The 53,624-nt window shown below is 66.4% G+C and carries 57 protein-coding genes (2 of these 57 only partly in view); 36 read left to right on the top strand and 21 right to left on the bottom strand.

The window, feature by feature from the left end; all coding sequences use genetic code 11:
• Nucleotides 1-466, top strand: partial view of an MFS transporter gene (locus ACSFCA_RS13830; protein WP_435459891.1) — the end only. The gene continues 797 nt to the left of window position 1, outside the view; only the last 466 of its 1,263 coding nucleotides appear in the window; its start codon lies beyond the left edge, outside the window; the stop codon is at nt 464-466.
• Between the two features lie 43 nt (nt 467-509).
• The gene (locus tag ACSFCA_RS13825; protein ID WP_435460199.1) at nt 510-1,259 is read left to right on the top strand and encodes a sulfite exporter TauE/SafE family protein; all 750 of its coding nucleotides are present in this window, start codon (nt 510-512) and stop codon (nt 1,257-1,259) included.
• Between the two features lie 605 nt (nt 1,260-1,864).
• Here ACSFCA_RS13825 and ACSFCA_RS13820 read toward each other — a convergent pair.
• A complete protein-coding gene (locus ACSFCA_RS13820) occupies nt 1,865-2,782 on the bottom strand; it encodes an AEC family transporter (RefSeq protein ID WP_435460198.1) in 918 nt (305 codons plus the stop codon).
• A 107-nt stretch (nt 2,783-2,889) separates the two neighbouring features.
• Between ACSFCA_RS13820 and ACSFCA_RS13815 the strand changes: the two genes are divergently transcribed.
• The 6 genes from ACSFCA_RS13815 (at nt 2,890) to ACSFCA_RS13790 (ending at nt 8,263) form a co-directional block, all read left to right on the top strand.
• A complete protein-coding gene (locus ACSFCA_RS13815) occupies nt 2,890-3,864 on the top strand; it encodes a tripartite tricarboxylate transporter substrate binding protein BugE (RefSeq protein WP_435459890.1) in 975 nt (324 codons plus the stop codon).
• 70 nt (nt 3,865-3,934) lie between these two features.
• Nucleotides 3,935-4,843, top strand: a complete 909-nt coding sequence (gene xerD, locus ACSFCA_RS13810; RefSeq protein ID WP_435459889.1) for a site-specific tyrosine recombinase XerD — start codon at nt 3,935-3,937, stop codon at nt 4,841-4,843.
• A 50-nt stretch (nt 4,844-4,893) separates the two neighbouring features.
• The gene (locus ACSFCA_RS13805; protein ID WP_258353989.1) at nt 4,894-5,886 is read left to right on the top strand and encodes a Bug family tripartite tricarboxylate transporter substrate binding protein; all 993 of its coding nucleotides are present in this window, start codon (nt 4,894-4,896) and stop codon (nt 5,884-5,886) included.
• A 55-nt stretch (nt 5,887-5,941) separates the two neighbouring features.
• Nucleotides 5,942-6,517, top strand: a complete 576-nt coding sequence (locus tag ACSFCA_RS13800) for a TetR/AcrR family transcriptional regulator (RefSeq protein WP_435459888.1) — start codon at nt 5,942-5,944, stop codon at nt 6,515-6,517.
• A gap of 94 nt (nt 6,518-6,611) precedes the next feature.
• Nucleotides 6,612-7,745 (top strand): thiolase family protein, encoded by a 1,134-nt coding sequence (locus ACSFCA_RS13795; RefSeq protein WP_435459887.1) that lies wholly within the window; start codon nt 6,612-6,614, stop codon nt 7,743-7,745.
• A gap of 38 nt (nt 7,746-7,783) precedes the next feature.
• Complete coding sequence (locus ACSFCA_RS13790; RefSeq protein ID WP_435459886.1) at nt 7,784-8,263, top strand: MaoC family dehydratase; 480 nt, start codon at nt 7,784-7,786, stop codon at nt 8,261-8,263.
• Nucleotides 8,264-8,268: 5 nt separating this feature from the next.
• On the opposite strand, the gene ACSFCA_RS13785 is transcribed toward ACSFCA_RS13790, so the two are convergent.
• Both ACSFCA_RS13785 and ACSFCA_RS13780 read right to left on the bottom strand, forming a co-directional pair.
• Nucleotides 8,269-8,955 carry a pentapeptide repeat-containing protein gene (locus ACSFCA_RS13785; RefSeq protein WP_435459885.1) on the bottom strand — a complete coding sequence of 229 codons (687 nt, stop codon included), beginning with the start codon at nt 8,953-8,955 and terminating at the stop codon, nt 8,269-8,271.
• A complete protein-coding gene (locus ACSFCA_RS13780; RefSeq protein ID WP_435459884.1) occupies nt 8,952-9,764 on the bottom strand; it encodes a ferritin-like domain-containing protein in 813 nt (270 codons plus the stop codon). Before ACSFCA_RS13780 ends, ACSFCA_RS13785 begins: the two co-directional genes overlap by 4 nt.
• 41 nt (nt 9,765-9,805) lie before the next feature.
• Here ACSFCA_RS13780 and ACSFCA_RS13775 point away from each other — a divergent pair, with 41 nt between their 5' ends.
• On the top strand, nt 9,806-10,330 hold the full coding sequence (locus ACSFCA_RS13775) for a gamma carbonic anhydrase family protein (protein WP_093050958.1): 525 nt from the start codon (nt 9,806-9,808) through the stop codon (nt 10,328-10,330).
• Nucleotides 10,331-10,367: 37 nt separating this feature from the next.
• On the top strand, nt 10,368-11,366 hold the full coding sequence (gene hslO / locus ACSFCA_RS13770; RefSeq protein ID WP_093050955.1) for an Hsp33 family molecular chaperone HslO: 999 nt from the start codon (nt 10,368-10,370) through the stop codon (nt 11,364-11,366).
• Nucleotides 11,367-11,384: 18 nt separating this feature from the next.
• On the opposite strand, the gene ACSFCA_RS13765 is transcribed toward hslO, so the two are convergent.
• Genes ACSFCA_RS13765 through ACSFCA_RS13735 form a run of 7 tightly spaced genes read right to left on the bottom strand, consistent with a single transcriptional unit; the run spans nt 11,385 to nt 17,305 of the window.
• Complete coding sequence (locus ACSFCA_RS13765) at nt 11,385-12,359, bottom strand: hypothetical protein (protein ID WP_435459883.1); 975 nt, start codon at nt 12,357-12,359, stop codon at nt 11,385-11,387.
• A 29-nt stretch (nt 12,360-12,388) separates the two neighbouring features.
• Nucleotides 12,389-13,060: an AAA family ATPase gene (locus ACSFCA_RS13760; protein WP_435459882.1), complete on the bottom strand. Its 672-nt coding sequence runs from the start codon at nt 13,058-13,060 to the stop codon at nt 12,389-12,391.
• Nucleotides 13,057-13,680, bottom strand: a complete 624-nt coding sequence (gene pnuC / locus ACSFCA_RS13755) for a nicotinamide riboside transporter PnuC (protein WP_435459881.1) — start codon at nt 13,678-13,680, stop codon at nt 13,057-13,059. Before pnuC ends, ACSFCA_RS13760 begins: the two co-directional genes overlap by 4 nt.
• Before the next feature lie 25 nt (nt 13,681-13,705).
• Nucleotides 13,706-13,984, bottom strand: a complete 279-nt coding sequence (ftsB, locus tag ACSFCA_RS13750; protein WP_258353998.1) for a cell division protein FtsB — start codon at nt 13,982-13,984, stop codon at nt 13,706-13,708.
• Between the two features lie 19 nt (nt 13,985-14,003).
• Complete coding sequence (gene eno / locus ACSFCA_RS13745; RefSeq protein ID WP_093050943.1) at nt 14,004-15,287, bottom strand: phosphopyruvate hydratase; 1,284 nt, start codon at nt 15,285-15,287, stop codon at nt 14,004-14,006.
• Nucleotides 15,288-15,335: 48 nt separating this feature from the next.
• Nucleotides 15,336-15,626, bottom strand: coding sequence for a DUF1330 domain-containing protein (locus tag ACSFCA_RS13740; RefSeq protein ID WP_435459880.1), 291 nt, complete (start codon nt 15,624-15,626; stop codon nt 15,336-15,338).
• Nucleotides 15,623-17,305: a CTP synthase gene (locus ACSFCA_RS13735; RefSeq protein ID WP_093050939.1), complete on the bottom strand. Its 1,683-nt coding sequence runs from the start codon at nt 17,303-17,305 to the stop codon at nt 15,623-15,625. The genes ACSFCA_RS13740 and ACSFCA_RS13735 overlap by 4 nt, the downstream gene beginning before the upstream one ends.
• 124 nt (nt 17,306-17,429) lie before the next feature.
• Here ACSFCA_RS13735 and coaBC point away from each other — a divergent pair, with 124 nt between their 5' ends.
• The 4 genes from coaBC to ACSFCA_RS13715 all read left to right on the top strand — a co-directional run bounded on the left by coaBC (nt 17,430) and on the right by ACSFCA_RS13715 (nt 20,246).
• Complete coding sequence (gene coaBC / locus ACSFCA_RS13730; RefSeq protein ID WP_435459879.1) at nt 17,430-18,653, top strand: bifunctional phosphopantothenoylcysteine decarboxylase/phosphopantothenate--cysteine ligase CoaBC; 1,224 nt, start codon at nt 17,430-17,432, stop codon at nt 18,651-18,653.
• Entirely contained in the window at nt 18,653-19,114 is a 462-nt protein-coding gene (locus ACSFCA_RS13725; RefSeq protein ID WP_435459878.1) for a hypothetical protein, read from the top strand. Before coaBC ends, ACSFCA_RS13725 begins: the two co-directional genes overlap by 1 nt.
• Entirely contained in the window at nt 19,115-19,561 is a 447-nt protein-coding gene (gene dut / locus ACSFCA_RS13720) for a dUTP diphosphatase (protein ID WP_007835673.1), read from the top strand.
• Between the two features lie 184 nt (nt 19,562-19,745).
• Nucleotides 19,746-20,246: a glycine zipper 2TM domain-containing protein gene (locus ACSFCA_RS13715; RefSeq protein ID WP_093080054.1), complete on the top strand. Its 501-nt coding sequence runs from the start codon at nt 19,746-19,748 to the stop codon at nt 20,244-20,246.
• Between the two features lie 79 nt (nt 20,247-20,325).
• Here the strand turns inward: ACSFCA_RS13715 and ACSFCA_RS13710 are convergent, their stop codons facing one another.
• Nucleotides 20,326-20,850 (bottom strand): FKBP-type peptidyl-prolyl cis-trans isomerase, encoded by a 525-nt coding sequence (locus ACSFCA_RS13710; RefSeq protein WP_093050929.1) that lies wholly within the window; start codon nt 20,848-20,850, stop codon nt 20,326-20,328.
• Between the two features lie 14 nt (nt 20,851-20,864).
• Between ACSFCA_RS13710 and ACSFCA_RS13705 the strand changes: the two genes are divergently transcribed.
• From ACSFCA_RS13705 to ACSFCA_RS13695, 3 genes are all read left to right on the top strand, one after another.
• A complete protein-coding gene (locus ACSFCA_RS13705; protein WP_435459877.1) occupies nt 20,865-22,007 on the top strand; it encodes a JmjC domain-containing protein in 1,143 nt (380 codons plus the stop codon).
• A complete protein-coding gene (locus ACSFCA_RS13700; RefSeq protein WP_435459876.1) occupies nt 21,997-22,503 on the top strand; it encodes a hypothetical protein in 507 nt (168 codons plus the stop codon). The genes ACSFCA_RS13705 and ACSFCA_RS13700 overlap by 11 nt, the downstream gene beginning before the upstream one ends.
• 93 nt (nt 22,504-22,596) lie before the next feature.
• Nucleotides 22,597-22,851 carry a hypothetical protein gene (locus ACSFCA_RS13695; protein WP_093050920.1) on the top strand — a complete coding sequence of 85 codons (255 nt, stop codon included), beginning with the start codon at nt 22,597-22,599 and terminating at the stop codon, nt 22,849-22,851.
• 79 nt (nt 22,852-22,930) lie between these two features.
• On the opposite strand, the gene ACSFCA_RS13690 is transcribed toward ACSFCA_RS13695, so the two are convergent.
• The 6 genes from ACSFCA_RS13690 to ACSFCA_RS13665 form a co-directional block, all read right to left on the bottom strand.
• Entirely contained in the window at nt 22,931-23,707 is a 777-nt protein-coding gene (locus ACSFCA_RS13690) for an MBL fold metallo-hydrolase (protein WP_435459875.1), read from the bottom strand.
• Nucleotides 23,708-23,712: 5 nt separating this feature from the next.
• Complete coding sequence (gene bamC / locus ACSFCA_RS13685) at nt 23,713-24,792, bottom strand: outer membrane protein assembly factor BamC (RefSeq protein WP_258354005.1); 1,080 nt, start codon at nt 24,790-24,792, stop codon at nt 23,713-23,715.
• A 140-nt stretch (nt 24,793-24,932) separates the two neighbouring features.
• On the bottom strand, nt 24,933-25,859 hold the full coding sequence (dapA, locus tag ACSFCA_RS13680; protein WP_375338471.1) for a 4-hydroxy-tetrahydrodipicolinate synthase: 927 nt from the start codon (nt 25,857-25,859) through the stop codon (nt 24,933-24,935).
• A 43-nt stretch (nt 25,860-25,902) separates the two neighbouring features.
• Nucleotides 25,903-26,472 carry a class I SAM-dependent methyltransferase gene (locus ACSFCA_RS13675; RefSeq protein WP_435459874.1) on the bottom strand — a complete coding sequence of 190 codons (570 nt, stop codon included), beginning with the start codon at nt 26,470-26,472 and terminating at the stop codon, nt 25,903-25,905.
• Nucleotides 26,473-26,485: 13 nt separating this feature from the next.
• Nucleotides 26,486-26,626, bottom strand: coding sequence for a hypothetical protein (locus tag ACSFCA_RS13670; protein ID WP_258354007.1), 141 nt, complete (start codon nt 26,624-26,626; stop codon nt 26,486-26,488).
• 13 nt (nt 26,627-26,639) lie between these two features.
• Nucleotides 26,640-27,869 carry an MFS transporter gene (locus ACSFCA_RS13665; RefSeq protein WP_435459873.1) on the bottom strand — a complete coding sequence of 410 codons (1,230 nt, stop codon included), beginning with the start codon at nt 27,867-27,869 and terminating at the stop codon, nt 26,640-26,642.
• A gap of 166 nt (nt 27,870-28,035) precedes the next feature.
• Between ACSFCA_RS13665 and ACSFCA_RS13660 the strand changes: the two genes are divergently transcribed.
• Genes ACSFCA_RS13660 through ACSFCA_RS13635 form a run of 6 tightly spaced genes read left to right on the top strand, consistent with a single transcriptional unit; the run spans nt 28,036 to nt 35,316 of the window.
• Nucleotides 28,036-30,033, top strand: a complete 1,998-nt coding sequence (locus ACSFCA_RS13660; RefSeq protein ID WP_258354009.1) for a DNA topoisomerase IV subunit B — start codon at nt 28,036-28,038, stop codon at nt 30,031-30,033.
• 14 nt (nt 30,034-30,047) lie between these two features.
• The gene (locus ACSFCA_RS13655) at nt 30,048-30,956 is read left to right on the top strand and encodes a lytic transglycosylase domain-containing protein (protein WP_435459872.1); all 909 of its coding nucleotides are present in this window, start codon (nt 30,048-30,050) and stop codon (nt 30,954-30,956) included.
• Nucleotides 30,957-30,970: 14 nt separating this feature from the next.
• Complete coding sequence (locus tag ACSFCA_RS13650; RefSeq protein WP_435459871.1) at nt 30,971-32,092, top strand: Kelch repeat-containing protein; 1,122 nt, start codon at nt 30,971-30,973, stop codon at nt 32,090-32,092.
• A gap of 55 nt (nt 32,093-32,147) precedes the next feature.
• Nucleotides 32,148-34,556, top strand: a complete 2,409-nt coding sequence (gene parC, locus ACSFCA_RS13645) for a DNA topoisomerase IV subunit A (protein ID WP_435459870.1) — start codon at nt 32,148-32,150, stop codon at nt 34,554-34,556.
• A complete protein-coding gene (locus tag ACSFCA_RS13640; RefSeq protein ID WP_093050889.1) occupies nt 34,556-34,747 on the top strand; it encodes a hypothetical protein in 192 nt (63 codons plus the stop codon). Before parC ends, ACSFCA_RS13640 begins: the two co-directional genes overlap by 1 nt.
• A 47-nt stretch (nt 34,748-34,794) precedes the next feature.
• Nucleotides 34,795-35,316: a hypothetical protein gene (locus ACSFCA_RS13635; protein ID WP_435459869.1), complete on the top strand. Its 522-nt coding sequence runs from the start codon at nt 34,795-34,797 to the stop codon at nt 35,314-35,316.
• On the opposite strand, the gene ACSFCA_RS13630 is transcribed toward ACSFCA_RS13635, so the two are convergent.
• Nucleotides 35,313-36,434, bottom strand: a complete 1,122-nt coding sequence (locus ACSFCA_RS13630; RefSeq protein ID WP_435459868.1) for an MBL fold metallo-hydrolase — start codon at nt 36,432-36,434, stop codon at nt 35,313-35,315. The two genes, ACSFCA_RS13635 and ACSFCA_RS13630, sit on opposite strands and share 4 nt — an antisense overlap.
• Before the next feature lie 220 nt (nt 36,435-36,654).
• Here ACSFCA_RS13630 and ACSFCA_RS13625 point away from each other — a divergent pair, with 220 nt between their 5' ends.
• Entirely contained in the window at nt 36,655-38,247 is a 1,593-nt protein-coding gene (locus tag ACSFCA_RS13625) for an esterase/lipase family protein (RefSeq protein WP_258354016.1), read from the top strand.
• Nucleotides 38,248-38,328: 81 nt separating this feature from the next.
• The gene (locus ACSFCA_RS13620) at nt 38,329-38,859 is read left to right on the top strand and encodes a cysteine hydrolase family protein (protein WP_258354017.1); all 531 of its coding nucleotides are present in this window, start codon (nt 38,329-38,331) and stop codon (nt 38,857-38,859) included.
• A 4-nt stretch (nt 38,860-38,863) separates the two neighbouring features.
• Here the strand turns inward: ACSFCA_RS13620 and ACSFCA_RS13615 are convergent, their stop codons facing one another.
• Nucleotides 38,864-40,552 (bottom strand): hypothetical protein, encoded by a 1,689-nt coding sequence (locus ACSFCA_RS13615; RefSeq protein ID WP_435459867.1) that lies wholly within the window; start codon nt 40,550-40,552, stop codon nt 38,864-38,866.
• Between the two features lie 144 nt (nt 40,553-40,696).
• Between ACSFCA_RS13615 and ACSFCA_RS13610 the strand changes: the two genes are divergently transcribed.
• The 8 genes from ACSFCA_RS13610 (at nt 40,697) to ACSFCA_RS13575 (ending at nt 47,561) form a co-directional block, all read left to right on the top strand.
• The gene (locus ACSFCA_RS13610; RefSeq protein WP_093050872.1) at nt 40,697-41,368 is read left to right on the top strand and encodes an amino acid ABC transporter permease; all 672 of its coding nucleotides are present in this window, start codon (nt 40,697-40,699) and stop codon (nt 41,366-41,368) included.
• A 26-nt stretch (nt 41,369-41,394) separates the two neighbouring features.
• Nucleotides 41,395-42,048 carry an amino acid ABC transporter permease gene (locus ACSFCA_RS13605; protein WP_258354019.1) on the top strand — a complete coding sequence of 218 codons (654 nt, stop codon included), beginning with the start codon at nt 41,395-41,397 and terminating at the stop codon, nt 42,046-42,048.
• A gap of 61 nt (nt 42,049-42,109) precedes the next feature.
• Entirely contained in the window at nt 42,110-42,907 is a 798-nt protein-coding gene (locus ACSFCA_RS13600; protein WP_435459866.1) for a transporter substrate-binding domain-containing protein, read from the top strand.
• Between the two features lie 30 nt (nt 42,908-42,937).
• Nucleotides 42,938-43,693, top strand: a complete 756-nt coding sequence (locus tag ACSFCA_RS13595; RefSeq protein ID WP_093050863.1) for an amino acid ABC transporter ATP-binding protein — start codon at nt 42,938-42,940, stop codon at nt 43,691-43,693.
• On the top strand, nt 43,694-44,437 hold the full coding sequence (locus ACSFCA_RS13590) for a sugar phosphate isomerase/epimerase family protein (RefSeq protein WP_258354021.1): 744 nt from the start codon (nt 43,694-43,696) through the stop codon (nt 44,435-44,437). It abuts the gene before it with no gap.
• A 10-nt stretch (nt 44,438-44,447) separates the two neighbouring features.
• Nucleotides 44,448-45,401: a sugar kinase gene (locus tag ACSFCA_RS13585; RefSeq protein ID WP_435459865.1), complete on the top strand. Its 954-nt coding sequence runs from the start codon at nt 44,448-44,450 to the stop codon at nt 45,399-45,401.
• Between the two features lie 5 nt (nt 45,402-45,406).
• A complete protein-coding gene (locus ACSFCA_RS13580) occupies nt 45,407-46,396 on the top strand; it encodes a 2-hydroxyacid dehydrogenase (RefSeq protein WP_093050854.1) in 990 nt (329 codons plus the stop codon).
• A 139-nt stretch (nt 46,397-46,535) separates the two neighbouring features.
• Complete coding sequence (locus ACSFCA_RS13575) at nt 46,536-47,561, top strand: LacI family DNA-binding transcriptional regulator (protein WP_435459864.1); 1,026 nt, start codon at nt 46,536-46,538, stop codon at nt 47,559-47,561.
• Here ACSFCA_RS13575 and ACSFCA_RS13570 read toward each other — a convergent pair.
• Both ACSFCA_RS13570 and ACSFCA_RS13565 read right to left on the bottom strand, forming a co-directional pair.
• Nucleotides 47,461-49,197: a GMC family oxidoreductase gene (locus tag ACSFCA_RS13570; RefSeq protein WP_435459863.1), complete on the bottom strand. Its 1,737-nt coding sequence runs from the start codon at nt 49,195-49,197 to the stop codon at nt 47,461-47,463. The two genes, ACSFCA_RS13575 and ACSFCA_RS13570, sit on opposite strands and share 101 nt — an antisense overlap.
• Before the next feature lie 104 nt (nt 49,198-49,301).
• Complete coding sequence (locus ACSFCA_RS13565) at nt 49,302-50,801, bottom strand: FAD-dependent oxidoreductase (RefSeq protein WP_435459862.1); 1,500 nt, start codon at nt 50,799-50,801, stop codon at nt 49,302-49,304.
• Nucleotides 50,802-50,880: 79 nt separating this feature from the next.
• On the opposite strand from ACSFCA_RS13565, the gene ACSFCA_RS13560 reads away from it, so the two are divergent.
• From ACSFCA_RS13560 to ACSFCA_RS13550, 3 genes are all read left to right on the top strand, one after another.
• Nucleotides 50,881-51,336: a MarR family winged helix-turn-helix transcriptional regulator gene (locus ACSFCA_RS13560; RefSeq protein ID WP_258354025.1), complete on the top strand. Its 456-nt coding sequence runs from the start codon at nt 50,881-50,883 to the stop codon at nt 51,334-51,336.
• Between the two features lie 156 nt (nt 51,337-51,492).
• Complete coding sequence (locus ACSFCA_RS13555; RefSeq protein WP_435459861.1) at nt 51,493-53,055, top strand: serine hydrolase domain-containing protein; 1,563 nt, start codon at nt 51,493-51,495, stop codon at nt 53,053-53,055.
• 83 nt (nt 53,056-53,138) lie between these two features.
• Nucleotides 53,139-53,624, top strand: the 5' portion of a protein-coding gene (locus ACSFCA_RS13550; RefSeq protein WP_435459860.1) for a hypothetical protein. The gene runs 27 nt beyond the window's last position; the window shows 486 of its 513 coding nt (coding positions 1-486); its start codon is at nt 53,139-53,141; its stop codon lies off the right edge, out of view.

Here is a 53,624-nt window from a genome sequence, read left to right as displayed (position 1 = left end):
GCTGGTGGCGGTGTGCCTCACGGTCTACATGGTGGCGAGCGCCGCGGGCATGGTGGTGGGGGGCTTCCTGGCTTCCGATCCGACGCGCTGCGAGCGCATCGTGGGCGCGGGTTTTGGCATTGCGGCCGCGCTGGCGCTGGTGCTGGCGTTCGCGAGCTTTCCGCCGGTCGTGGTGCCGGTGCTGTTCGGGGCCATGGGTTTTGTCTCGGGTGTCGCCGGGCCGTCGCGCGATCTGCTGGTGAAGAAGTCGACGCCGCCCAATGCGACCGGGCGCGTGTACGGCGTGGTGTATGCGGGGCTCGACATCGGACAGGCCTTGGCGCCGCTGGTGTTCGGTCGGCTGATGGACCACGGGCAGTACACGAGCGTGATCGTGGGCCTGGCGCTGGTGCAGGGCGTGCTGATCGCCAGTGCATTCAACGTGCGTCGTGTGCGGCGCACGGCGCTGGTGCCTGCGTCGGCCTGAGTCCCTTCTTTTGATTGAAAGTGCGGTCGATATCATCGGCCGCATGCAAGCCTTGTATGTCTATGTGATCGCCGGTGCTGTACTGGCGGGTTTCGTGCAGGGCCTGTCGGGCTTTGCGTTCGGGCTGGTAGCCATGTCGGTCTGGGCGTGGACGCTGGAGCCGCAGCTCGCGGCGGTGCTTGCGCTGTTCGGCGCGCTGACGGGGCAGGTGATCGCGGCTGTCACCGTGCGGCGGTCATTCGACAAGAGTGTTCTCTGGCCCTTTGTGCTGGGCGGGCTGGTCGGAGTGCCGTTCGGTGTCTGGCTGCTGCCGCACCTTGATCTTGTCGTCTTCAAGCTGTGTCTTGGCGTGCTGCTGGTGCTGTGGTGCCCGGCGATGCTGATGTCGCAGCATCTGCCGAAGGTTTCGTTCGGTGGGCGTTGGGCTGATGGCGTGGCCGGGGCTATCGGGGGCGCGATGGCTGGGATCGGTGGGTTCTCGGGGACCATTCCCACGCTCTGGTGCACCTTGCGCGGCTTTCAGCGCGATACGCAGCGGGCTGTGATCCAGAACTTCAATCTGTCGATGTTGATGGTGGCGTTTGCCATTCATGTTTTCAGCGGGAGCATCGGGCGGTCTGTTGTGCCGTTGCTGGGGCTTGTTGCGCTGGCTGTTGCTGTGCCTGTGTTGCTGGGGGCTCGGCTTTATATCGGGATCAGTGAGGTGGCGTTTCGGAAGTTGGTGTTGGGGTTGTTGACTGCTTCTGGGGTGGCTTTGTTGGCTTCTGCTTTGCCGGCTTTGTTGCGGCGCTGAGGGGTTGTTTTCCGGGGCCGGGACTCGCCCCGGCGGGCGACCTACTTTTCTTTGCTTCGCCAAAGAAAAGTAGGCAAAAGAAAGGCGACCCCACTGTCTGCGACCCCTTCGCTGCGCGAAGGGGCAACCTGCGGTGCTCGCGTTTCGCGGGGTCTCGCCCAAACTCGCTTCGCTCAGACAAGGGCGAGCCCTGATCCGCGAAACGCTGCGCTCCTCGGCGCAGCCAGAGGGGAGGGGGAGATGGGCGGGCCTTTGCTTCGCTCGGCCACCATGCCACCGCAGGCGCTGCGCGCCTGCGGTGGTTGGTATTGGCTGTTGGGTATTCGAGAGCCGAGCGCAGCGATGGCCTGCTGGGTTCCCCAATCCCTTCTGGCTGCGCCGAGGAGCGCAGACGTAGACGGGATCAGGGCCGCAGCTGTTTGAGCGAAGCGAGTTCTGCGGCCCCCCGTCTACGTCGAGCACCGCAGGTTGCCCGTAGCGAAGCGTAGGGACGCAGACAGTAGGGTCGCCTTTTCTTTGGCTACTTTCTTTTGGCGAAGCAAAAGAAAGTAGCTCGCCCGCCGGGGCGAGACCCGGCCCCGGAACGCACTACAGAAGACAGCACTTCACCGAGGCAGAGCCAAAGCAAACGGCAAACTAACAACCCCCAACAAGGTAGACAACGTCACCAACCCCGCCACATAAGGCCCGTTGTACCCCATCCGAGCAGCCAGCACATAAGCACTGGAAGCCGTAGGCACAGCAGAAAAAGCCATCAACACGGCAGCGTGCGTAGCATCCAGCCGCAACCAAAGCGCCAGCCCCCAGGCAATAAGCGGCAAGAACAGATGCCGTATCGCCAACACCGAAACAGCCAGCACCTTCCCAGCCCCCAGCGTGGAAAACTTCATCCCCGCCCCCGCAGCCAGCAACCCCAATGCGAGCGACGCAGCCCCGATGCGCGTCAATGTGGGCGTCACCCAGGCAGGCACAGTCAAGCCCAGCACATTCGCCAGCAGCCCTGCCACCGTCGCGACGATCAGTGGGTTGCGCACCAGTTGCCGCACGAACCCGGTCTGCGCATGTCGCGTCATCGGCCACACGGCCGCGATGTTGAAGATAGGCACGCACACACCGATCAGCACAGCGATCAGCAACAGGCCTTCTGGGCCCGCCAGCCGCTCCGCCAGCGCCAGGCAGATGAACGAGTTGAAGCGGAACGCGACTTGCGCGCTGGCCGCGTGGTCGCGCCGGTCGATGTGCGTGCGCAGGCCCGGAACGAAGGGCAGGGCATAAGCCATCGCGATGCCGCAGGCACCAACGCCGACGCCCGCCGTGAGCAGGCTCGATGTCGCACCGAAGTCGAGCGGGCTGCGCACGATTGAATGGAACAGCAGTACGGGAAAAAGAAAGTAGTAGACGAGGCTCTCGACCTGGTCCCACACGCGGCGGTCGAGCGCGGTGTAGCGGCACAGGAGCCAGCCGATGGCGATGAGGGAGAAGTCGGGGAAAAGCAGCTGAGCGTAATTCACCGCTTCGAGGATAAACCCGCTTGACCATGGGTAATCCACAGCACGGAGAGCGCTTCTGAACCGCTAGCATCCGGGCTTTGTTTTTCGACATCATTCATTCAAATACCAAGGAGTTTTCGATGCAACGTCGTCAATGGAGCGCGCTGGTGGGAGGCGCCGCACTGGTCGCCATCGCGGGTCAGAGCTTTGCGCAGGGTTACCCCAACAAGCCCGTCGAACTGAGCGTGCCCTTCGCACCAGGCGGCACGACGGACATCGTGGCGCGCGTGATCTCCGATCCGCTGGGCAAGGTGCTGGGCCAGCCCGTGGTGGTGATCAACCGCGCAGGTGGCGGCGGCATCGTGGGCGCGGCCGAAACGGCACGCGCCACGCCCGACGGCTACAAGCTCGGCATTGCCACAGTGTCGAGCACGGCGGCCAACCCGGCCATCAACCCGAAGACGCCGTACGACCCGATCAACGACTTCACGCCGATCATCAACATCGCGGCCACGCCGAACATCATTGCCGTCAACCCGAGCTTCCCGGCCAAGAACTACGCCGAGTTCGTGGCCGAGCTGAAGAAGAACCCCGGCAAGTATTCGTACGCCTCGTCGGGCACAGGCGGCATCGGCCACCTGCTGATGGAGCTCTACAAGAGCCTGACCAACACCTTCGTCACGCACATCCCGTACCGCGGCGCGGGCCCGGCGCTGAACGACGTGGTGGCCGGCCAGGTGCCGATCATGTTCGACAACATTCCCTCGGCCATGCCCTTCATCACCAGCGGCCGGCTGATCCCCATCGTGGTGTCGGCGCCGCAGCGCCTGGCCGCGCTGCCCAACGTGCCGACCTTCAAGGAAGTGGGTCTTGAGCCGGTGAACCGCATGGCGTACTACGGCATCCTCGGCCCCAAGGGCCTGCCGAAGGAAGTGGTCGACAAGATCAGCGCCGGCGTGAAGAAGGCCGTGGAAGAACCGGCGGTGCGCAAGCGCATCGAGGACACGGGCTCGCTGATCGTGGCCAACTCGCCCGAGCAGTTCGCCGCGCAGATCAAGGCCGAGTACGAGGTCTACAAGCAGGTCGTGAAGAAGCAGAACCTGAAGCTCGACTGATAGCTCTTCTTTGCACGAAAGAAAGCCGCCCGCATGCCGGGCGGCTTTTTCTTTTGTTATCTTGCAAGGCATGACCGAGGCAGCCACGCAGACACCCGACATCGACGACTTCATCGACGCCCTCTGGCTCGAAGACGGGCTGTCCAAGAACACGCTGGCCGCCTACCGCCGCGACCTCGCGCTGTTCGCGCAGTGGCTGCACGCGCAGCGCAACGGCGCCGGGCTCGATGCCGCGAAAGAGAACGACCTGCAGGCCTACATGGGCGTGCGCCTGTCCACCAAGGGCAAGGCCACTTCGGCCAACCGCCGTCTCACCGTGTTCAAGCGCTACTACCGCTGGGCGCTGCGCGAGCGGCGTATCGTGGCCGACCCGAGCATCCGGCTCGCGCCCGCGCGGCAGATGCCGCGTGCCATCAAGACACTGTCGGAAAAGCAGGTCGACGACTTGCTGGCCGCGCCGGACGTCGAGTCGCCGCTCGGCCTGCGCGACCGCGCGATGCTGGAGCTGATGTATGCGAGCGGCCTGCGCGTGAGCGAGCTGGTGGCGCTCAAGGCCATCGACATGAGCCTGAACGACGGCGTGCTGCGCGTGCTGGGCAAGGGCAACAAGGAGCGGCTCGTGCCCTTCGGCGGCGAGGCGCGGCGCTGGATCGAGCGCTACCTGGAGGAGTCGCGCCCCGTCATCCTCGATGGGCAGCAGACGCCGGACTTGTTCGTGACCGCACGCGGCGCGGGCATGACGCGCGTGATGTTCTGGATCATCGTGAAGAAACACGCCACTGCAGCGGGCATCCACGTGCCGCTGTCGCCGCACACACTGCGCCATGCCTTCGCCACGCATTTGCTGAACCACGGGGTCGATTTGCGCGCGGTGCAGTTGCTGCTGGGGCATGCCGACATCTCGACGACGACGATCTACACGCACGTGGCGCGCGAGCGCCTGAAGCAGCTGCATGCGCAGCACCATCCGCGTGGATGAAGGCGGACAATGAGAAGCGACGCAACACCTGCAGACGAACGACAGACACCATGAATTTCCTTGCTTCATCGAAGCCTTCGCACCGCGTGGCAACCCGCCTTCTTGCCGCGGCCGCGCTGTGCGCCGCTTCCGGTGCGCACGCGCAGGCCGTGCCCAAGACCGTGCGGCTCATCGTCGCCTATCCGGCGGGCGGCGTCAGCGACGTGGTCGCGCGCGCACTGGGCGACCGGCTCGCAGCGCAGATGGGCATCACGGTGATCGTGGACAACCGCGCCGGCGCTAGCGGTGCCATCGGCATGGACGCCGTCGCCAAGGCCGCGCCCGACGGCGCGACGCTGGGCTTCTCGGCCATCAGCCCGCTGGTGCTGAGCCCGCATCTGGGCAAGCTGTCCTTCGACCCGCTGAAAGACGTGGCGCCGGTGGCGAGCGTGATGTATTCGCCGGTGCTGCTGATTGCCACGCCGGCCAGCAAGGCAAAGGATTTCCGCGCGTTGATCGACGATGCCAAGGCGCATCCGGGTGCGGTGCGCTGGGCCACGTCGGGGCCGGCCTCGCTCGGGCACATCGTGCTGGAGCAGCTGCGTGCGGCGGCGGGCGTCGACATCACGCACGTGCCCTACAAGGGCGGCGGCCAGCAGCTCAACGATGCAATCGGCGGGCAGTTCGAGATTCTTTCGACCAACGCGAGCCCGACGCTGTCGTCGCACATCCAGTCGGGCAAGCTGCGCCCGCTGGCGGTGGGCGCGCCTGCGCGCCTCGAGAGCCTGCCGCAGGTGCCTACGCTGGGCGAGCTGGGCTACAAGGCGGCCAATATCAATTCGCTGTTCGGCGTGTTCGCGCCCGCTGCCACGCCGAGCGCTCTGGTTGCGAAGTACAACGCCGAGATCAACAAGGCGCTGGCCAGCCCTGAACTGCGCGCCAAGCTCACGGCCACCGACAACGTGCCGACCGGCGGCACCGCGGCCGCGTTTGCGAAAGAGATCGCCAGCGAGTTCGAAAGCAACGGCCGCATCGTGAAGGCCGCGGGCATCAAGGCCGACTGACGCCTGAATGACACCTCGACTTGTGGTTTGATTTTCCCTACCTTATAGTAGGTAGATGACCAGCGCCACCGCCCTTGCCACCGGCAGCACCCGCGAGCAGATCCTCGCGGTGGCGCGCGGGTTCATCGAAACGCGTTCCTACCTGGGCTTCAGCTTCCAGGACGTGGCAGACGCGGTTGGCGTGCGCAAGGCCAGCCTGTACCACCACTTCCCGACCAAGGAGGCGCTGGGCGTCGCAGTGATTCGCGCGGCCACGCAGGGCTTCAAGGACTGGGACGCCGCCCGGGCGCGCGAGCCGAAGGACGCGCTCGAATCGTATTTCCGCATGTACCGCAACACGCTCAGGGCCGGCTCGGGCGTGTGTCCCGCCGGGGCGCTGGCGCCCGGCTGGGGCGTCATCAACGACGAGCTGCGCCAGGCCGTGCAGGAGCTGCGCAACACGCAGGTGACGTGGCTCACCGGCGTGCTCGGTGCGCTGATGCCGGCGAAGAAGAAGGGCACGTCTGTCGCTTCGCTGGCCGCGTACGTGTTTTCGGTCTGCCAGGGCGCGTTGTTGTCGGCGCGCATGACAGGGCGCGTGGACGACTTCGACGAAGCTGTCGCGCAACTCAGGAGTTCACTGCCTGGCTGACCGCCAGGCTTGATGCAGGCACGCCTCGGCGTGCCTATTTTTTGACCTAACAGCCTACCGATTGGATGGTAGACAAAACCTGCTGGAGCAACCCATGAAAGCCGTCATTTCCGCCTACGCCCGTTCCCCTTTTCATTTCTCGAAGAAAGGCGCACTCGCCGAGGTGCGGCCCGACACGCTCGCCGCCGGCGTGGTGCGCGGCCTGCTGCAGCGCACAGACCTCGACCCTGCGCTGCTCGAAGACGTCATCCTCGGCTGCGCGTACCCCGAAGCCTCGCAAGGCAACAACCTCGCGCGCATCGTCGGGTTGCTGGCCGGCCTGCCGCACGAGGTGGGCGGCATGACGGTGAACCGCTTCTGCGGCTCGTCGATGCAGGCCGTGCACATTGCTGCCGCGCAGATCGAGGCGGGCATGGGCGACGCCTTCCTGTGCGTCGGCGTGGAGTCGATGACGATGGTGCCGCAGGGCGGTTTCAACTTTTCGCCGAGCCCCGAGCTGAAGGAGAACACCGACGCCTACATCTCGATGGGCGAGACGGCCGAGAACGTGGCGCAACGCTGGAACGTGAGCCGCACCGACCAGGAGGCCTTTGCTGTGGAGTCACACCGCAAGGCGGCCGAGGCGCGCGCGCAGGGGCGCCTGGCAGGCGAGATCGTGCCCGTGAGCCTGGCATCGGGCGACATCGTCGATGCCGACGGCTGCATCCGGCCCACGACTTCGGCCGAGGCGCTGGCGAACCTGAAGCCCGCGTTCCGCCCCGATGGCGTTGTGACTGCCGGCACCTCGTCGCCGCTGACCGATGGAGCGGCCGTGGTGCTCGTCACCAGCGATGCCTTTGCCGCCAAGCATGGCCTGCAGGCGCTGGCGCGCATCCGGTCGTTTGCGACAGTGGGCGTCGACCCGGCCATCATGGGCATCGGCCCGATTCCCGCGACCCGCAAGGCGCTGGCGCGCGCCGGCCTGAGCGCGGCCGACCTCGACGTGATCGAGATCAACGAGGCCTTCTCCTCGCAGGCGCTGGCCTGCATCCGCGACCTCGGGCTCGACCCGGCGAAGATCAACCTCGACGGCGGCGGCTTGTCCATCGGCCATCCGTTGGGTGCGACGGGTGCGCGCATTACGGGCAAGGCGGCGTCGCTGCTGGCGCGCGAGAAGGGCCGCTACGCGCTGGCCACGCAGTGCATCGGCGGCGGGCAGGGCATTGCGACGATTCTCGAGCGCGTCTGAGCGTCCGAGAATGTGGGCGGAAACCACAAGGAGACCCGATGACTGCAAGCACTGAGGCCGGCGCGAAGCACAAGCTGTATCTCGAAGACCTGGCGGTCGGCGACCGCTTCACCAGCGGCGAGCACGCGCTGGATGTGGCGCAGATCAAGGCCTTCGCGCAGCAGTTCGATCCGCAGCCTTTCCACACCGACGAAGAGGCCGCCAAAGCCACCTTCTTTGGCGGCCTCGCCGCGAGCGGCTGGCACACGGCCGCGCTCACGATGAAGCTGCTGGTCGACAGCGGTATTCCCCTGGCCGACGGCATCATCGGCTCGGGCGGCGAGCTCCAGTGGCCCAAGCCGACGCGCCCAGGTGACGTGCTGCACGTGGTGAGCGAGGTGGTCGACATCACGCCCTCGCGCTCCAAGCCTAGTCGCGCGATGGTGACGATGCGCTGCCAGACGCTCAACCAGCGCGGCGAAGTGCTTCAGGCCTTCACGCCGAAGCTGGTGGTGCACAGCAGGCCCACGTCGGCCTGAGTTCTTCAGACCACGCGCAGGCCCAGTTCCTCGACCAGCGAGGCGGCCTGCCGGTGCGAGATGGTGGCACCCTTGAACTGGGCCGCGTTAGCGAGCCGCAGCCCGCCGAGATCGACCTCGCGCAAATCGGCGCCTTCGAAGCGCGCGAGCTTCAGGTGTGCGTTGCGCAGGCTGCCACCTTCGAACACAGCCTCGCGGAAATCGCAGCCCGACAGGTCGGCCTCCGAGAAGTCGAGCTGTTCGAGCTTCTGCTTGCGGAACGACATGCCGCGCAGGTGCGCATCGACCAGCAGCGAATCCTTGAAGCCGATGCCCAGCGCCGAGACTTCGCCGAAGTGCGCGCCCGTGAGCTTTACGCCGCTGAAGAATGCCGAGGCCAGCTTGGCGCGCATCCACTGCGTGTTGTTCAGGTCGCAGTCCTGGAAGCGCGCGTTCGTCAGGTCCGCGAGGCCGAAGTCGGCCTGGCGTGCCCTGCACCCGGCCCAGCGCGTCTCCGACAGCAGCGTGCGATCGAACGAGGTTTCGGCGAAGTTGCAGAGCGTGAACTGCGCGCCGCGCAGGTCGAGGCGGGACAGGTCGGCCTCGTCGAAATCGCAGCGTTCGAAATGCAGCGGCTCGGCGCCCTTGCGGTCTTGCAGGCAGGCCAGCAGGTCGGGGCGTGACCAGGTCTGGTCGGAAATCACGTTGCTCATTCGGGGCGGGAGTCGGTCAGCGCACGCAATTCTTCGGGGCTGAAGCCCGCCCGGCTGCGTGCCTCGAGGTTGAAAGGCGGTTTGTGGCGCGGTGCGTCGTAGCGCGCCACCAGGGCGGGGTAGGTTGCCTCCGCATCGAGGCCCGCGCCATCGCACAGCCAGCGGTACCAGTGGTTGCCGATGGCCACGTGGCCCACTTCGTCGCGCAGGATGATGTCGAGGATCTCCACCGCACGCAGCGCATCGGGCGTGTTCACGCGCTTGAGCTTGCCCTGGATGAGCGGCGTGGCGTCGAGCCCGCGCGCCTCCAGCGTGCGCGGCACCAGCGCCATGCGGGCGAGCACGTCGTCCTTCGTTTTCTCGCACATGTTCCACAGGCCGTCGTGGCCGGGGAAGTCGCCGTAGCGCCAGCCCATGTCCTGCAGGTGCGTGTGCAGCAGCGTGAAGTGCAGAGCCTCTTCGTCGGCCACGCGCAGCCAGTCGCGGTAGTAGGCCTCGGGCATGCCGTCGTAGCGCCACACGGCGTCGAGCGCGAGGTTGATCGCGTTGAACTCGATGTGGCAGATCGAATGGATCAGCGCGGCCCGTCCTTCGGTGGTGAACGGCGAGCGTTTTTGCACGGCGGTGGCGGCCACGCGCAGCGGTCGTTCCGGGCGGCCGGGCACGCCAACATCGTCGCCGGCTGTGCGGATCGGGTCGGTTGCTATGGAATCGGTAGCGCCGGGCAAAGATATGGCGCGCGTTGCAGCCACCTTTTCGTCAGGGTCTGTCAGGCGTAGCGCGGCGAGCGCGCTCAATCGGGGGTGCATCCCTACAATTCTAGTTTTTGACCTTCCATGGACTGAAAGCAATGGCGCTCTACGAACTCGACGGCGTGGCCCCCCAGATGGGCGAAGGAGCATGGGTGGCCGACAGCGCGGAAGTCATGGGCAACGTCAAGCTGGCGGACAACGCCAACGTGTGGTTCGGCGCAGTGCTGCGCGGCGACACCGAGTTGCTGACCGTCGGGCGCAACAGCAACATCCAGGACCTGTCGGTGCTGCACGCCGACATCGGCTGCCCGCTGACCGTAGGCGACAACGTGACCATCGGCCACCAGGTGATGCTGCATGGCTGCACCATCGGCGACAACACGCTGATCGGCATCCAGGCCGTGGTCTTGAATAACGCGAGGATCGGCCGCAATTCGATCGTTGGCGCCGGCAGCGTCGTGACCGAGGGCAAGGAGTTTCCCGACAACTCTCTCATCATGGGCTCGCCGGCCAAGGTGGTGCGCACCCTCGACGACGCCGCGGCCGCCAAGCTGCGCCAGGGTGCCGAACACTATGTGTTGAACGCCCGTCGCTTCGCGAAGGGCCTGAAAAAGATCGCCTGACCGCCCCGGTTGCAGGCACACAGAGAAAGAAGACGTTTTGAGCGAGCTGCACAAATTCCTGTTCGATGGCCTGCCGGTGCGCGGCATGATCGTGCGCCTGACAGATGCGTGGCAGGAGATCCTTGCGCGGCGCGCCTCCAACACCGCCACCGGCGCCTACCCGCCGCCCGTGGCCGAACTGCTCGGCGAGATGACGGCTGCCGCTACGCTGATGCAGGCCAACATCAAGTTCAACGGCGCGCTCATCTTGCAGATCTTCGGCGACGGTCCCGTGAAGGTCGCGGTGGCTGAGGCCAAGCCCGACCTGAGCCTGCGCGCCACCGCCAAGGTGATCGGCGACCTGCCCGCCGACGCGCGCCTGCCCGACATGGTCAACGTGAACAACAAGGGCCGATGCGCCATCACGCTCGACCCCAAGGACAAGCTGCCGGGCGCCACCCCCTACCAGGGCGTGGTGCCGCTCTTCGGCGACGAGGGCGAGAAGCTCGGCAAGCTCAGCGACGTGCTGCAGCACTACATGCTGCAAAGCGAGCAGCTCGACACCACGCTGGTGCTTGCTGCCGACGACAAGGTGGCCGCGGGCCTGCTGATCCAGCGCCTGCCGGTGAAGGGCGAGGGCAACCTCGAAGGCACCTCCGACAAGGACCACGACCAGGCCAACGAAGACCAGATCGGTCGCAACGAGGACTACAACCGCATCTCGATCCTCGCGTCGAGCCTGACGCGCGACGAGCTGCTGACGCTCGACATCGAGACCATCCTGCGCCGCCTGTTCTGGGAAGAAAAGCTGCTGCGCTTCGAGCCACAGGCCGGCCTGCTGGGCCCGCACTTCGCCTGCACCTGCGGGCGTGAGCGCGTGGCGCAGATGATTCGCGGGCTGGGTGTGGAGGAGGCCGAGAGCATCCTCGCCGAGCGCGGCGACATCGAGGTGGGCTGCGACTTCTGCGGCAAGCAGTACCGCTTCGATGCGGTCGATGCAGCGCAGCTGTTCAAGCCGTTGGGTGACCAGATTCCGGGTAGCCCGGTCGTTCAGTAAGCAGGAAGCCGATCGGGCTCAGCGAGCTCCGTCGTCGAATTCGCTGAAAGCGATGTCGGGTGCGCTCGTGTTGTGCTTCGACGGCAGGCTGCGGCCGAAGCGCACTTGCGTGACCTGCAGCGTCTTCACCTCGGGCAACGGCAGTACCTGCGGCGCAGCTTGAGGCGATGCCTGCCAGCGCACTTCGCTCACGTCGGCGTTGTCCGGCGCAACGTACATCGAACGCAGCACAGCGAAGGGCTGTGCGCTCGCGGTGGGCTTTGACAGCGTCACGTCGAGCGCGGTACGTGCGCGGCTGATTTCGTCCACGCGCACCGCGGCACTGCCGCCGTCGGTGAAGCGCACGTTAATGGCCAGCGGCCGCGGCACGATCCGGATCGATGCAATGTTCACCACCGGCCGCGCAGCCGCCTCGACCGGGCCGAGCAGGAACGACGAGCCATACACGCCATCGCCGAAACGAGCCTCGGGCAGCGGCTTGATGCGCCAGTAGCCGTCGGACGGATAGAGCACGATCGCTTCGAGCGCCTTGCCGTTTTCCTTCTTGAACACCTGCAGCAGGTGAAAGCCGCTGTCCTTGCGCTTGCCCACCTGCACGGGCACGCGCTGCGGCCGCCAGAAGGTCGGCAGCGTCATGCCGACGATGCGCCACTGGGCGTTGTCCATCAGCACCACGGTGCGCTTGCGGAAGCGGTGTGCCGGGTCGGTCGGGTGCGCGCCGCCGTCGAAGTTGCAGCCCGAGAAGTCGGGCTTGGTGACGTCGTTGCCGATCTTGTCGAGGTAGTCGGGCTGCAGCGCCTCGATGCGCATGCGGCGGATGCCGTCGCCGCGCAGGGTCAGCGAGACGTTGTCTTCCTCGGCGCAGGCGGTGGTGGTGGTGCCGTTCTCGACAGTGGCGGCAACGGGGGCTGCGGTGGCCTGGCTTGTGGCCAGCAGCAGGGCGGCCAGAGTGCAGGGAAGAAGCGTGACGCGTGCGGCAGTCGAAAGGGGCATCGGGTCTCCGGTAAGGGGTGAGGCGCGCGCTACTCGCGGCGCGCGATCAGGTCGCTGAAGAGCTTATGTTCGCATTCCGGGTCGGAGCATTTCTCGCAAGGCCACGACCACGAGGCGGGCTTAGCGTCGGACTGGGCGCGCGTGCGGGGACGGCCCTCGTTGCCCGCGATGGAATTGATGGCGTTCCAGGCATTGGCGAGCCGTTCGCCGCCCGTGCCGTGCACCACGGCATACGAGAGCTTCGCGCCCGTGAGCGCGGCGCGCACCAGCGTGTCAGTCGGCTGCCGCGCATGCGGGCCGTCGCGCATGTCGTCGGCTACCCAGGGCAGGTCGAGCGCGGTGAGCAGCGTGATGGCGTAGCGTCGTTGCGCGGCAAGGGCGCTTTCGTAGAGCGTGGCGTCGGCGAACAGCTGCTCGCTGTAGACCGCGGTCATGAGGGCTGTGGTGTCGGCTACCACCACGCCGGTGGTTGCAGCCGCATCGATGCGGCGGGTCTGCTCGTCGGCGATGGCCTGCTGCTCGTCGGGGCGTGGTGTACGGCCTTCGCGCTCGCACCATTCGCGCAGGTACTCGCCCACAAGCGTGGCCGGCGTGCCGCGGTCCTGCAGGCGCTGCGCGATGGCGCGGGCCAGCTCGGTCTTGCCGGTGCTTTCGGCGCCCACGAGTGCGATGACGCAGCCGGTCGGCAGTGTGGGCGTCATGCGCGTACCGCCTGAGCGGGCATGCGCTGCCGCCACGCGATGTAGCCCGCCACGCTGAGCACCGCAAACACCGCATACAGGCCCACGGTGAGCCAAAGCCCCTTGTGGATGAACAGGCCCACGCTCACGACATTCACGGCCAGCCAGATCAGCCAGTTCTCGATGAACTTGCGCCCGAGCAGGAACTGCCCGACCAGGCTCAGGCCGGTGGCGAAGCCGTCCCACCAGGGCACGTCGGTGTCGGTGAAGCGGCGCAGGAAGAGGGCGACGGCCGGCCACGCCAGTGCGCAGGCGGCCAGCGTGAGGGCGATGCCGCGCGGCGAGAGCTGGGTGACATGCAACGCGCTACCGTCGGCCCGGTGGCCGCGCAGCCATTGCGACCAGCCCCACAGGGCGACGAAAGCGAAGAAGACCTGGAGAGAGGCGTCGCCGTAGATGCGCGCCTTGGCGAACACCGCCACGTAGAGCAGTGAACTGACGATGGCCAGCGGCCATCCCCAGTGAATCTCGCGCATGTTGCAGCCAACCATGGCGAGCGCCAGGAGCGAGGCCACGAGTTCGAGCCAGCTGACAGGAGAGCCCCACAGCAGGAAGGCGGGGGCCGAGAGAAGCTCGGTCATCAGCAGGCGAAAAGGTGAAGAAAGGTCAGTGAGTGATCTGTACGAACACTTCGTTCGGCTTCACCATGCCGAGTTCCGCGCGTGCACGCTCCTCGACCATTTCGAGGCCGTCCTTGAGGTCGTTGACCTCGGAGATCAGGCGCTCGTTGGTCAGCGCAGCCTTGGCGTTGGCTTCCTTCTGGTCGGCAAGCTTGGTGCGTAGCTGAGCCACGTCGCGCACGCTGCCGCGCCCGTTCCACAGCTGCCACTGCAGGATGGCCAACAGGAGCAGCAGGACGATCGGTGGAACGAGGCGGGCGCGCATGCCGCGTGGCGTCCGGGCGTTACTTCAGGTTGTAGAACGCGCCGCGGCCCGGGTAGACGGCGATGTCGCCGAGGTCTTCTTCGATGCGCAGCAGCTGGTTGTACTTGGCGATGCGGTCCGAGCGCGACAGCGAGCCGGTCTTGATCTGGCCGGCATTGGTGCCCACGGCGATGTCGGCGATGGTGCTGTCTTCGGTTTCGCCCGAGCGGTGCGAAATGACGGCCGTGTAGCCCGCCCGCTTGGCCATCTCGATGGCGGCGAAGGTCTCGGTCAGCGTGCCGATCTGGTTGATCTTGATCAGGATCGAGTTGGCGATGCCCTTTTCGATGCCTTCCTGCAGGATCTTGGTGTTGGTGACGAACAGGTCGTCGCCCACCAGCTGCACGCGCTTGCCCAGGCGTTCGGTCAGGTGCTTCCAGCCGTCCCAGTCGCCTTCGTGCATGCCGTCTTCGATGCTGATGATCGGGTACTTGTCGACCCAGGTCGCGAGCATGTCGGTCCAGCTTTCGGCCGTGAGCGAGAGGTTTTCGCCCGACAGAACGTACTTGCCGTCCTTGTAGAACTCGCTGGCCGCGCAATCGAGGCCCAGGGCGATCTGCTCGCCGGCGGTGTAGCCGGCCTTGTCAATGGCTTCGAGGATCAGCTGGATCGCCGCTTCATGGCTCTCGACGCTGGGGGCGAAGCCGCCTTCGTCGCCGACCGCCGTGCTGATGCCGCGGTCGCCCAGGATCTTCTTCAGTGCATGGAACACTTCGGCGCCATAGCGCACGGCCTCGCGGAAGCTCTTGGCGCCCACGGGGATGATCATGAACTCCTGCAGGTCGAGGCTGTTGTTGGCGTGCGCGCCGCCGTTGATGACGTTCATCATCGGCACCGGCATCTGCATGCCGCCCATGCCGCCGAAGTAGCGGTACAGCGGCAGGCCCGACTCTTCGGCTGCTGCACGGGCCACGGCCATCGACACGGCGAGGGTGGCGTTGGCGCCCAGGCGGCCCTTGTTGTCGGTGCCGTCGAGGTCGATCATCGTGCGATCGAGGAAGGCCTGTTCGCTGGCATCGAGGCCGAGCACGGCTTCCGAGATCTCGGTGTTGATGTTCTCCACGGCCTTGAGCACGCCCTTGCCGAGATAGCGGCTCTTGTCGCCGTCGCGCAGCTCGATGGCTTCGCGCGAACCGGTCGATGCGCCCGAAGGCACGGCTGCGCGGCCCATGGTGCCCGATTCGAGCAGCACGTCGCATTCGACGGTGGGGTTGCCTCGGCTGTCGAGAATTTCGCGGCCGACGATGTCAACGATTGCACTCATCTTTTGTCTTTCTCTTTCTGGTCTCTTTGGCGGATGAACAAATTGGGATCAGAGGCCTTCGACGGCGATCATGTTCATGATCGCCGCGCCGGCACGCGCTTCGCGTGCCTTGAGGTACTCGGGTGTCTCGTAGAAGGCCTTGGCCTTCTCGAAGCTGGCGAACTTGAGGATGACGATGCGCGTGGGCTTCCAGTCGCCTTCCAGCGGCTGCACCTGGCCGCCGCGCACGCACACTTCGGCGCCGTGCGCCTGCATGGCGACGGTCGACCACTTCTTGTATTCCTCGTACTGCGTCGGGTTGGTCACCTCGACGTGGGCGATGACGTATCCGCTGCTCATGCGACTGCCTTCAGTGTCTTGTTGGTGCTGCCGGCGCCCTTGTCCTTGTGCTCGAGCGCGGCCTTGATGAAGGCGTTGAACAGCGGGTGGCCGCCCCACGGGGTCGACTTGAACTCGGGGTGGAACTGCACGCCGATGAACCACGGGTGCACGTCCTGCGGCAGCTCGACGATCTCGGTCAGGTGCTCGCGCTGCGTGAGCGCGGAGATCACGAGGCCGGCGTTGCGCAGCTCGTCGAGGTAGTTCACGTTGGCTTCATAGCGGTGGCGGTGGCGCTCTGTGACCACGTCGCCGTAGATGCTGTGGGCCAGCGTGCCGGGAGCCACGTCGGAGCTTTGAGCGCCCAGGCGCATCGTGCCGCCGAGGTCGGACTTCTCGTCGCGCGTCTTCACGGTGCCGTCGCGGTCCTTCCACTCGGTGATCAGCGCGATCACGGGGGTGGGCGTCTCGGGGTCGAACTCGGTGCTGTTGGCGTTCTTCAGGCCGGCCACGTGGCGGGCGTATTCGATGGTGGCAACCTGCATGCCCAGGCAGATGCCGAGGTAGGGCACCTTGCCTTCGCGGGCGAAGCGGGCGGCCGAGATCTTGCCCTCGACGCCGCGCTGGCCGAAGCCGCCGGGCACCAGGATGGCGTCGTACTTGGCCAGGCGCGACACGTCCTGCGCCGAGATGGTTTCGGAGTCGATGTAGTCGATCTTCACGCGGGCATGGTTCTTCATGCCGGCGTGGCGCAGGGCTTCGTTCAGCGACTTGTAGCTGTCCGACAGGTCGACGTACTTGCCGACCATGGCAATCGACACTTCCTTTTGCGGATGCTCGACTTCGTACACCAGGTCGTCCCAGCGCTGCAGCTTGGCAGGCGGGGTGTTGATGCGCAGCTTGTCGCAGATCAGGCCGTCCAGGCCCTGTTCGTGCAGCATGCGGGGCACCTTGTAGATGGTGTCCACGTCCCACATCGAGATGACGCCCCATTCGGGCACGTTCGAGAACAGCGAGATCTTGGCGCGCTCGTCGTCGGGGATCGGGCGGTCGGCGCGGCACAGCAGGGCGTCGGCCTGGATGCCGATGGCGCGCAGTTCCTTGGCGGTGTGCTGTGTGGGCTTGGTCTTGAGCTCGCCGGCGGCGGCGATCCAGGGCACGTAGCTCAGGTGCACGAAGGCCGAGTTGTTCGGGCCCATGCGCAGGCTCATCTGGCGCACGGCTTCGAGGAAGGGCAGCGATTCGATGTCGCCCACGGTGCCGCCGATTTCGACGATGGCCACGTCCACCTCGTGCGCCGTGCCGATGCCGGCGCCGCGCTTGATGTATTCCTGGATTTCGTTGGTGATGTGCGGGATCACCTGCACCGTCTTGCCGAGGTAGTCGCCACGGCGCTCTTTTTCGAGCACGGTCTTGTAGATCTGGCCGGTCGTGAAGTTGTTGGCCTTGCGCATCCGCGTGTTGATGAAGCGCTCGTAGTGGCCGAGGTCGAGGTCGGTCTCGGCGCCGTCATCGGTGACGAACACTTCACCATGCTGGAAGGGCGACATCGTGCCGGGGTCGACATTGATGTACGGATCGAGCTTGATGAGGGTGACTTGGAGGCCGCGCGATTCGAGGATCGCGGCGAGCGAGGCGGAGGCGATTCCCTTGCCAAGGGAAGAAACGACACCACCGGTGACGAAGACAAATTTGGTCATGCCAGTTCCGGACGCTGTGAATCCGGGCAGTGGGAAATTGCGATTATAGGTGTGCCCTTCGCGACACCTTTCTCCAAGGGCTTGTTGCCGCTTGCCGGATGGCATGTGAGCAACAATACGCCCCATGCAAGATCTCGCCGGCAAACACATCGTCCTGGGCCTCACAGGGGGCATCGCCTGCTACAAGTCGGCCGAGCTGTGCCGCCTGTTCGTCAAGGCGGGCGCGACCGTCCAGGTCGTGATGACCGAGGCGGCGGAGCAGTTCATCACCCCCGTGACCATGCAGGCGCTCTCCGGGCGCACCGTCTACACCTCGCAGTGGGACACCCGCGAGCCCAACAACATGCCGCACATCAACCTGAGCCGCGAGGCCGATGCGATCGTGCTGGCGCCCTGCAGCGCAGACTTCATCGCGCGGCTGGTGCAGGGTCGCTCCGACGACCTTCTGAGCCTGATGTGCCTGGCCCGCCCTATGGACCGCGTCCCGCTGCTGATCGCGCCGGCCATGAACCGCGAGATGTGGGTCCATCCCGCCACCCAGCGCAACCTGATGCAGGTGTCGGCCGACGGCGCGACCGTGCTGGGCGTGGGCAACGGCTGGCAGGCCTGTGGCGAAACCGGCGATGGCCGCATGCTGGAGCCGGTGCAACTGCTGGAGGACATCACCGCCTTCTTCAGCCCCAAGCTGTTGGCGGGGCAGAAGGTGCTGGTCACGGCCGGCCCGACCTTCGAGGCGCTCGATCCGATCCGCGGCATCACCAACCACTCGTCCGGCAAGATGGGCTTTGCCATTGCCCGTGCGGCCCGCGAGGCGGGCGCCGAAGTCACGCTGGTGGCCGGCCCGGTGCACTTGCCGACCCCGCGCGGCGTGACGCGTGTCGACGTGCTGTCGGCGCAGGACATGCTCGAAGCGACCACCCGTGCTGCGCAGTTTGCTAGCATTTTTGTAGCTACGGCCGCCGTGGCCGACTGGCGGCCTGCCACGCACAGCGACCAGAAGATCAAGAAGGACGGCAGTGGCAAGACGCCGGTGCTGAATTTCGTGGAGAACGCGGACATCCTCCTCACGGTCGCCAAGAGCGAACGGGCCCAGTCGAAGAAGCTCTTCTGCGTTGGCTTCGCCGCCGAGAGCGAAAACCTCGCCGAGCACGCCAAGGCCAAGCGCGAGCGCAAGGGCATTCCGCTGCTGGTCGGCAACATCGGCCCGCTGACCTTCGGGCAGGACGACAACGCGCTGCTGCTGGTGGATGCCAACGGCGTGCGCGAACTCCCCCGTGCACCCAAGCTCACGCTGGCGCGCGAACTCATCACAGAGATTGCAGCCCGGCTTCCCGACTGGAGGGTCTGATGAATACCGAATCGAATACACCGCCCAATGGCGACTTTGCCCGCTACGTGGAGCAACTCTCGGCACGGGCCGCGCTGCCGAAGCGGGCCGCGCAGCCTGGCGAGCCCGGGCTCGATGTCGGCATCACGACGGCACCTGGCCAGCAGGGCGGGCCCGTGACCGCCGCCATGCAGCAACGCAACGAGGCAGCGTCGAACGGCGAAGTGCCGAAGTCACAGCCCGGGTCGTTCGACCCCATGACCCTCAAGGTGCTGGGCGTCGGCGGCGCACTGGTGTTCCTCGTGCTGTGGGCGGCCGGCGTGCCGTTCGGCGTGCTGGTCCTGCTGGCGGGCCTGGCCGTCTGGTTCGGCAAGAAATTGAAGGGCGTGAAGCTCACCCCCGGCGTCGCCAAATGGCAGCAGGTGCTCGAGGAAGCCGCCCGCAAGCAAAAAGAACAGCAACAGAAGCAAGGCAGCAAGTAAGTGAAAGTCGACGTTCGTATCCTCGATCCGCGCATGGTGGATCAATTGCCCGCGTATGCCACTCCCGGAAGCGCCGGCCTCGATCTGCGGGCCTGCCTCGATGCCCCCATCACGCTGGAGCCCAACGGCTGGCAACTGGTGGGCACCGGCATTGCGATCCACCTGGCCGACCCGGCCTATGCGGCGCTGATACTTCCGCGCTCCGGGCTGGGCCACAAGCACGGCATCGTGCTGGGCAACCTCGTCGGCCTGATCGACAGCGACTACCAGGGCGAACTGAAGATCAGCGCCTGGAACCGCAGCGACACGCCCTTCGTGCTGCAGCCGATGGAACGGCTCGCGCAACTGGTGATCGTGCCGGTGGTGCAGGCGCAGTTTCGGGTGGTCACAGACTTTGCACCTTCGCAACGGGGCGAGGGCGGCTACGGCTCCACGGGCAAGCACTGAGCCGATCTGGGAGGGAAGTTGGGTTTCCGAGCGGTAAAGAGCGGAACCGGCAAAGGCCGGCCAGCCTCGAAGGTATCAGTGTGTGTTCTGACGTCATCGCAGCGGGCGCTGCGGCGTTAGTCAGGCAGGCACAAGCCGATGCATGCATTCTTCATGCATCGTTCTATTCGAGGAGCCTCCCAACATGAAGATCTCAATGCGCTTTGTTTCCGTCACCGCTTCCGTGCTGGCCGTGGCCACGCTTACGGCATGCGTGGCACCGGCGCCGGTCTACCAGACCTCGCGCTATCCGTACCAGGCGCCCCCACAGGCCATTCAGTACCGCGAAGCTTCCTATGTCGAATACGGCCACGTGGCCAACATCGAGGTGCTGCGCAGCGAAACCGCTGGCACCGGCACCACGGGCGGCGGCGCCGTCGCCGGCGGGGTCATCGGTGGGGTGGTGGGCAACCAGTTCGGACGCGGCAACGGCCGTGCCGCAGCCACCGCGCTGGGCATCGTGGGCGGCGCGTTGCTGGGCAACACCATCGAGGCTCAGCAGAACGGCCCGCGCGCCTATGAAACCTACCGCGTGTCGGTGCAGACCGACCGTGGCGGCTTCCGCGCCTTCGACGTGCAGAGCCCGGGCGACCTGCGCATCGGCGACCGCGTGCGCATCGATAACGGTCAGATCTCGCGCATGTAAGCCGTCTCGTCCCTCGGGGCGGGAAAAAAGCCGGGCGTTGCCCGGCTTTTTTTGTGGGCGCTCGCTGGCGGCCCTTTGGTCAGTGCAGCGTCTGGTTGCTTGGCGCCATCGGCGACACCTTGAAGAAGCCCGTGCCCGCCGAACCCCGGCCGACTTCCTCTTCGGTGGCCTCGCGCACCGAACGCACCGTGATGTCGAGCCGGATCGCGATGCCGGCCAGCGGATGGTTGCCGTCGAGCACCAGATGGTCGGGGTAGATCTCGGCCACGGTGTAGATCGCGTCTTTTGGAATGTTGCTGTTCACGCCCTTGGGCAGAGCGGAGCCGTCGAAGGTCATGCCTTCTTCCGTGCCTTCGGGGAAGAGCGAGCGGGGCTCCAGAAAAAGCAACTGGTCGTTGAAGTCGCCGAAGCCCTGTTCGGGTTCGATCTGCAACTGCACCCGGGCGCCGGGCTCATGGCCTTGCAGGGCCGCTTCGATCACGTCGAAGAGATCGTCGCCGCCGACCATGAATTCCACCGGCTCGTCGAGCACATCCAGCACGTCGCCAAGCGTGTCTTTCATGGTCCAGGTCAAGCCGACCACGCATTGTTCAGAGATTTCCATTGCAGAATTCTCCCATGGAGATTAACCAACCGCTGCCGTTGCTCGGCGGCCTGAGCGCCGCGCAGTTCATGCGGCGGTACTGGCAGAAAAAACCATTGCTCGTCCGCCAGGCGATACCCGCGATGGTGCCACCGATCGAGCGCACTGATCTGTTCGCCCTGGCCGAACGCGAGGACGTCGAATCGCGCCTGATCCGCCACGGCAAGGCCGGCTGGTCGCTCAAGCATGGGCCGCTGGCCCGGCGCGCCTTGCCGCCGCTGAAGCAGCCGGCCTGGACGCTGCTGGTGCAGGGCGTCGACCTGCATCACGAGGGTGTGCACGAACTGTTGCGGCAGTTTCGCTTTCTGCCTGATGCCCGCCTCGACGACCTGATGATCAGCTACGCGAGCGATACCGGCGGCGTCGGCGCGCATTTCGACAGCTACGACGTTTTCTTGCTGCAGGCGCAGGGACGCCGCCGCTGGTCCATCGGCAAGCAGAGCGACCTGCGCCTGCAGCCGGGCGTGCCGCTCAAGATTCTCGAGAACTTCGAGCCTGAGCAGACCTTCGTGCTCGAGCCCGGCGACATGCTCTACCTGCCGCCGCGCTATGCCCACGACGGCGTGGCCGTGGGCGACGACTGCATGACCTGCTCCATAGGCCTGCGCTCGTCGGCCCTGGGTGAGCTCGGCTCCGACCTGCTGGCGCGCATGGCGCAGGCCTATGCAGAAGACCTGGAAGATGCCGGGCCGGCCGAGCTGGCGCGCTACCGCGATCCGGCACAGCCCGCGGTCGATGCGCCGGCCGCAATGCCTGCCGCGCTCCAGGGCTTCGCGCGCAAGGCCATCGAGGCCGCACTGCGCGACCCTGATGCCATCGACCGCGCGCTGGGCGAGTCGCTCACCGAGCCCAAGGCCAACGTCTGGTTCGGCGAAGGCGGCGAGGCGCCTGATGCAATGCAGCGCGTGTCTTTGGATCGCCGCACGCGCATGCTCTACGACACGCGGCACATCTACATCAACGGCGAGAGCTTTCGCGCGGGCGGTGCCGATGCGACGCTGATGCGCCGTCTGGCCGACCAGCGCGCGCTCGGCGCACGCGAACTGGCGCGAGCGAGCGAAGGCGCACTCGCACTGCTGGGCGAGTGGTGCGAAGCAGGGTGGCTTCATGCCGAATGACGACGCGCCCAGCCCATCGTTGCCCGAAGGGCGCTTCGATGGCCGCGAGGCCTTCGATGCGCTCCTGCGCGGCGCGCTGTCGGCCGCGGCGCAGCAGGGCTGGAAAGAGATCGTCTTCAGCGACCCCGATTTCGCCGACTGGCCCCTGGGCGAGCGCGCGACCATCGAAGCACTGCAGGCCTGGTCGGCCAGTGGCCGCCGCCTGATGCTGCTCGCGCAGCGCTTCGATGTTCTAGAACGAGGCCATGCGCGCTTCGTGCCGTGGCGCCGCATGTGGGACCACATCATCGAATGCCGCGCGACTGGCAAGGCTGTAGGCTCCGACGTGCCGAGCGCCATCTGGACGCCCACGTGGTTCGTGCACCGCATCGACCCCGAGCGCAGCAGGGGCGTGAGCGGTGACGACGCGCGTGCGCGCCGTGCGTTGCGCGAGGCCATCGACGAGTGCTGGCGCCTCGGGCGACCCGCGTTTCCGGCATCGACACTCGGCTTGTAAGCCAATGCCGCGAATGCGGCCGTGAGACATATTCGGGCGGGTATGCAGGTCTAGAATTTTTTCGTCCAGACCTTCATTGCCAAAGGAGATTCCATGAAGAAGTCATCGTCCGTCCTGATTGCCTCGCTGATTGCCGCTGCCGCGCTCGTCGCCTGCGGAAAGAAGGAGGACGCAGCGCCGGCTGTCGTGACGCCGCCTCCTGCGCCCGTGACCGAACCCGCGCCCGCTCCGGCCCCTGCGCCTGCCACCGATCCCGCTGCAGCGCCTGCACCTGGTGCTTCATCTGCACTCGATGCCGCGAACGCAGCCACCGAGGCCGCGAAGAAGAATGAAGCGCCGAAGCAATAAGCAAGGCCTCGGCATCCGCCATGCAAAAAGCCGCCATGAGGCGGCTTTTTTTCTTAGGAGAGAGTGAGGACGCTTCGGCTCACACGTCGAGCCAGGGCGAACCCTCTGATGCGGTGGCGGTAAGCATCTCGGCTTCATCACCGCCGAGTGCTTCGGCCATCAGGCGTCGCACGATCTCGGGCCGATTGTTCTGCTCGCTCAGGTGCGCCGCGACCACATGGCGCAGGCCGTCGTGCAGCACCGCGCGCGCGATCTCGGCCGCGGCCGTGTTCGACAAGTGCCCGTAGTTGCCGCCGACTCGGTGCTTGAGAAAGGGCGGATAAGCCGAGTTGGCCAGCAGTTCGCTGTCGTGGTTGAACTCCAGCAGCAACGCATGCACGCCGCCCAGACGGGCCAGCACATGGGCCGTGGCGTGGCCCAGATCGGTCAATACGCCCAGCGTGCGGTTGCCGTCGGTGCAACGCAGCTGGAGCGGCTCACGAGCATCGTGGGGAACGGTGAAAGGCTGCACGCAGATGTCGCCGACCGCAAACTCTGCATCGTCGCGTGCCAGGTTCAGCAGGCCCTCGAAATCGCGGCCGCCGGTGGCGAGCCACGTGCCTTCGCTCATCCAGACGGGAATGCGGTTGCGCCGCGACAGCGAATGGGCGCAGCCGATGTGGTCGCCGTGCTCATGGGTCACGAAAACCGCATCGATGTCGCCGGCGGCAAGGCCCGCCTGGGCCAACCGCAGATCGAGCTGCTTGAGGCCGAAGCCGCAGTCGATCAGGAGGCGGGAGGTGCGGCCGCCGCTGGTCGCTTCGACCAGCGCGGCGTTGCCCGTGCTGCCGCTGCCGAGACTTCGGAAGCGGAGCATGCGGGTTACTTCAGGTCGTCGGCGATGACCTTGACGATGCGCTCGGCATTCGCCGAGGTTTCGGGCGCACCGGTTTCGTTGAGCACCGACACCGTGGTGGCTTCGCCCTGGCCCTTGACCGAGATGCGGAACTTGAGCGGCGCTTCGCTCTTGCTCGAGCCGCTGAACAGCTTGCCGAAGAAGCCGGGCTCCTTCTTGTCGGGATCGGGTGTCACGTAGCGCACGTAGTACAGGCCGGCGCTGCGATCGCGGTCTTCCACGGTGAAGCCGGTGCGGTCGAGCGCGAGGCCGACGCGGCGCCATGCGCGGTCGAAGCCTTCGCTGATCTGCACGACCGGCTGGTTGCCGACCTTGGCGATGGTGGCGGTCTTGGTCGGCGCGGTGGTGGCGGCCAGGATCTTCGACTGCTCTTGCGAGACGCCGAGCTTGACCATCAGGCGGCGCAGGAATTCGGTTTCGAGTTCAGGATCGCTGGGGCGGGGCTGCCACACGGTCTGGTCCTGGCGCGAGTTGTTGTAGACCTCTTGCATGCCGCGGTGGCTGATGAAGATCTCGGTGCCGGTCGGCGTGCGCTCCAGGCGGGTGCGGAAGCGGTCGAGTTCGCCGGTCGAGTAGACCGAATCGACCAGCTTGCCCAGCGTGCCACGGATGATGTCCTGCGGCAGCTTGGCGCGGTTCTCGGCCCAGTCGGTTTCCATGATGCCCAGGTTGCGCTGGTCGGTGGTCAGCAGGAAGCCGCTTTCCTGCCAGAAGTCTTTCACCGGGTCCCAGAGCTGGTCGGGCGTGCGGTTGACGATGATCCAGCGCTGCGTGCCCGAGCGCTCCATGCGCACGTCGCCGATGTTGCTCACGGCGGTGGGGATGCCGGGGGCGTTGGCGATGCCGGCCTGGTAGGCATTGGCAGTCACTGCGCCGCCGGGAATGGCATAGCGGTTGTCGCGCGAGAGTTGGGAGAGATCGGGTGGGACTTCGAGCGTCGGGGCCTTGCCTGCGCTCTTGTAGTCGATCTTGTCGCTCTCGAGGACGGAGCAGGCGGCGAGGCTGGCAACGAGGGCCAGCAGTGCAAGTCGCGAAAGGTTCTTCAACGTCGTCTTCCTTGTTGGAATGGTTCGGTCTATCTATGGGCCGCAGTGCCCGCCATCTCAGAGCACGGTTCGGGCAAAAGGTTGCTTAACCTTGCTGCGACCAGGGGAAAGGCAGGTCCGGAATGTACGGGGAGGGGTGCTCAGCCCTTCAGCAGGCCGGTGGCGCGCAGGGCGCCTTCGACTGCGGGGCGGCTCGCTTCGCCGAGTTCGGTGAGCGGCAAGCGCAACGCGCCACCGCAAAGGCCGAGCCGGGCCATGGCCCACTTCAGCGGAATCGGGTTGGGCTCGACGAACAGGTTGCGGTGCAGCGGCATGAGCTCGAACTGGATCTGCATGGCGCGCTTGACGTCGCCTGCCAGCGCCGCCACGCACAGCTCGTGCATCTTGCGCGGCGCGATGTTGGCCGTGACGCTGATGTTGCCCTGGCCGCCGCAGAGCATGAGCGCGACCGCGGTCGGGTCGTCGCCGGAGTAGACGGCAAAGTTCTTCGGCACATCGCGAATGAGCCACTGGGCCCGCTCGATGTTGCCGGTGGCTTCCTTGATGCCGATGATGCCGGGCACCTGCGCCAGGCGCAGCACGGTGTCGTGCGCCATATCGGCGACGGTGCGGCCGGGCACGTTGTAAAGCACGATGGGCAGGTCGCCCACGGCCTCGGCAATGGCCTTGAAGTGCTGGTACTGGCCCTCTTGCGTGGGCTTGTTGTAGTACGGAACGACCTGGAGCTGCGAATCGGCGCCAACGCCCTTGGCGAACTTGGCGAGCTCGATGGCTTCCTTGGTCGAATTCGCGCCGCAGCCGGCCATCACGGGCACGCGGCCCTTGGCCTGCTCGACCGAGACACGGATGATTTCGCAGTGCTCTTCGACATCGACCGTCGGCGATTCGCCGGTGGTGCCGACCACGCCTAGGCAGTCGGTGCCTTCTTCGATGTGCCAGTCGATGAGCCGCCGCAGGGCGGGGTAGTCGACACTGCCGTCGTCGTGCATCGGCGTGACGAGCGCGACGATGCTGCCTGTCAGTTGCTCCAAGGGGGAATCTCTTTGTCGGTGGACGAAAGCGCCGATTCTACTTACTCCGGCGCCCCGCAAGACAGCCGCCCCGACCCCCTCAGTTTCCCTTAAGGAGGTGGCGGGGCGGCTGGCCGGCGTCGGGTGCGGCCGGGCGAATGGCCGCGATTCGCTGCACGAAGCGCGCCGGTTCCGGGATGAAGCCGTCCTCGTAGGCCACCACCCGCAGGCCGGCGCAGGCCGCCAGCAGTTCGCCGGGCTGCAGCAGGAAGTCGGGGCGCGAGGGCTTGCCGACGGTCTCATTGCCCACGGCAAAGGTTTCGTAAAGCAGCACGCCGCCCGGCGCCACCGTGCCCACGATGTCGGCCATGCGCGGACGCCAGAGGTAGTTGGTGACGACAACAGCGCCGAAGGCCTGGCCGGCAAAGGGCCAGGGGCCGGATTCGATGTCCGCCTCGACGATGCGGCCGAAGGCGCCGGCTGCCTCGACGGCTTCGGGCGAGCGGTCGACACCGGTGACCGGGTGCCCGCGGCCCGCGAACCACTGCATGTGCCGCCCGGCGCCACAAGCCACGTCGAGCACCGAGGCTCCTGGCGCGAGCAGGTGCGACCATCGGACGATCCATTCGGAAGGCGCGGACAGGCCGTGCATGGGTGCTACATCTTTCATATCCGACCTGGCCTCAGAAGCAGGACCAGATCTGATCGACCAGCGTCACCAGAAAGTCCGGGTGCACGTAAAGCGCGAATACGCCGCCCAGCACAGCCAGCGCGGCGGCCAGCCAGCCCGCGTGGACGATGTGGTGGCGCATTTGCGGAGTCATCCTGATTTATAGATCAACCCGCAGCGCCGGCCGGCTGGGGCGACGAGCGCGCAATGGCGCTTTCCTTCACCGGCAGGTTTATGAGCGCCGCGAACACGCCCAGCGCGATCGCGATGTACCAGACGATGTCGTAGCTGCCGGTGGTGTCGTACAGGTAGCCGCCCAGCCACACGCCCAGGAACGAGCCGACCTGGTGGCTCAGGAACACGAAGCCGCTGAGCATCGAAAGATGCGCCACGCCGAAGATGCCCGCCACGATCGCATTGGTCGCGGGCACGGTGGACAGCCACAGGAAGCCCATCGCCGCCGAGAACACATACACGCTGAGCGGGGAGATCGGCGCCATCAGGAACAGCGCGATCGACACCGCCCGTGCGAAGTAGATCGCCGCGAGGATCTTGCGCTTGGCCAGCTTCTGCCCCAGCAGTCCCACCGTGTAAGTGCCGAACACGTTGAACAGCCCGATCAGCGCCAGCGCGTAGCCAGCCACCTCGGCTGGCAGCGCGCGGTCGCGCAGGTAGGTCGGCATGTGGATGCCGATGAACGCCAGCTGAAAGCCGCAGACGAAGTAGCCCGCCATCAGCAGGCCGAAGCTGGGGTAGCGGAAGGCTTCGCCCACAGCCTGCAGCACCGACTGTTCGCGGTGCCCGGCCAGCGCCGCCGTCCTCGGTTCGCGCAGGCCGAAGGCCAGCGGGATGATGACCAGCACCAGCACAGCCACGACCGCCAGCGCCGTCTGCCAGCCCAGGTGGCCGATCAGCCGCCCCTCGATGGGCGCCATCAGGAACTGGCCGAACGAGCCGGCTGCTGCCGCCACGCCCATGGCCCAAGAGCGCCGCTCGGCCGGAATCTGCCGCCCGATCACGCCGTAGATCACCGCATAGGTCGAGCCAGCCTGCGCCGCGCCAATCAGCACGCCCGCACTCAGCGTGAAGAGCAGCGGCGTCGGCGAATGCGCCATGCCGAACAGCCCCAGCGCATAGAACACCGAGCCGCCGATCAACACCCGGAAAGCACCGAACCTGTCGGCCAGCATGCCCGCGAACACGCCGAAGATGCCCCATGAGAGGTTCTGGATGGCCAGCGCGAACGAGAAGGTCTGCCGGCTCCAGTCCTGCGCCTGCGTGATCGGCTGCAGCCAGAGCCCGAAGCCATGGCGGATGCCCATCGAGAGCGTGACGATCATCGCCCCGCAGAAAAGTACTTGCTTGACCGAGAGGGCGGGAGCGGCGGGGGATTGCATGACTTCGAATGTAACGATTCACCTGCTCCGGCAGGCGGCACGGCGGCCAAAGCCATTGATGATTTATCGGGGCGGTTTCAATGCGCGTCGGGCATCAAAGCAGTTCCTGAGCGCCTCCTGTATGGGTATCCAGTTGTTTGGCGGCGACTGACTACAATCCGCCCCCATGGCGACTCCCCCCAAGACTCCCCCCAATTCACCGTCCGCGTCCTCCGGCTACTCGGAAGGCTCCATCCGCGTGCTCAAGGGCCTCGAGCCCGTCAAGCAGCGCCCGGGCATGTACACCCGCACCGACAACCCGCTGCACATCATCCAGGAAGTGCTCGACAACGCCGCCGACGAGGCGCTCGCGGGCTACGGCAAGAAGATCAAGGTCACGCTGCATACCGACAGCTCCGTCAGCGTCGAAGACGACGGCCGGGGCATTCCCTTCGGCCTGCATCCTGAAGAAAAGGCCCCCGTGATCGAGCTCGTGTACACCCGGCTGCACGCGGGCGGCAAGTTCGACAAGGGCTCGGGCGGCGCCTACAGCTTCTCGGGCGGCCTGCACGGCGTGGGCGTGTCGGTGACCAATGCGCTGTCGAAGCGGCTCGAAGTCACCTCGCATCGAGAAGGTTCGGCCGCCAAGCTGGCCTTCAGTGCCGGCGATGTGATCGAGGCGCTCGAAATCCGAAAGCTCGAAGCCGGCGAGCGCAAGCAGGGCACCACCGTGCGCGCCTGGCCTGACGCCAAGTACTTCGAAACCGCCGTGCTGCCCATGGGCGAACTCACGCATCTGCTGCGCAGCAAGGCCGTGCTGATGCCCGGCGTGAGCGTCACGCTCACGAACGAGAAGACCAAGGAAACGCAGCAGTGGCTCTACAAGGGCGGCCTGAGCGACTACCTGATGCAGACGCTCAACGGCGACCCCGTCATTCCGCTGTTCGAAGGCAGCGGCCATGCCGACAAGAACGCCGACAACTTCGCCGAAGGCGAGGGCGCCGACTGGTGCGTGGCCTTCACCGAAGACGGCCAGCCGGTGCGCGAGAGCTACGTCAACCTGATTCCCACCAGCGCCGGCGGCACGCACGAAAGCGGCCTGCGCGACGGCCTCTTCACCGCGGTGAAAGGCTTCATCGAATTGCATTCGCTGTTGCCCAAGGGCGTGAAGCTGCTGCCCGAAGACGTGTTCGCGCGCGCTTCGTATGTGCTCAGCGCCAAGGTGCTCGATCCGCAGTTCCAGGGCCAGATCAAGGAACGCCTGAACTCGCGCGACGCCGTGCGCCTGGTGTCGAGCTTCGTGCGCCCCGCGCTCGAGCTGTGGCTCAACCAGCACGTCGACTACGGCAAGAAGCTCGCCGAACTGGCCATCAAGGCCGCGCAGACGCGTCAGCGCGCCGGCCAGAAGGTCGAGAAGCGCAAGGGCTCCGGCGTGGCCGTGCTGCCCGGCAAGCTGACCGACTGCGAGAGCAAGGACATCAGCCACAACGAAGTCTTCCTGGTCGAGGGCGACTCCGCCGGCGGCAGCGCCAAGATGGGCCGCGACAAGGAAAGCCAGGCCATCCTGCCCCTGCGCGGCAAGGTGCTCAACACCTGGGAAGTGGAGCGCGACCGGCTGTTCGCCAACACTGAAATCCACGACATCTCGGTCGCTGTGGGCGTCGATCCGCACGGCCCCAACGACACGCCCGACATGAGCGGCCTGCGCTACGGCAAGGTCTGCATCCTGAGCGATGCCGACGTGGACGGCTCGCATATCCAGGTGCTGCTGCTCACGCTGTTCTTCCGTCACTTCCCGAAACTCATCGAAGCCGGCCACGTGTATGTCGCAAAGCCGCCATTGTTCCGGGTCGATGCGCCTGCGCGCGGCAAGAAGCCGGCCTCCAAGGTCTATGCGCTGGACGAGGGCGAACTGACCGCCACGCTCGACAAATTGCGTAAAGATGGCGTGCGCGAAGGCGCCTGGAGCATCAGCCGCTTCAAGGGCCTGGGCGAAATGAGCGCGGAACAATTGTGGGAAACCACGCTCAATCCAGACACCCGGCGCCTGATGCAGGTCCAATTGGGCCGGTTCGACTTCACGTCCACCCAGGGCGAAATCACCAAGCTCATGGGCAAGGGCGAAGCGGCAGCCCGGCGCGAACTCATGGAGTTGCGCGCCGACGATGTCGACATCGATGTTTGATTCCTCCACCACGCATGTCAGTTTTCAAGCGCTTGTTGCTATTGGCCTTCCTGCTGTGTACGCAGCAGGGGCTGGCGCACGCCGCTGACATCTACGGCTACATCGACAGCAAGGGCATCGCGCACTTCGCTTCCGAAAAAATCGACGAGCGCTACCAGATCTTCTTTCGCGGCGGCCAGAGCTTCGACACGGCGCAAGGCATTTCTCCGCTGGGCCGTGGTGGCCGAAAGCTCGACGGCAAGGTGTCACCCGCCTCGCAGAGCCTGCTCGCCATGTTCGAGGCCTCGCCCGGCTACAAGACCGCCAAGACGGCGCTGCGCGACGCGTCGAACAAGCATTCGATCGACTACGAACTGCTGCAGGCGCTCATCGCGACCGAGTCGGGCTTCGACGCGCAGGCCGTCTCGCCCAAGGGCGCCATGGGCCTTATGCAGCTGATGCCCGCTACGGCGCAGCGCTACGGCGTGTCGGCGGACAAGCGCAACACCATCGAGAAAAAGCTGTTCGACCCGCGTATCAACATCGCCGCCGGCTCGCGCTACCTCGGCGACCTGATCGCGATGTTCCCGGGCCAGATCGAGCTGGCGCTGGCCGCCTACAACGCGGGCGAGGGTGCAGTGCAGCGCGCGGGAAACAAGATCCCGAACTACAAGGAAACGCAGAACTACGTGCAGACAGTGCTGCAGCTGTATGCGTACCTGAAGCCGTCCGTGGCAACGGGCGGTAGCGGCGGTGGTGCCGTGCGCGGCGGCAAGACGCCGGGCCGTATCCGCATGGAGCTGACGGTGCCGCAGGGCGGGGCCATCGGCCGCGGCAACATGCCGTCCGACGCACCGCGCAACATGCCGACCATGCCCGATATCCCCGAGCCTTCGGCGGTGCCGACCGGCGCAGCCGATGCGCCCGGCGCGCCGCTGTCCTGATGAAGGAGACCGCCATGCATCGTCGAAGCTTCGTCCTCGCGACCGCTGCCGGCATGGTGGCAGGCACTGCGCGTGCACAGCATCCGGCCACGCACGACACGCTGCCGGCAGTGCCTTCGTCGGCCGAACCCTATGCCAAGCTGCAGGGCGGCGTGCCGCACCACATGACGCCCGACCAGGAGGCGCAGCGCTTCACCGAGAGCACCGCGCCGCCCGGCCCGCAAGGCCGCTGGGAGCCGCGCGCGGCCTTGCCGATCCCGCGCAGCGAGATGGCCTGGGCCACCGCCGCGATGGGGCGCATGCATGTGGTCGGCGGCTACGGCGAAGGCAAGGTCAACCGTGACTACCACCACATCTACGACCCGAAGGCCGACCGCTGGCTCGACGGCGCCCCTCTGCCGCGCGGTGCAAACCATGTTGCGGTGACGGCCGAGGGCGGCCGCGTCTATGCGCTTGGCGGCTTCGTCGAGCAGAACCGCCGCTCCGACACGAACGCCTACGTATACGACATCGCCGCCAACCGCTGGACCACCATCGCGCCGCTGCCGCGACCGCGCGGCGCTGCGGCCGCGGTAATGCTCGACGGCGCGCTGCACCTGATCGGCGGAGCGTCGGAGCCTGCTGCCGAGCGCGCGAGCGTCAGCTGGCACGAGGTGTACGACCCCAAGGCCGATCGCTGGTCCACCGCCAAGCCGCTGCCCGGTGCGCGCGATCACGTCGGTTGCGTGTCGAACGGCGGTCAGATCCACGTGATCGGCGGGCGCTTCAACACCTTCGAATACAACACCGACCTGCACCACGTCTACCTGCCCGCACGCGACACCTGGGAGCTGCGCTCGCCGCTGCCTACCGCGCGCTCGGGCCATGGCCTCGTGGTGTATCGAGGCCGCTTCTTCGCCATGGGCGGGGAGGGCGGTATTCTCGTCAGCGGCGTGCCGCGCCAAGCCAAGGTGTTCGGCCAGATGGAAAGCTACAACCCCGTGGACGACACATGGCAACGCCATGCTCCCATGACCACTCCGCGCCACGCCGTGGGCGCGGCCGTCATCGGCGACTGGATCTACGTCGCGGGCGGCGGCGCGGTACTCGGCGGCGCCGTGCAGTCCGCGGTGCACGAGGCATTCACACTGGGCTGATCGCGACTACCCTCGCGCACGGCCTGCAGCAACTGTTTTTCTCACCTTCTCTTTCATGGATTCCCAACCTCCGCTCGATCTCCAGGGTCCCACCGACGGCGACACGACCCTGACCCTCGCCGACTACGCCCAGACTGCCTACCTCGAATACGCCCTCAGCGTGGTCAAGGGCCGCGCGCTGCCCGATGTGTCCGACGGCCAGAAGCCGGTGCAGCGCCGCATCCTGTACTCGATGTCGCGCATGGGCCTGGGCTTTGGCGGCGCCAACGGCACCGTGGGCGCCAAACCCGTGAAGAGCGCGCGCGTGGTCGGCGACGTGCTCGGCCGCTTCCATCCGCACAGCGACCAGGCCGCGTACGACGCGCTGGTGCGCATGGCGCAAGATTTTTCGCAGCGCTACCCGCTGGTCGACGGCCAGGGCAACTTCGGCAGCCGCGACGGCGACGGCGCCGCGGCCATGCGATACACCGAAGCGCGCCTGGCGCGCATCACCAGCCTGCTGCTCGACGAGATCGACGAAGGCACGGTCGACTTCATTCCCAACTACGACGGCAGCACCGAAGAACCGCGCCTGCTGCCCGCGCGGCTGCCGTTCACGCTGCTCAACGGCGCGAGCGGCATTGCCGTGGGCCTGGCCACCGAAATTCCGAGCCACAACCTGCGCGAGATCGCCGACGCCTGCGTGGCGCTGATCAAGTCGAACGGCAAGCTCAGCGAAGAAGAGCTCTTCGCCATCGTGCCCGGCCCCGACTACCCGGGTGGCGCGCAGATCATCAGCAGTGCGAGCGACATCGCCGACGCCTATCGCACCGGCCGCGGCTCGCTCAAGGTGCGCGCGCGCTGGAAGATCGAGGACCTGGCGCGCGGGCAATGGCAACTCGTGGTCAACGAGCTGCCGCCGGGCGTCAGCACGCAGAAGGTGCTCGAGGAAATCGAGGAAATCACCAACCCGAAGGTCAAGACCGGCAAGAAAGCGCTGAGCGCCGAGCAGACCCAGCTGAAAGCCGCGATGCTGTCGGTGCTCGACGTGGTGCGCGACGAGTCCAGCAAGGACGCCGCCGTGCGCCTGGTGTTCGAGCCCAAGACCTCGCGCATCAGCCAGGACGAGTTCATCACCACGCTGCTCGCGCAGACCTCGCTCGAAACCTCGTCGCCCATCAACCTCACGATGGTCGGCATCGACGGCAAGCCCACGCAGAAGTCGCTGCGCCAGATGCTCAACGAGTGGATCGCGTTTCGCGAGATCACCGTCGAGAAGCGTTCGCGGTTCCGGCTGAGCAAGGTGATGGACCGCATCCACATCCTCGAAGGCCGGCAGCTGGTGCTGCTGAACATCGACGAGGTGATCGCGATCATCCGTGCTGCGGAAGACCCGAAGGCGGCGCTCATCGCGCGTTTCAACCTCAGCGAACGCCAGGCCGAGGACATCCTTGAAATCCGCCTGCGCCAACTTGCGCGGCTCGAGGCCATCAAGATCGAGCAGGAGCTGTCAGGCCTGCGCGACGAGCAGAAGAAGCTCGAAGACATCCTCGGCAGCCCGACTGCGCTGCGCCGCCTGCTGGTGAAGGAAATCGAGTCCGACGCCAAGACTTTCGAAGACGCGCGTCGCACGCTCATCCAGGCCGAGAAGCGTGCTGTAGCCGAAGTGAAGGTGGTCGACGAGCCCGTCACCGTCATCGTGTCGCAGAAGGGCTGGGTCCGTGCGCAGAAGGGCTGGGCGAGCGAGAAGGCCGCGGGCAACGGTGCGAACGGAGAAAAGGGCGCACCGCCCGAATACAGCTTCAAGTCGGGCGACTCGCTCTACGGCGCCTTCGAGTGCCGCAGCGTCGACACGCTGCTGGTCTTCGGCAGCGCCAAGGACAAGAGCGTGCGCGTCTACACCGTGCCCGTGGCCTCGCTGCCCGGCGCGCGCGGTGACGGTCAGCCCGTCACCACGCTCATCGAGCTCGATGCCGGCACGCACGTTACGCATTTCTTCGCGGGCCCGGTGGGCGCCAGCGTGCTGCTGGCCAACACCGGCGGCTACGGCTTTATCGCCACGGTCGAGAACATGATGTCGCGCCAGCGCGGCGGCAAGGCCTTCATCGACGTGGGCGAGGGCGAGCAGCTGTGCCGCCCGTCCCTGGTGGGCGGCGCGAGCGGCGCCGAGCCGATGCTCCCGGCCACGCATGTGGCCTGCGCCTCGACCGGCGGCCGCATCCTGACCTTCGACATCACGGAACTCAAGAGCCTGCCGAAGGGCGGCCGGGGTCTCACGCTGATCGACCTCGAGCCCAAGGACACCCTGGCCGGAGCCGCTGCCTACACGCGCAGCGTGAAGATCGAAGGCATCGGTCGCGGTGCCAAGGAGCGCGAAGAAACGCTGGAAATCCGCACGCTCAACAACGCGCGCGGCAGCCGCGCGCGCAAGGGTAAGGCGGCCGACCTGGGCTTCAAGCCGACGAGCATCGTGCGGGTGCTGTGATGGGCGGCATCGACATCAGCGTCATCGGGATCTTCATTGCCGTGGTCACGGGCCTCGGCAGTTATGTGCTGGGCCGTCGCATGCGTGAGAAGCGGGCGGCGAAGAAGCGCGAGAAGAATCGCATTGCGTCGCAGGCGAACGAGACGCGGCAGGTGCGGCGCGCGCGGGAGCGCAAGGAGCGCGGCGAATAAACACGGCCGCTTGCGCCTGGAGTCGAACAGCAGGAGGAGGGAGCGTTATGGCAGTAGCAGAGGGATTGCTCGGTTGCGTTCGCTATATCGCGTTCGCAGGCGCAGCGGCTGTGTTGTCGGGGTGTGCGAGCGTCGAATACAAGGACGCGACGGGCGACAGGACTGCAAGGCTGCGTGTTGTCCAGAATGCGTCGGCCCGGGTGATCTCTTACTCCTTCGCGGTGCGCGAGAGTTGCCGCAGGGAGGGCCCCAAGGGCGGCGTGCTCTTCAACGAGCGATCGGAGTCCAGGAGGGCAGGCATGGCGCCCCGTCTGAGTACCGACTTCATGAGCTCTGAGCGAATCATTCCGGCGGATGCTGAAGTGGTGCTGCTGGCTGGCGGCAGCACCGTGTGGTCGAATTGCGTGGGAACCCTTCGCTTCGTCCCTCGCAGCGGCGAACAGTACGAAGCGATTTTTCTCTGGCCTGCATCGGCGCCTCGCTGCACCATTCAGCTGCGCAGGATTGTTCTGGCCGGAAACGGCGAGGTTTCACGTATCGAGGAGCCCAGCGCCTCGCGTTGCGACTAGCGCAACCCTTGCCACCACCGCGTATTCGTGCGCGCCTGCCCCACCGTCACCACTTCGCCGATCACCGGCGTCGCCAGCTCGATCTTCTTCGCCTCCGCCAGATCCGCGATGCGGTCCAGCGGGTCATGCCAGGTGTGGAAGGCTAGGTCGAAGGTGCTGTTGTGCACCGAGAAGAACACCTTGCCGCGCAGGTCTTCGAAGGCCTGCACGCTCTGTTCGGGCGTCATGTGCACGGCGGGCCACATGGTGTCGTAGGCGCCGTTTTCCATCAGCGCGATGTCGAAGCCGCCGAAGCGCTCGCCGATCTGCTTGAAGCCCGGGAAGTAGCCCGAGTCGCCGCTGTAGAAGATGCGCTGGTCGCCGCTTTGCACCACCCATGAGGCCCACAGGGTGCGGTCGCGGTCGTTCAGCGTGCGGCCCGAGAAATGCTGTGCGGGTGTGGCGGTGAGCTTCACGCCGTCGTGCTCGCCGCCCTGCCACCAGTCGAGTTCGGTCACGCGCTCGGCCAGCACGCCCATCACTATCAGCCGCGCGCGCACGCCCAGCGGCACGAAGTAGCGCTGCACGCTCTTCGACAGGTATTCGATGGTCGCCACGTCGAGGTGGTCGTAGTGGTCGTGCGAAAGGATCACGCCTTCGATGGGCGGTAGCTGTTCGAGCGTGATTGGTGGCTGGTGAAAGCGCTTTGGCCCGGCCCACTGCACGGGTGACGCACGTTCGCTGAACACGGGGTCGATCAGCCAGTACTTGCCGCGCAGCTTCAGCAGATGTGACGAATGGCCGAGGCGTACGACGTGGTTGGCCTTGGTGTCGAGTGAATCGAGCGCGCTGCGGTCCAGCGCCTTCACCGGAATTGCATCGACCGGCACGGTGTCGACCTTGCTGCCCACGATGAAGCGCGACCAGATGCGCCATGCGCTGGCCTGCGCGGGCAGGTCGGGGTTGGCCATGTTGTGGAAGCCACCGTCCTTGAATTGCGGCGAGCTGTCGTAGCGCGTCTCGCCGCTGCCGGCGGCGCCGCAACCCGCAACAAGGGCACAGCCGGCAGCGGCCAGCACCGTGCCCCGGCGCAGCAGTTGGGGCAGGTAGGAGCCCTGGGAGCCCGAATCGTCAGCCATGAGAAAACCCTCTGGATCGTTGTTTGCAGGATGGCGCGAGAGTAGCCATGGCGGACGTTTCAATGGTTTCAGCGGCAGAAACATTCGGGGCGCAGGGATATATCGGTCTCCCCTGCGCGAATGTCCCCCGGCCTTCCTATGCCATGAGCCGTATGGCGGGCCCCTGCCAGGTTCGGCACACTGGAAAGCTTCATCGACTTTCGACGAGGCGGCAGATTCCATGAGCAGCAATCGCTATCCCATCATCTACGTGCGCGGCTATGCCATGACCGAGTCCGAGCGGGACGAAACCGCGGCCGACCCGTTCTGCGGCTTCAACATCGGCTCCACGGTGTATCGCGCCACCGTCAAGAAGGAGGCGCCGGCGCAGAAGTTCGTTTTCGAATCGCCCATGGTGCGCCTGCTGGCCGACTTCCAGTACCAGAGCGTCTACCAGAACGGCCTGGACATCCTCGACCCCGACTGGAAGCCCTCGCCCGACGAGAACGGCCGGGACGTCGATGGCATCCCCTCGGCCTCGGTCATCATCTACCGCTACTACGACTCGGGCTCCGAGCTGCTCGGCGACGGCCAGGCCAAGGACGTCAAGGTGTACGCGCAAGGCCTGAGCCAGCTGATATTGCGTGTGCGCGAGCTCGTGGCGCTGCGCGAGGGGCCGGGCTATTCGCCCGCCGACTTCCGCTGCTACCTCGTCGCGCATTCCATGGGCGGCCTGGTGGTGCGTGCCTTCCTGCAGAACGCCGCACTCGGTGATGCGGCCGCGCGCGCCTGCGTCGACAAGGTGTTCACCTACGCCACGCCGCACAACGGCATCGACATGGGCGGCATCAACGTGCCGGCCTGGCTCACGGTGAACGAGATGAACACCTTCAACCGCGAGAAGATGTCCGAGTTCCTGGCCACGCAGCCGATCAACGGCCGCATGGACTACCTGCCGGCCACGGCCTTTCCGGCCGAGCGCTTCTTCTGCATGGTCGGCACCAACCGCGGTGATTATGAAAGCGCCAAGGGCCTGTCGCGCATGTTCGCGGGCCACGGCAGCGACGGGCTCGTGCGCATCGAGAACGCCTCGCTCTGGTCCACCGACGCCGCGGGCAAGACGCAGCCGGTGGCCACCGCCTTCACCTACCGGTCGCACTCGGGCTTCTTCGGCATCGTCAATTCCGAGGAGGCGTATCAGAACCTCACACGCTTCCTGTTCGGCGACGTGCGGGTCGACCTGTGGTTCGACATAGACGGCGTCACGCTGCCGCCCGACCTGCCTGCCGGGGCCGACGTCGATGCGCTCTACCAGGTCGAACTGCTCGCCGCGCCGCGCGGCAAGCGCTGGTACCTGAGCCGGCGCGTGGCAGAAGAAGACTCGCCCGCCTGCCGCACACACAAGGAGCTGACCGACCCGGCCAAGGCCGATCGCCGATCGATCTACCTTTCGACCGTGTTCCTCGCCAACAAGGCCCGTGTGAAGCAGGACCGCCCGACGCTGGCCTACGCCATGACGCTCGGCGTGCGCGTGCCCGACTACCAGGTCAACAACAAGTTCTGGCTCGACGGCCACTACGAGGGAAGTTCGCTGTTCCGCGACACGCTGATCATCGAGATCGCGCCGCCCCAGGCCGACGACCCGGCGCAGAACTGGAACGTCAAGTACGGCTGGCAGACCGACACGGCAGGGCGGGCCTCGCTGCCGATGAGCCCGAAGCAGTTGGCCGGCGGCAAGTTGCAGTTCGTGGTGCCGCTGTCCAGCCTCGGGGCAGCACCGGCCGCGCCCGGCATCAGCGGCAAGGTGCGCCTGGAGGTCAGCGCCTGGGGGTAGGTAGGTCGAAGGGGGCGATCTCGACGCTGCTGCCGGGCGTCATACTCTGGTCGGTCAAGAACTTCGCCTCTTTCCAAGACCATGAAAACTGCAGTCCTCGTCATCGATGTCCAGCGTGGCCTTTGCGACGATCCGCCGCGCCCTCACGAAGCCGGGGAGGTGATGCAGCGCATCAACGCGCTCACCGAACGCGCCCGCGCAGCCGGCGTGCCTGTGGCCTTCATCCAGCACGAGAACGCCGTCGACCTGGAGTTCGACTCCGAACGCTGGCAGCTCGCCAGTGCGCTGAACACCGATTCGCGCGACGCAAGAATCCGCAAGACCACGCCCGATTCGTTCCTGCGCACGCCGCTCGAAGCATGGCTGTCGGAGCACGGCGTGAAGCGCGTGGTCATCTGCGGCTATTCGTCGGAGTTCTGCGTGGACACCACCACGCGCCGCGCCGCCGGGCTGGGCTATCACGTGGTGCTCGCGGCCGATGCCCATACCTCGCACGACAAGCCGCACGCCACGGGCGCACAGATTCGCGAGCACCACAACGTCACGCTGTCGGACATCACGAGCTTCGGCGTGCCGATCCGCGCGGTGGCGAGCGCGGACATCGCTTTCTGATCGATCAGTCCGCGCCGGGCCGCCACACCCGCGCCAGCGCGGCCATCTTTCCCCTGAAGCCCAGCCTGTCGTTCGATAGCGCATCGATGAAGTCCGACAGCCGCTGCGACTTCACCATCGTGTAGATCGTCAGCCAAGTCGTCGCGACGAACACCACGCCGAACCACACTGCCTTGCGCCACAGCGGTGCATCGGCCTCGGCCAGCAGGTTCATGCCCAGGAAGCCGGTGGTGATGGTGCCGATGAGACCGAACAGCGTGACCACCGTGAGCCGCACGACGGTGCTGGCCTGCCTGCGCAGGCTGTCGGCGTCGAGGTACGTGTTCATGTCCGCGATGCGTGCCTTGACCTCGTCGTAGAGCGGGTCCAGCCCGAGGTGCGTGGCGCACATGTGCGAGAGCGCGCGCACCTGCGCCTGCTCCGAAATTTCGTGGAACCAGTAGCGGTGCGTGAAGCGCAGGAAGCGTTCGAAGCTCGCGCGGATGGCGCGCTTGAACTGCTTCACGCTCGGCGTGCTGCGGATGTCCAGCCGCTTGAGCGCCTCCACCAGCTGGTCGGAGAACATCAGCAGCGAGGCCTTCTGGAAGTGCGCAATGAGGAACAACAGGAAGTGCTGGTGCCTGAACTGCGCGAGCACGCCGCGGTCGCGGCAGCAGAAGAATTCGGAGTTCGCATCGCCCACCACGACGAGCGCATGGCCGTTGCACAGGTAGCGCGTGTTGGGTGCTGCGCCCGCGTTCACCCAGAAGCGGTCGTAGCAGTACTTGTGCTCGAAGTCGGCGAGATGGTGCTCGGCGTAGGGCAGGTGGGCGTCGGTGGCACCTGCGCCGGTGACCAGCGCGAGCCGCACGAAGTCGTCGCGCGTGAGGCGGCGCGGATCGTCCAGCGACAGGTAGGCCATGACCGGCATGCGGTAGTACTCGATCTGCCGGTAGCGCAGCACGCCGGGGTCTTCCGAATGGTCGCTCACCAGCGGCTGCATCAGGTAGGCCCAGTGGGCGGAGATGCGCGGCGCGCGGTGCTGCGCCACGTGCGAGAGAAAGGCCTCGCGCTGCTGCGCGTCGGAGCTCGCGAGCACATGGCCGTCGGCGGCCAGCCATTCGACGCTGGCCATGCAGTGCAGCGCCGAGCCGTCGGGCTCCCAGCCTGAAGGGTAGGCGCGGCCGAAACGGTAGAGGATGTCCTGAGCCTGCGCAAGGCTCAGGTTGTCTGCACCGACTTCGAGGTTGAGCAGCACCACGTCGATGTCGAAGAAGAAATACAGGTCGCAATGGATCACGTCGAGCGTGACCGGCGCGTCGCCCGGCTGCGCCACCAGGCGCACGGCCGCAATGTCATGGCGGCGGAAGATGCGCATCGGCGAATCGCCGTCGCCGCCCACGCCGTCGCCACGTGAGCGGCCTTCGCCGTACAGGAAGCGCTGCACGTACGGCAGGAAGCTCACGAACTCGTTGTAGTGCCGCTCGTGAAAGCGGCTGCTGTCGCCGGTGTATTCGTCGACCTCTTCGCGCCACGGCGATGCGTCGCCCATCTCGCGCAGCACGTGCCAGGGCCCGTGATGGTGCGCGGCGTGCGGCGCAGGCATCAGTCGCAAGGGCCACAGCAGGGCCTGGCGGAAATGCTGCACGGTGGGGGCGCCCGTGAGGGGCGTGTGTGCCTCTGTGGGCATGGTGGCCGCGGGTGGGTTCAGCATGGGCTTCAGTGTAGGCAGAAGGTGAGACAAAACGACCACCTAGGGGAATCCCTATATGAGCCTGAAACCGGTTTCATATAAGCTGCAAGCCTTGCTTTCGGGGCACGCACGCGCCCACCCGGCGCGCATTCGGGTCCGCCCACCATGAACTACCAGTTTCAATTCGACGCCGTCTTTGCCGCCTGGCCGCTGCTGCTCAAGGGCACGTGGATCACGGTCCAGCTCTCGCTCATTGCCACGGTGCTGGGCCTGGTGGTGGCCATCTTCTGTGCCTGGGGCAAGACCTCGGGGCCGGGCTGGCTGCGCTTTCTGGTCAATGCCTACATCGAGGTGATCCGCAACACGCCGTTCCTCGTGCAGCTGTTCTTTTTCTTCTTCGCGCTGCCGGCCATCGGTCTGCGCTGGTCGCCGCAGACGGCCGCGCTGGTGGCCATGGTGGTGAACCTGGGCGCCTACGCCACGGAAATCATCCGCGCGGGCATCGAGTCGATTCCCAAGGGGCAGATCGAAGCGGGCAGGGCGCTGAACCTCAAGCCCTGGGAAATCTTCCGCTTCGTCATCATCAAGCCCGCGCTGAAGGCCATCTACCCGGCGCTCACCAGCCAGTTCATCCTGCTGATGCTGAGTTCGGCCGTGGTGTCGGTCATCTCGGCCGACGACCTGACCTCGGTGGCCGCCAACCTGCAGTCGCAGACCTTCCGCAGCTTCGAGATCTACATCGTGGTCGCTGCCATCTACCTGGCGCTGGCGCTCGCCTTCTCGGCGATGTTCAAGCTGATCTACAAGCGCACGCTCAACTACCCGGACCGCCGGTAACCCAGACGACGGACGGAGACAACAACATGCGCACCTTCGGTTTTCCCGAATTCCTTTTCATTCTCGAAGCGGCCAAGTGGACGCTCGCGCTGTCGGCCATCGCCTTCGTCGGCGGCGCGATCCTGGGGCTCATCATTGCGCTGATGCGCACGTCTGAATCGACGTGGGCGCGCGCCGTATCGACCACCTTCATCCAGATCTTCCAGGGCACACCGCTGCTGCTGCAGCTGTTCCTGGTGTTCTTCGGCGCGCCGGTGCTGGGGCTGGACATCAATCCGTGGGTTGCCGCCGGCTTCGCCCTCATCCTGAACAGCGCGGCCTTCCTCGGCGAGATCTGGCGCGGCTGCATCGAGGCCATTCCGCGCGGACAGTGGGAAGCAGCAGAGGCGCTGAGTCTGAAGTACAGCTCGCGCATGCGCGACGTGGTGCTGCCGCAGGCCTTCAAGATCGCGCTGGCGCCCACGGTGGGCTACGTGGTGCAGATCATCAAGGGCACATCGCTCGCGGCCATCATCGGTTTTGTCGAGGTCACGCGTGCGGGGCAGATCGTCAACAACGCCACCTTCCAGCCGCTCATCGTGTTCTCGGTGGTGGCAGCCATCTACTTTGCCATCTGCTGGCCGCTTTCATTGCTGGCCGCGCGCATGGAGCGCCGCCGGGCCCGGGCGCTCGCGCGTTGATCCTTTCCGTTTTCCTTTCTCTTTCTCGTCGCTTCCTTCCCTTATTCAGGAGACACATCCAATGACCGTCATCACCTCCCGCCGCGCAGCGCTCGCAGCCCTCGGCCTCGGCGCCGCCCTTACCGTGTTCGCACCTTTCGCCTCGGCGCAGACCGTGGCAGACATCAAGAAGAAGGGCGAGATCACCATCGGCATGCTGGTCGACTTTCCGCCCTACGGCACCACCGACGCGAAGAACCAGCCCGACGGCTACGACGCCGACGTGGCCAAGCTGCTGGCCAAGGACTGGGGCGTCAAGGCCAACATCGTGCCGGTCACGGGCCCGAACCGCATTCCCTTCCTGCTGACCAACAAGGTCGACCTGCTGGTGGCTTCGCTGGCCGTCACGCCCGAGCGCGCGAAGCAGGTGCAGTTCTCGCAGCCCTATGCAGCCGCCACCATCGTGCTGTATGGCGCGACCAAGGCCCCCATCAAGGCGGCAGCCGACCTGAAGGGCCTGCGCGTGGGCGTGGCCCGCGCATCGACGCAAGACGTGGCCGTGACCAAGGCCGCACCGGAAGGCACCGAAATCCGCCGCTTCGACGACGACGCCTCGGCCATGCAGGCGCTGATCTCGGGCCAGGTCGATGCCATCGGCTGCTCGGTGACCGTGGCAGCGCAAATCGCCAAGCGCGTGCCCGCCAACACCTTCGAAAACAAGTTCACGCTGGTGCAGCAGTCGATGGGCATCGCGATGCGCCCGGGCCAGGAAGATCTGCACAAGGCGGTGAACGAGTTCGTGCAGAAGAACACCGCGAATGGCGAGCTGAACAAGCTCTACCAGAAGTGGCTGCAGGCCGATCTTCCGAAGATGCAATAAGCAACCCCCCGAGGCTGAAGGAATCCTGGCATGACGACGGAATCGATCATCCGCATGGAAGCGGTCAACAAGTGGTACGGTGAATTCCAGGTGTTGACCGGCATCGACCTGTCGGTGCGCCAGGGCGAGCGCATCGTGATCTGCGGGCCCTCGGGCTCGGGCAAGTCCACGCTCATCCGCTGCATCAACCGGCTCGAGACGGTGCAGAAGGGCCGCATCGTGGTCGACGGCATCGACCTCACGGCCGGCGGCAAGAACATCGACGCGGTGCGTGCCGAGGTCGGCATGGTGTTCCAGCAGTTCAACCTGTTCCCGCACCTCACCATCCTCGAGAATTGCACGCTCGCGCCGATGCGTTCGCGTGGCATGACGAAGGCGCAGGCCGAAGAGGTGGCCATGAAGTACCTCACGCGCGTGCGCATTCCGGAGCAGGCCGGCAAGTACCCCAGCCAGCTCTCGGGCGGCCAACAGCAGCGCGTTGCGATTGCGCGCGCGCTGTGCATGACGCCCAAGATCATGCTGTTCGACGAGCCCACCTCGGCACTCGACCCCGAGATGGTCAAGGAAGTGCTCGACACCATGATCGGCCTGGCCGAAGACGGCATGACCATGCTGTGCGTGACGCACGAGATGGGCTTTGCCCGCAGCGTCGCTGATCGCGTGATCTTCATGGCCGAAGGCAAGATCGTCGAGCAGGCGCCGCCCGAAGAATTCTTCGGCAACCCGAAGGACGAGCGCACGCGCCAGTTCTTGGGCCAGATTCTCAGCTCCCACCAAGCCCACTGAATGTCCTTCTCCGTTCTGATTTCTCTGTCGTCCTTCGGCGCGGCCGAGGTGGGGCGGCATGGCCAGCTCTGGTGTTCGCAGCTGGCACGCGCCGCAGGCGCCGATTCGGTGGAAGTGCGCGGCGAGATGCTGCGCGACGCCGATGCAGAGCTGCCCGCATTGAACGGGCTCGCATCCGTGTATTCCAGCCCCGAGGGTCTGTGGGCCCAGGGCGGCTGGCTCGACAGCGCCGCGCTCAAGCGCGGCATTGCTGCCGCCACGCGCGTGGGCGCGAAGCGGCTCAAGATGTCCATCGGCGACTTCCAGGCTTCCTCGCATGGCTCGCTCTGGGGCCTGAAGGTGGAGCTTGCTGAAACCCGCGTCGAGCTGCTCATCGAGAACGACCAGACCGTGCGCGCCGGCACGCTGCCCGCGCTGCAGACCTTCTTCGACGTGGCCGACCGCGCCGGCGTGTCGCTGGGCATGACCTTCGACATGGGCAACTGGCACTGGCTCGGCGAGTGCCCGCTGCAGGCCGCGCAGGCGCTCGGCCACCGCGTGCGCTACGTGCATTGCAAGGGCGCGCAGCGCCTGCCGCACAAATGGGTGGCGGTGCCGCTGGGCGACTCAGTCGCGCCATGGCGCTCGGTGCTGCGCGCGCTGCCGGCCGACGTGCCGCACGCCATCGAATACCCGCTCGTGGGCGACGACCTGCTGGCCGTTACCCGCGCGCAGATCGACTTCATCCGCGCCGCGCGGGCGTAGGAACAAACACATGACAGAACCAACCGCCTTCGACGTCGCACTCTTCGGCGAAGCCATGCTGTTGCTCGTGGCCGACCGCCCCGGCCCGCTGGAAAACGCAGAGGCGTTCCATAAGCGCACAGCCGGCGCCGAGACCAACGTGGCCATCGGCCTTTCGCGCCTGGGCCTCAAGGTGGGCTGGGCCAGCCGGCTCGGCACCGATTCGATGGGCCGCGCGCTGCTGGCCGCGATGCGCGCCGAAGGCATCGACTGCTCGCACGTGATCACCGACGCAACGCAGCGCACCGGCTTCCAGTTCAAGGGCCGCGTCACCGACGGCAGCGACCCGCCGATCGAATACCACCGCAAGGGCTCGGCCGCGAGCCACATGGGCCCGGCTGATGTCGACGAAGCCTGGCTGCGTTCGGCACGCCACCTGCACGCCACCGGCGTGTTCGCGGCCATCTCCGACACCAGCCTGCAGGCCGCGCTCAAGACCATAGACGTGATGCGCGCTGCCGGCCGCACCATCTCGTTCGACACCAACCTGCGTCCCACGCTGTGGTCGTCCACCGAGACCATGCGCCACTGGATCAACGAACTCGCCTCGCGCGCCGACTGGGTGCTGCCCGGCATCGAAGAGGGCCTGCTGCTCACCGGCCACGACAAGCCCGAGGGCGTGGCGAAGTTCTATCGCGAGCGCGGCGCGAAGCTGGTGGTCGTCAAGCTCGGCGCCGAGGGCGCCTACTACGACAGCGATGTGGCCGGCACCGGCCGCGTCGACGGCTTCCCGGTGAAGGAAGTGATCGACACCGTGGGCGCGGGCGATGGCTTCGCAGCCGGCGTGGTGAGTGCGTTGCTCGAAGGCAAGAGCGTGCCCGAGGCCGTGCGCCGCGGCGCATGGATCGGCGCGCGCGCCGTGCAGGTGCTGGGCGACACCGAAGGCCTGCCGACGCGGGCGCAACTCGAAGAAGCGGGGCTCTGAACACCATGACGAATGTGTCGAAGAAGAACGTCCTCGTCTTCCGGCCTCTGCCCGAAGACCAGCTGGCGCGCCTGCAAGCCGTGCACCATGTGGTCGTTGCCGACCCGCGCAAGGAGCCCGAGGCCTTTGCCGCCGCGCTGCGCAGCGCGAACGGGCTGATCGGGTCGAGCCATACGGTCGATGCCGCGCTGCTCGACGGGGCGCCGCAGCTCCAGGTGATTTCGAGCGTGTCGGTCGGTGTCGACAACTACCCGCTGGCCGAGTTGCACAAGCGCGGCATCGTGCTGTGCCACACGCCCGACGTGCTCACCGAAACGGTGGCCGACACGGTGTTCGCGATCCTCATGGCAACGCAGCGCCGCGTGGTCGAACTGTCGACGCTCGTGCGCGAAGGCCGCTGGACGAAGAACATCGGCGAAGAACTCTTCGGCACCGACGTGCATGGCAAGACGCTGGGCATCCTCGGCTTCGGCCGCATCGGGCAGGCCGTGGCGCGCCGTGGTGCGCTGGGCTTCGGCATGCCGGTGCTGTACCACGCACGTCGCCCGGTCGACCTGGCCACGCAGGCGCCCGAGTTGCAAGGCCGCGCCACGCACACGCCGCTCGACGACCTGCTCGCGCGCGCCGACATCGTGCTCGCGATGCTGCCGCTGACCGACGCGACGCGCGGCATGATCGACGCCGCCTTCTTTGCACGCATGAAACCCGGTGCCGCGTTCATCAACGGTGGCCGCGGCGCCACGGTGAATGAAGACGCGCTGCTCTACGCACTCGACCACGGCACACTGCGCGCCGCCGGCCTCGACGTATTCGCGAAAGAGCCGCTGCCGGCTGATTCACCATTGCGCACCCATCCGCGCGTGACGCCGCTGCCGCACATCGGCTCGGCCACGCACGAGACGCGGCATGCCATGGCAGAACTCGCCACGACGAACCTGCTGCAGGTGCTGGCCGGCGAGAAGCCGACTGCGCCGTACGACACGGCGAGCGCATGAGGAACTTGTCTTGCCCCCTCTCCCCTTGGGGAGAGGGTTGGGGTGAGGGCAGGGGCGTTTGTGCAAACGCTGCCCTCGCCATCGCCGCCGACCCTCACCCCAGCCCTCTCCCCAAGGGGAGAAGGAGCGAGAGCCGCCCATGAAGCCGACCGGCCGCGCCACCATTGCCGACGTCGCCGAAGCCGCCGGCGTCTCCAAGGCCACCGTCTCGCGCTTCCTCAATCACCGCGAGCGGCTGCTGAGCCCCGATATCGCCGCGCGCGTCGAAGTCGCCATCGCGGCGCTGGCCTATTCGCCGAGCCCGATGGCGCAGGCCCTGAGCCATGGCCGCTCGCGGCTCATCGGGCTGATCGTGGCCGACATCACCAACCCGTATTCCGTCGCGGTGCTGCGCGGCGCCGAGAAGGCCTGCCAGGACGCCGGCTACCTCGTGATGCTGTTCAACCTCGGCAACGAGAGCGAACGCGAGCGCGAGGCCATCGACGCGCTGGCGGGCTACCAGGTCGACGGCTTCATCCTCAACACGCTGGGCCGCGGCAGCAACGTGGTCGACGCGGTCACGCTGCATGGCAAGCCGGCGGTGCTGGTCGACCGGCGCCACACCGGCATGCACACCGACTTCGTCTCGCTCGACAACCACGCCGCGATGCAGGCCACCTGCGGCCATCTGGTCGAAGGCGGGTATCGCGAGCTGCTCTACGTCACCGAGCCGCAGAAGGGCGTGAGCTCGCGGCGCGAGCGCACGGCCGCATTCGGTGCCTGCGTGGCCGCGCACGAGCCGCGCGTGGCGGGCGAGGTGTTCGAGTGCGTCGAGGGCGAGAGCGATGCGCTCGACGAAGCCCTGCGCGCCCTGCGCCAGCGCGCCAAGCGCGGCCGCCGCGCTGCGGTGGTCGCGGGCAATGCCGTGGTCACGCTGCGCATCGCGCAGGCCATGGCGCGGCTGGGCTGGCAGTTCGGTGCGGACCTTGGCTTTGTCGGCTTCGACGATCCCGAATGGGCTTCGCTCATCGGCCCCGGCCTGAGCACCGTGGCCCAGCCTACCGACGCCATCGGCCGCACGGCCGCTACCTGCCTGATCGAGCGGCTGCGTGGCTTGGACGCGGCGCCGCGCCAGTTGCTGCTGCCTGGCCAGCTGGTGGTGCGAGGCTCGTCGCAGGCGCTCTAGCGTCCTGCTGCGCGCGGTCGAAGGTGATCGGCCCGCGCATCCAGTCGGCCGCGCGCTCGGCAATCATGATCGTCGGCGCGTTGGTGTTGCCGCCGATCAGCGTCGGCATGATCGAGGCATCGACCACGCGCAGGTTCTCGATGCCGTGCACGCGCAGCTTCGCATCGACCACCGCCATCGCATCCGTGCCCATCTTGCAGGTGCCCACGGGGTGGTAGATGGTGTCGGCGCGCGCGCGAATGTGCTGAATGAGTTCTTCGTCGGTGTGCGCGTCGGCCGTGTAGAGCTCGCGGTGGCGGTACTTTTCGAGTGCTGGCGCGCGCAGGATCTCGCGCATCTTCTTCACGCCTTGCAGCAGCAGCGCCATGTCCTCCGGGTCTGACAGAAAGCGCGGGTCGATGCGCGGTGCCGAGCCCGGGCTGACATCGTTCAGGCGCACGTCGCCGCGGCCCTTGGGGCGCAACACGCACACATGGCACGAGAAGCCGAAGCCCGCGTGCAGCTTGCGCGCATGGTCATCGGTGATCGCGATCACGAAGTGCAGTTGCAGGTCGGGCCGCCGCAGCTCGGGCGAAGACTTGATGAACGCGCCGCCCTCGGCGAACGGCGTCGCGATCATGCCCTTGCCGCTCTTGCGCCACTCGGCGATGGCCTTCACCAGGTGCAGGCTACCCACCACGCCGATGCCGAACAGGTCGGTGTGCTTCGAGGTGTAGGCGAGGATGAAGTCGGTGTGGTCCTGCAGGTTCTGGCCGACGCCCGGCAGCGCATGCTGCACGGCGATGCCGTGGCGGCCCAGCTCGGCCGGATCGCCGATGCCCGAGAGCATCAGCAGCTGCGGCGAGTTGAATGCGCCGCCGCACAGCGCCACTTCGCGCCGCGCGTGAAGGGTCTCGATGCTGCCGTCTTTGCGCCGCACTTCCACACCGGTGGCGCGCCGGTCTTCGAGCACCACGCGCAGGACCTGCGTGTCGGTCAGCACCGTGAGGTTGGGGCGCTGGTTCATCACCGGATGAAGATAGGCAGCCGCCGCCGAGCAGCGCTCGCCGTTGCGCGCACCATCGTGGAACTGCGTGACCTGGTAGAGGCCCGCGCCTTCCTGCTCGGCGCCATTGAAGTCGTCGTTGCGCGGAATGCCGCACTCCGCCGCGGCCCGCACGAAGTCGTCGGCAATGGGGCGCGGGCTCTGCTGCTCAGAGACCTGCAGCGGCCCGTCGGCGCCGTGCAGTGCGCTCGCGCCGCGCTGGTTGCCCTCGGCGCGCTTGAAGTAGGGCAGCACCGCATCGAACGACCAGCCGGTGCAGCCCGCGCGCTCCCAGTCGTCGTAGTCGTCGCGATGGCCGCGCACGTAGAGCATGGCGTTGATCGCGCTGGAGCCGCCCAGGCAGCGTCCGCGTGGCTGGTAGCCTTTGCGCCCGTTCAGGCCGGGCTGCGGCACGGTCTGGTAGGCGTAGTTGTTGATGCGCGGGCGGCCCGGCAGCATCGCCACCGTGGCGGCAGGCGCCCGCACCAGGATGCCGCGGCCGTCGCCGCCGGCCTCGACCAGGCAGACCTTCACGGCGGGGTCTTCGCTCAGCCGCGAGGCCAGCGTGGCGCCGCCGGAGCCGCCACCCACGATGACGTAGTCGAATTCCATGGCGCTTCTTCCTTTTGTTCTGTGCTGCCTGCGTCCGCGCGGACGGATTCGACTGTAGGAATGAACGTGCAATCAGGGCTTGGCGTTTTCCCTTGTCTCCGAAGTCAGGCCGAGGTCATGCCGAGGTCGTGCAGATACCCCTCCAGCTCTTCGATGTGGGCGGAGTCGACGATGGCGCCGACATAGCCGTCCGGGCGCACCAGCACCCAGTCGCCCGACGCGAGCCCATAGGCTTCGCGGAAATGGCCGCCATGGTCGCGCAAGTCGCCTCTTTCGCTGAAGGTGTGGATGTGCAAGCCTGGGCGCGGTGCCACGTCGCGACGCTCGACCTCGTGGCCCAGCAGCGTCCACTGCGCGCCCTTGAACAGCTCGAACAGGCGCGTCGGTTGCCCGGCAGCGCCGGTGACCGGCGCATCGGGCGCGCGGTCACCTGCCTGCAGGCCGCCAATGCGCGCAGGCTTTTCCATCGCGAGGGACGATTCGGCGTACCCGAGGTCGAGCTGATGCACTTCCCGCCCGCGCCGCATCTCGCCCCGCTTCGCTTCGCCGAGCAACTTCGTGGCAAGCCCGAGCATGTCTGCGGCAATCGGGCGGCGCTCCTCCTCATAGCTGTCGAGTACGGTACCGGGTGCGCCGGCGGCAACTGCCGCCAGCTTCCAGCCAAGGTTGTAGGCGTCCTGCACGCTGGTGTTGAGCCCCTGGCCGCCGGTGGGGGGATGGATGTGTGCGGCGTCGCCGACCAGCAGCACGCGACCTGCCCGGTAGCGATCGGCCAACCGTGCGTTCATGTTGAACGCCGAGGCCCATGAGACCGAGTGGATATGAATGTCGTCGCGGCCGGTGCGTTCGGCAACCATCGCGGCCAGTCCCTGTGCGGAGAGGTCGATGTCGCCCTCCAGCGGTATCGGTGCCTGCAGCTGGAACAGCTCCGTCCCGGCGAGCGGGCACAGGGACATCTGCGCATTCATCTCGCCTTCGTTGAAGCGGTGCCATGCTTCGCGCCCCAACCCTGACAGGACGACGTCGGCCACCACGGCACGCACGCCCAGCGTCTTGCCCGGAAAGCCGATGTCCAGCGAATGCCGCACGAAGCTGCGGCCACCGTCGGCGCCGACGAGAAATCGCACGCGGAGCGTTTCTTCACCTGCCGCGCCGGCCAGCTGCGCCGTCACGCCGTCCTCGTCCTGCTCGAAGCCGATCAGTTCGCAGCCGAACACGGGTCGATGCCCGAGCTCGGTCAGGCGCTCGCGCATCACGCCCTCGGTCAGGAACTGCGGCACCATCAACGGAATTCCATAGGGCTCGGAAGGCGTCGGTGCCTCGTGCACCATCACCAGCGAATCGGTGTGGCTGCCATCGGCGCGGTATTCCCGCGAGGGCGGATACAGGCCGCCGGCCGCGACGATCCGCTCGAGGATGCCCAGATCCTCGAAGACCTCCTGCGTTCGCGGCTGGATGCCCTTGCCGCGCGAGCCCCGGAAAGGCGCGTCCATCTTCTCGATAAGGCGGAAGGAAACACCTCGCCGCGCCAGGTCGATGGCGAGCGTGAGGCCGGCTGCGCCGGCGCCGCAGATCAGGACGTCGGCGGAAAACTGATGTGTCATGGCAAACTCCAATATGTGTAATATGCACTCAATAGGAGCGGATGCTATGCCAAAGAAAATAAATGTGCAAGATACACATATGTCCGCGCAATTGCGGGCGTTGCACGGTGCGCTGCTGACCGTGGTGAGCGTCATGAATCGCCCGCAGCGCGACGAGGCGATGGTTCGCGAAGCGGGCATCTCGCTCGACCGCGCGTTGTTCCCGCTGCTGGTGGGCATCGAACGCGTAGGACCGATCGGCGTGGTCGAGCTCGCCGACCGTGTCGGGCGCGACTACACCACGGTCAGCCGGCAGGTCGCGAAGTTGGAGAGTCTTGGCCTGGTGGAGCGCCAGGGCGGCACCCACGACCGACGCGTGCGAGAAGCGATCGTGACGCCGAAGGGCAAGGTCATGACCGATGCCGTGGATACGGCAAGGGAACGGCTGGGGCGAGCCATATTTGCCAAGTGGGAACAGCAGGATTTCGAGGAGCTGGTGCGGCTCCTGCAGAAGTTTGCGGTCGATATCGAGGCGGGCCCTGCAGGCGAGCGTTGATCGGGTTGAGGGGGCGCTGCCTCGCTGACCTTTGAACACATGGTGCGCGACCGGGGCCTCATCGGGTTTCCTCTGCCGCTGCAGACAGGCGATTGACAGTCACCGGCACGACACTGTCGCAACCGGTCCATCCCGAAAGACAAGGAAGCCAGGAACATGCAAGAGACAACAACAACGACCCCCGCCATCTCGCGCCGCGGCCTGCTGCGCCTTTCGCTCGGCGGCACCGCCATGGCCTCGCTGCCCGGCATCGGCTGGGCAGCCACCGGCGCCGCGGTACCCGCCTTCACCGACGGCCTGCCGCGGAGCCGGCCCGAGGCGCAGGGCATCTCGTCGGCGTCGATCCTCGCCTTTCTCGATGACGCCGAGCGCGGCGCGTTCGAGCTGCACAGCTTCATGCTGTGGCGCAACGGCCATGTGGTGGCCGAGGGCTGGTGGGACCCCTACAAGCCCGAGCGCCGGCATATGACGCACTCGCTGACCAAGAGCGTCACCGTGTGCGCGGTCGGCATGGCCATTGCCGACGGCAAGTTCGGGCTCGACGACAAGGTCGTGTCCTTCTTTCCCGAGCACCTGCCGCCCACGGTCAGCGCCAACCTCGCGGCAATGACCGTGCGTGATCTGTTGACCATGCGCACCGGGCACGAGTCGATGGTGTCGGGCTCCGTGTGGCGGCCCATTCGCACGAGCTGGATCGCGGAGTTCTTCAAGATCCCCGTGGTCTACACGCCGGGCAGCAAGTTCGTCTACACCAGCGCGGCTACCTACATGCTGTCGGCCATCGTCACGAAGACCACCGGGCAGTCGACGGCCGACTACCTCAAGCCGCGCTTCTTTGATCCACTGGGCATCACCGGCTACGAGTGGGACGTGGGCCCCGAGGGCATCTCGCCGGGTGCCAACGGCCTGAGCTGGAAGACGGTCGACTCGCTCAAGCTCGGCATCCTGCATGCGCAGAACGGGCAGTGGAACGGCAAGCAGATTCTCACGAAGGCCTGGGTCGATTCGGTGCACGCGCCGCACACCAAGGACCGCTACGGCTACCAGTGGTGGCTGGGCCAGCACGGCGCGTACAACGCCGATGGTCTGTTCGGCCAGTACTCGGTGGTGTTCCCCGAGCAGAACGCGGTGCTCGCGCTCAATTCCGCGCTGCCGCCCAAGGCGGGGTTCAACGCGGGCATTCTGTACAAGCACTTTCCCGCAGCATTCGGCGCTACTGCCTTGACCAGCGAGAAGGACTACGCCGCGCTCAAGGCCCGCACGCGCACGCTGCAACTGCTGCCGCCGGTGAAGCCGACCAGCTCGCCCGTTGCCGCGAACGTGTCGGGCCAGCGCTTCGACTTTGCGGAGAACCCGGAGAAGATCAAGTCCATGCGGCTCGACTTCTCTTCCGCGGAGTCGTGCGTCTTCACCATGGAAGACGACCGCGGCACGCACAAGGTGCAGGTCGGCCTGCGCAAGCCCTTCGAGGGCGACACCACCATCACCGGCAACAAGCTGCACCACGAGTACCAGCCCGAGGTGATGCGCGTGGTGGCCAGCGGCGAGTGGCGCGACGCACGCACCTTCGTCATGACCTGGACCTTCGTCGAGTCGGCCTTCCGCGACACCGTGGAGTGCCGCTTCTCGGGGCCGTACATGCGCTTCGACCGCAGCGTGAACGTGAACTCCAGCGCAACCGAAATGCCTACGCTCACGGGGACGCGCGCGAAGACTTAGCCCACACTTTTTGAGAGGCGCTTTTACCGGCGGTTCACGTGCCGGACAAATTGACGGGTGCGGTTCGTGGCTCAATGTCCTTCATGCATATGCTTTCGGACGCCACGGTCTTCACGCAGGTGCGCTTCTGGGTGCTGGTGCTTTGCTCGCTGGTGTGCCCGGCCGCGATCTTCGTCACGCTGTTCGTGCGGCGCGAGTTCTCCAAGAAGGCCGTGCTTGCCTTCGGCCTGCTGCTGATCCTGCTCGCGGGCGTCGACATCTTCGTGCTGCGCGCGCTCTCGCTGGAGGCGCAGGCCACGCCTTCGCTGGCTGACGACATCGTCTTCTCGTCCGAACTGTCGATTGCGCTTTACATCATTCCTGCCGCGTTCGGCACCTTCGGGCTCAACATGGTTTCGCATGTGCTCATGCATTACCTGAAGCAGAAAGAGGCGCGCTTCGAGGCCCACCGGCAACAGGTTCGGCCGCTGCCTGTCGTCAACGTGGCGCAGCGGAATCGTCCGAGGGCACTGGGCGGGCGACGGACAAGGCCGGTGCCCGCATTGCGTCGCCAGCGTGTGGGGGCGCAC

Origin of the sequence: Variovorax multivorans, from assembly GCF_051216835.1 — a bacterium.
Taxonomy (GTDB): Bacteria; Pseudomonadota; Gammaproteobacteria; order Burkholderiales; family Burkholderiaceae_C; genus Variovorax.
The sequence above is the reverse complement of the archived record's forward strand: the minus strand, read 5'-3'. Positions and strand labels throughout refer to the sequence as shown.

Bases quoted from the DNA above. Each gene is read 5' to 3' on its own strand.
- ftsB (WP_258353998.1), bottom strand. From the start codon at position 13,984: ATGCGCGCCCGCCTCGTTCCACCGATCGTCCTGCTGCTCCTGTTGGCC.
- ACSFCA_RS13705 (WP_435459877.1), top strand. From the start codon at position 20,865: ATGGAGATTAACCAACCGCTGCCGTTGCTCGGCGGCCTGAGCGCCGCG.
- ACSFCA_RS13625 (WP_258354016.1), top strand. From the start codon at position 36,655: ATGAGCAGCAATCGCTATCCCATCATCTACGTGCGCGGCTATGCCATG.
- ACSFCA_RS13780 (WP_435459884.1), bottom strand. From the start codon at position 9,764: ATGCACCCCCGATTGAGCGCGCTCGCCGCGCTACGCCTGACAGACCCT.
- ACSFCA_RS13560 (WP_258354025.1), top strand. From the start codon at position 50,881: ATGTCCGCGCAATTGCGGGCGTTGCACGGTGCGCTGCTGACCGTGGTG.
- ACSFCA_RS13740 (WP_435459880.1), bottom strand. From the start codon at position 15,626: ATGAGCAGCGGATACGTCATCGCCCACGTCGAGGTGACCAACCCGACG.
- ACSFCA_RS13815 (WP_435459890.1), top strand. From the start codon at position 2,890: ATGCAACGTCGTCAATGGAGCGCGCTGGTGGGAGGCGCCGCACTGGTC.
- ACSFCA_RS13805 (WP_258353989.1), top strand. From the start codon at position 4,894: ATGAATTTCCTTGCTTCATCGAAGCCTTCGCACCGCGTGGCAACCCGC.
- eno (WP_093050943.1), bottom strand. From the start codon at position 15,287: ATGAGTGCAATCGTTGACATCGTCGGCCGCGAAATTCTCGACAGCCGA.
- ACSFCA_RS13650 (WP_435459871.1), top strand. From the start codon at position 30,971: ATGCATCGTCGAAGCTTCGTCCTCGCGACCGCTGCCGGCATGGTGGCA.
- ACSFCA_RS13775 (WP_093050958.1), top strand. From the start codon at position 9,806: ATGGCGCTCTACGAACTCGACGGCGTGGCCCCCCAGATGGGCGAAGGA.
- ACSFCA_RS13580 (WP_093050854.1), top strand. From the start codon at position 45,407: ATGACGAATGTGTCGAAGAAGAACGTCCTCGTCTTCCGGCCTCTGCCC.
- ACSFCA_RS13600 (WP_435459866.1), top strand. From the start codon at position 42,110: ATGACCGTCATCACCTCCCGCCGCGCAGCGCTCGCAGCCCTCGGCCTC.
- ACSFCA_RS13555 (WP_435459861.1), top strand. From the start codon at position 51,493: ATGCAAGAGACAACAACAACGACCCCCGCCATCTCGCGCCGCGGCCTG.
- ACSFCA_RS13605 (WP_258354019.1), top strand. From the start codon at position 41,395: ATGCGCACCTTCGGTTTTCCCGAATTCCTTTTCATTCTCGAAGCGGCC.
- pnuC (WP_435459881.1), bottom strand. From the start codon at position 13,680: ATGACCGAGCTTCTCTCGGCCCCCGCCTTCCTGCTGTGGGGCTCTCCT.
- ACSFCA_RS13700 (WP_435459876.1), top strand. From the start codon at position 21,997: ATGCCGAATGACGACGCGCCCAGCCCATCGTTGCCCGAAGGGCGCTTC.
- coaBC (WP_435459879.1), top strand. From the start codon at position 17,430: ATGCAAGATCTCGCCGGCAAACACATCGTCCTGGGCCTCACAGGGGGC.
- ACSFCA_RS13800 (WP_435459888.1), top strand. From the start codon at position 5,942: ATGACCAGCGCCACCGCCCTTGCCACCGGCAGCACCCGCGAGCAGATC.
- ACSFCA_RS13785 (WP_435459885.1), bottom strand. From the start codon at position 8,955: ATGAGCAACGTGATTTCCGACCAGACCTGGTCACGCCCCGACCTGCTG.
- ACSFCA_RS13825 (WP_435460199.1), top strand. From the start codon at position 510: ATGCAAGCCTTGTATGTCTATGTGATCGCCGGTGCTGTACTGGCGGGT.
- ACSFCA_RS13570 (WP_435459863.1), bottom strand. From the start codon at position 49,197: ATGGAATTCGACTACGTCATCGTGGGTGGCGGCTCCGGCGGCGCCACG.
- ACSFCA_RS13765 (WP_435459883.1), bottom strand. From the start codon at position 12,359: ATGCCCCTTTCGACTGCCGCACGCGTCACGCTTCTTCCCTGCACTCTG.
- ACSFCA_RS13760 (WP_435459882.1), bottom strand. From the start codon at position 13,060: ATGACGCCCACACTGCCGACCGGCTGCGTCATCGCACTCGTGGGCGCC.
- ACSFCA_RS13690 (WP_435459875.1), bottom strand. From the start codon at position 23,707: ATGCTCCGCTTCCGAAGTCTCGGCAGCGGCAGCACGGGCAACGCCGCG.
- ACSFCA_RS13665 (WP_435459873.1), bottom strand. From the start codon at position 27,869: ATGCAATCCCCCGCCGCTCCCGCCCTCTCGGTCAAGCAAGTACTTTTC.
- ACSFCA_RS13670 (WP_258354007.1), bottom strand. From the start codon at position 26,626: ATGACTCCGCAAATGCGCCACCACATCGTCCACGCGGGCTGGCTGGCC.
- parC (WP_435459870.1), top strand. From the start codon at position 32,148: ATGGATTCCCAACCTCCGCTCGATCTCCAGGGTCCCACCGACGGCGAC.
- ACSFCA_RS13640 (WP_093050889.1), top strand. From the start codon at position 34,556: ATGGGCGGCATCGACATCAGCGTCATCGGGATCTTCATTGCCGTGGTC.
- ACSFCA_RS13715 (WP_093080054.1), top strand. From the start codon at position 19,746: ATGAAGATCTCAATGCGCTTTGTTTCCGTCACCGCTTCCGTGCTGGCC.
- ACSFCA_RS13655 (WP_435459872.1), top strand. From the start codon at position 30,048: ATGTCAGTTTTCAAGCGCTTGTTGCTATTGGCCTTCCTGCTGTGTACG.
- ACSFCA_RS13630 (WP_435459868.1), bottom strand. From the start codon at position 36,434: ATGGCTGACGATTCGGGCTCCCAGGGCTCCTACCTGCCCCAACTGCTG.
- ACSFCA_RS13710 (WP_093050929.1), bottom strand. From the start codon at position 20,850: ATGGAAATCTCTGAACAATGCGTGGTCGGCTTGACCTGGACCATGAAA.
- ACSFCA_RS13575 (WP_435459864.1), top strand. From the start codon at position 46,536: ATGAAGCCGACCGGCCGCGCCACCATTGCCGACGTCGCCGAAGCCGCC.
- ACSFCA_RS13595 (WP_093050863.1), top strand. From the start codon at position 42,938: ATGACGACGGAATCGATCATCCGCATGGAAGCGGTCAACAAGTGGTAC.
- ACSFCA_RS13565 (WP_435459862.1), bottom strand. From the start codon at position 50,801: ATGACACATCAGTTTTCCGCCGACGTCCTGATCTGCGGCGCCGGCGCA.
- ACSFCA_RS13585 (WP_435459865.1), top strand. From the start codon at position 44,448: ATGACAGAACCAACCGCCTTCGACGTCGCACTCTTCGGCGAAGCCATG.
- xerD (WP_435459889.1), top strand. From the start codon at position 3,935: ATGACCGAGGCAGCCACGCAGACACCCGACATCGACGACTTCATCGAC.
- ACSFCA_RS13615 (WP_435459867.1), bottom strand. From the start codon at position 40,552: ATGCTGAACCCACCCGCGGCCACCATGCCCACAGAGGCACACACGCCC.
- ACSFCA_RS13660 (WP_258354009.1), top strand. From the start codon at position 28,036: ATGGCGACTCCCCCCAAGACTCCCCCCAATTCACCGTCCGCGTCCTCC.
- ACSFCA_RS13790 (WP_435459886.1), top strand. From the start codon at position 7,784: ATGACTGCAAGCACTGAGGCCGGCGCGAAGCACAAGCTGTATCTCGAA.
- ACSFCA_RS13635 (WP_435459869.1), top strand. From the start codon at position 34,795: ATGGCAGTAGCAGAGGGATTGCTCGGTTGCGTTCGCTATATCGCGTTC.
- ACSFCA_RS13725 (WP_435459878.1), top strand. From the start codon at position 18,653: ATGAATACCGAATCGAATACACCGCCCAATGGCGACTTTGCCCGCTAC.
- ACSFCA_RS13795 (WP_435459887.1), top strand. From the start codon at position 6,612: ATGAAAGCCGTCATTTCCGCCTACGCCCGTTCCCCTTTTCATTTCTCG.
- ACSFCA_RS13590 (WP_258354021.1), top strand. From the start codon at position 43,694: ATGTCCTTCTCCGTTCTGATTTCTCTGTCGTCCTTCGGCGCGGCCGAG.
- ACSFCA_RS13675 (WP_435459874.1), bottom strand. From the start codon at position 26,472: ATGAAAGATGTAGCACCCATGCACGGCCTGTCCGCGCCTTCCGAATGG.
- ACSFCA_RS13735 (WP_093050939.1), bottom strand. From the start codon at position 17,305: ATGACCAAATTTGTCTTCGTCACCGGTGGTGTCGTTTCTTCCCTTGGC.
- ACSFCA_RS13620 (WP_258354017.1), top strand. From the start codon at position 38,329: ATGAAAACTGCAGTCCTCGTCATCGATGTCCAGCGTGGCCTTTGCGAC.
- ACSFCA_RS13695 (WP_093050920.1), top strand. From the start codon at position 22,597: ATGAAGAAGTCATCGTCCGTCCTGATTGCCTCGCTGATTGCCGCTGCC.
- ACSFCA_RS13610 (WP_093050872.1), top strand. From the start codon at position 40,697: ATGAACTACCAGTTTCAATTCGACGCCGTCTTTGCCGCCTGGCCGCTG.